The following is a 57,671-nucleotide window of genomic DNA, read 5'->3' as shown; positions in this document are numbered from 1 at the left end:
ATCGGCCTCGTGTCAGGTCTAGAGAGATCATGTCTTCACAACCTCATATCGTGCTGCCCTGGGTCGTCCGCCGGACCAGGCTGCCCCTGCTGGCGTTGCGGTGCGTGCACTGCGGGTCGGAGTCGGCCACCACCGGCAAGGGCAGGTTCCGCGTCAACGCCAACGGCAAGCTGCTGCACGTGTGGCTGCTGGTCCGCTGCGTGTCCTGCAACTGGACGATCAAGCTCGCCGTGCACGAGCGCGTGCCGGTCAGGTCCTTCGACCCGGTCGTGCTCGACCGCTACCACACCAACGATCCGGGGCTGGTGGCGTCCACGCTGCTGGATCCGCTGCTCGCCCGGCGCAACCGCTTCACCCTGGACTGGGAGGGGGCCTGGCGGCTGGACGCCCCGCCGTCATGGCCTGACGAGGCGTGGCCGGTCCAGGTGGAGGTCGTCTTCGAGGATCCGGTGCCGGTGCGCCCGGACTGGCTCATCGCGCACGGGCTCGGCCTCAGCAGGAACGAGGTGCTGCGCCGGATCAAGTGCGACGTTCCGCTGCGTCGTACGACGAGCGCCGGGTTCACCTTCACCGTGATGGCCGGGGACTAGCGGAGCTGCCGGCCCTGGGCGGCTCCGGCGGTACGGAGCCGCCCAGGGCCGGCGCTCCTCCTGAGGCGGGCGCGGCGCATCGCGGCCGCATCGCGGCCGTATCAGCGGCGCGCCCCAGACTCTGGAGGCGTGCGGGACACCAGGTTCCCACCACGCACCACAGGAGCGACCATCATGAACACCACGCACGTCATCGTCACCGTCCTCGCCGCCGCCTGGGTCGGGTTCTCCGGCTTCTCGCTGCTGCGCAGGGCCGATTTCGTCGCCGAGCCGCTGACCGAGTACGGCGTGCCGCAGTCGTGGTGGCCCCTGCTGGGCACGGCCAAGGCCGCCGGGGCGGTCGGCCTGCTGGCCGGCCTGGCGGTTCCCGCGATCGGCATCGCCGCCGGGATCGGGCTGATCCTGTACTTCGCCGGCGCGGTCGTCACGGTGCTGCGGGCCCGCTCGTTCAAGACCGTCGTCTTCCCCCTGCTCTACCTGGCGCCCGTCGCCGTCGCCCTGGCGCTGGGCGCGGCGGCCTGACCCACCGACCATCTCATGTGCCCAACCGAGGTCCCCATGAGATCGCCACTGGCTCCCTGCTCCTGTCCCGGTCCTGAACAGTGGAGCGGGGCATGGGCGGCGGCGATGACGCGCCTCTCCGGCTCGCCCTGGTTCTCCACCTGGGCCCAGCAGGGCTTCGCCGGCCAGTCCGTACGACAGGTGGTCCGCCTGAACGCGGGCGGAACGCACCTGCGCATCCGGCTCTCCAACGGCTACGGCGCCCACCGCACCCTGATCCGCGCCGCCCACGCCAAGGACGTCAAGGCCGTCGGCGCCACCCTCCTGCCGTTCGAGGGCGTACCCGGGTGGACGCGGGAGGCCGGCTACCTGCGTCGGGCGCTGAACGACTGAATCCGGGGCTCGGGGGAGTACGACGCCGTCGACCTCGACGCGCTCCAGCCGTAGGCGCGGTCATCCGGTCAGAGGGGACACGGGCGAGTGGACGGACGCATGGGGCCGGCGATGTACTGTCCGGCGTGATGCACGGACAGCGGCATGCGGTGTCGCCGCACGAGAACTTCTATCGCGCCTACTCGGCGCCACAGGTGGACGCCATCGTCGACGCGCTCGGCCACCGTGCCGAGTTCCCGTACGAGCTGACCTACCTCGGAGACGGGAGCGAGATGTGGCGCGCGGGCGAAGTGCCGTCCGACCCCGGACGCGCACCGATGCTGAGCGACTTCGACACGCTCCTGACCCGCCACGCCGAGCAGCTCCTCGCCCTCGCGCCGTCGTCGTCGCCGGTGCGGATCGTCGATCTCGGGCCGGGAACGACGCGTCCCGTGCGCGGGCTGATCCGCCACCTGCTGGACAGGTCGCGTCTGGCCGGCTACCGCGCGATCGACATCAGCGCGGAGATCCTCGAACTGGCCGGGGAGAACCTCCGGGTCGACTTCCCCGCCCACGCGGAGCGCTTCGAGCTGTGCCGCGGCGACTTCACCGGCCCCGATCTCGCCCGCGTCCTCACCGCCGGGAACACCCCCGGCCACGACGGCGCCGATCCGGTCCGCTTCGTCGTCCTGGCCGGCGGGACGCCGTACAACTTCGCCGAACCGGCCCGGGTCCTGAGCCACGTACGCCACGCCATGAGCGACCACGACGTGCTGCTGCTGACGCTGCGCATCGACACCGGCGTCGACAGGCCGCCGTTCATGGACGAGGTCAGCGTCGGCGGCCCGTACAAGCCCCAGCAACTGGTGGGACTGGACCTGCTCGCCGTCGACCGCTCCTGGTACGTCACCGAGACGGGGTTCGACCGCGTGCGCAGCGAGGTCTTCGTCCGGGCGCGGTTCGTCGAGCCGGTCACCGTGAGCTTCGACGTCGGCGACGACCCGAGGACGGTGTCGTTCGAGCCGGGCGACACCGTGCTCGTCTGGCGCTACCTCTACCACGACAGCGCGGCGGTGGCCGACCAGCTCACCCGCTGCGGGTTCCGGGTGCGCCTCTTCGAACACGGTCAGGACAGGCAGGTGGTCCTCGTCGCCGCGACGCCGGCGCCATGAACCTCGGAGCCTGCGCCCGGACTCCGACATGAGGGGATCTTCTCCGGAAGATCGGATTTGGCTACCCTGTCTGGGATCGCCGGTGCAACACCGGCCGACGACAGAAAGGCCGGCGGATGAAGCTCAACTTCCCCACCCCGACCCAACTCCGTGGCGAGCTGACCAGCTTGATCCAGCTGACGAGCAGGGACACCTGCTGGAGCGTCAAGCTGAAGGACGACGACGACCTCGAGCCCGCCGACGTCCACGGCGCGTGACGGTTTAGATTGAGCCGCCTCACCCCTGTCGACCAGGCCGACAGCGGCATGGCGGACACCCTGTCGGGCGGGGACGGAGTGCTCGCGCACCCCGTTCCCGCTCTCGACGACACCCGCAAGGCCTGCGTGTCCGGCACCCACCGCGTCCTGACCCCCGCGGACACGCTGCGCCGGATCCGGCCGCTCTTCCCGATCGTCGGCATCACCCGGCTCGCCGACGTCACCTGGCTCGACGAGATCGGCATCCCGGTCCACCAGGCCGTCCGCCCGAATTCCCGGACGGTGTCGGTGAGCCAGGGCAAGGGCCTCACTCACGACCTCGCCAGGGTCTCGGCCGCCATGGAGTCGATCGAGTCGTGGCACGCCGAGCGCGTCGAACCCGGCGAGACGACCGCGACCGTCGCCGACATGGAGGACGTGTGCGGCTACCGCGTCCAGGAACTGCCCCTGGAACCCCGCCACCACCTCCGGCCGGGCCTGGAGCTCGCATGGACCAGGGCGAGCCGCCTGGACGACGGGACGGACACCTTCCTGCCGACCGACCTGCTGCGCCTCGACGGCCGGGTGCGCGACACCTGGATGCCGCCCCTGTTCGCCCAGAACAGCAACGGACTCGCCAGCGGCAACACCTTCGCCGAAGCGGCACTCCACGGCCTCTACGAGGTCGTCGAACGCGACTGTCTGGCCCGCGCCAGGACGGGCCCGTCACCGGCCGCGGACCTCGACCTGGCCACCGTGGACGGCCCGGCCCGGGAGCTGCTGGGCCTCATGGACGCGGCCCAGGTCGAGGTCAGGGTCGAGGTGCTCCCGTCGCCCACCGGGCTCGCCTGCTTCCTGGCCACCATCTGGAGCGAGGAGTTCCCGGTGCTCTTCGCCGGCGCGGGCGCCCACCTCGACCGTGACGTCGCCCTGTGCCGCGCCCTGACCGAAGCCGCGCAGTCGCGCGCCGCCCAGATCGCCGGCGCCCGGGACGACCTCACCACGGGCGCCTACCGGCGCGCCGTCGCGAGCCGGTCCGCGCGTCCCGCACCGCTCACGGGAGCCGACCGGCTCACCTACGACGAGATCCCCTCCGTCCGCAACGAGACCCTCGCGGACGACCTGCGCACCACCGTCACCCGGGTCCTCGCCCTGACCGGGCGCTCTCCGCTGGTCGCCGACCACACCAGGCCCGACCTCGGCATCCCCGTCGTACGCGTGGTCTGCCCCGGGCTGCTCTGCGAACCGGCGTTCATGTGACGGCCCGGTACCTCTTCGTCGGCCCCAGCCTGCCGGAGGCCGCCGACCTGCTCGCGGCGGACGACATCACCGTCCTCCCGCCGGTGGCGGCGGGAGACCTGCTGAAACTCGCGCCCCGGCGGGGAGACGTCGTCGGCGTCGTCGACGGCTACTTCCGCCAGACCCGCGCCGTCCGGCACAAGGAGATCCTCTCCCTCCTCCAGGCCGGCGTGACGGTGCTCGGCGCCGCCAGCATGGGCGCCCTGCGCGCGGCCGAACTCGACACCTTCGGCATGCTCGGCGTGGGACACGTCTACCGCGACTACGCGGAAGGCCGGCTGACGGCCGACGACGAGGTGGCCCTCCTGCACGCTCCGGCGGAGGAACGCTACAGGCCGCTGTCCGAAGCCCTCGTCAACATCCGCGCGACCCTGAACCTGTCCGTGCGGGAAGGGATCCTCGACGAGTCCACCGCCGGTCACCTCGTCGCGGTGCTGGCCCGGCGGCCGTATCGCCTGCGCTCCTACCCTGAACTCGTCCGGCTCGCCCGCGAGGCCGCCGTACCGGCCGCGAAGGTCGAAGCGCTGCGGGAGCTGTGCGCGACCCGGTCCGTCAACCTCAAGCGCGACGACGCCCTGCGACTCGTCCACCGACTGCGCACGCTCCAGGCAAGCGGCGCGAACGGCACCGCGGCCCCGTCGCCCGGGTTCACCATGGCGCCCACCGTCTACGTCCACCGCTGGCGGCTGGGAGCCCGCGGCCTCGACACCGAGGACGGCAGGACCGCCGAGATGAGCGTCCTGCGGATGTGCCAGCTCTTCGCCCGCGACTACCCGGACTTCTACCGGGACCTGGTCTTCGACCACCTCGTCCGGGAATGCGCCTCCGCCTGCCGGACCCGGCACACGGAGGCGACCCTCGACGGTGCGCTGGAGCACGCGCGGCATCGCCACGTCATCCCGGACCTCCGCTCGGACGATCCCGAAGAGCTGGGCTTCCTCGACCTGTGGCTCACCCCGGCAGAGCGAGCCTCGCGCCCGCTGAAGGACCAGCTCGGCATCTTCCTGGTGCGCAGCTTCCAGCTGACGCCCGGAGTCACCGCGGACGGTCTGGCGCTGGACGCGCTGCGCCGGCGGCCCGTCGTCCCGGCGGCGGCGAAGCTCGTCCACGCCGCGAGGTCGGTGAACGAGCACGCGCAGCGGACCGACTCCACCTTCGACATCCACACCCTGTCGGCGGACCGCATCCTGACCCTCATCGGCGAACGCTGGGCCGCCGAACCCGGAGCCCTGGACCTGCACGCGCTGGACCGGGGGATGGGCTCCCGGGACGTCCTGGTCGCCGCGGCCCGGCCGTACTACCTCCTGGCGCGGTACAACCCGGACCTGATGGACCTGCACATCGCACGGCAATAGTGAACTTTTATGCCAAACGGGATGAACATCCCCGGTGAGGTCTCGGTCGGAGACCCCTCACCTGTCTAGTTTTGTCGCGTGTCAAACACTATGAATCGCATCTTACGTGCCGCACGGGTGATGGCGGTGTTCGTGGCGGCGCTGGGCATCACGCTCGGCATCTCCGCAGGCCCCGCGTCCGCCCACCTGAGTCGTGACCATGCCGAGCTGGTCGTCAGCACCGTCGCCGGGATGACAAGCGGTCGCTTGGTTGTGCACAGGGACGTCGTGACCGCCGAGCGCGCCGGCGCCTGGGCGAGCGAGCTGCTGGGAGGCGGCTGCCCGGTCAGCGCGCACGGCGTGTCCGGCGACGGCGGTGGCATCCCCGGTGGCGTGGTCGTCGAACTCGGGTGGTCGTGCGCCGTGGACAGCCTCGATCTGGGCGCGCTGATGCGCGCGGGCGGGCTGTCGCAGATCGTGGCCGAGTTCGACGGCGTCACGTCGAACGTGACCGGCGCGTCTCCGGTCGTGGACGCCACCGGCGCGCACGCGCCGCCCTCGCCGTGGCCGCCGCTGTCCCTCGTGGTGATCCTGCTCGGCGCGGTCCTGGCCGTCACCGCGGTGCTCTGGCTGCGCCGCCGTACAGGATGGCTGGGAGTCGTGGCGGCGGGGGTCGTGATCGCGGTGCTCGCGCCGGGCACCGCACAGGCCGCCGTGGACACTCCCCCGAGCACCACGACGCCGAGCACCACGACCCCGAGCACCACGACGCCGAGCGCGACCGCCGCCGGCAGCACGCTCGAACTCACCGCCGTCAACCCGAAGGTCGGCGACCCGCTCACCTTCCGCTACACCACCGACAAGCCGGGCCCCCGCAACTGGGTGGGCCTGTACGGCCCGGACGACAAGCCCGGCGACGTCGCGTCGAAGTCCTGGGTGTACGCGCCGCTCGCCGCGGGCACCGTCACGCTCGGCAGCGGCGCTCTCGGCGAGGGGACCTGGAAGGCGTACTTCCTGGCCGACGACGGCTACGACCCGTTGAGCCCGCCGGTCACCTTCACCCTCGCCGGTCGCGGCGCCGACCAGGTGGCCGTCGAAGGGACGGTCTTCGCCGACCGGGACGGCGACGGCGTCAAGGACGCCGGGGAGAAGGGCATGCCGGGCGTGTCCGTCACCGACGGCGCGCAGTGGGCGACCACCGGCGCCGACGGCGGCTACGCGATGACCGTCGACCGCAACCGCAGGGAGACCGACCTGGTCAGCATCGTCTCGCCGAACGGCTACACGCCGGTGCTGCGCGACGACTACGTGCCGGCGTTCTTCCGGGAGGTGCCCGGCGGGCAGGGGCCGGTGAAGGGGCTGGACTTCGCGCTGGTCGCCGACGCCGCCGCCGCCGACCCCGAGGAGAAGTGGCTGATGGTCTCCGACGTCGAGGTGAGCAACCGCTCCGACGCCGAGGCCAGGAACACGTTGCCGCGCTGGCAGGGGCAGGTCGAGGCGATGGCCGAGGTGCACGGCGCCACGCTGACCATGACCACGGGCGACCTCACGGTGAGCGACTACGCGGCCGAGCCTCGCCGCCAGGGTGGCTACGACATCCTGCGCGAGGGACTGCGCAAGGGCAAGCTCGGCCATCCGTACTATCCGGTCATCGGCAACCACGACATCGGCGGCGCCGCCACCTCCGTCGGCTACGGCGGCAGCCTGGAGTACTGGCGCAGGAACATGGGCCCCGAGTGGTACAGCTTCGACCGAGGTGGGCGCCACGTCGTCGTGCTGGAGGACAACTACGACTCCAGCGGCCTGGCCCCGCAGCTCGCGTGGCTGCGTGAGGACCTGCGCAGGCACGCGGCCGGCAAGCAGGTGCTGGTCTTCGCGCACCGCTCGCTGTTCACCCGCTGGGGTCCCGGCGCCGGCATGCAGCCGATCGTCGACGAGCTGGCCAAGTACGACGTGCGGATGTTCGCGGCGGGCCACAACCAGCAGGCCGAGTACCGGCGCGGCGCGTTCGCCAGGTCGGTCGAGGTCAACAACATGGGCGTGTACGGCATCGACGCCGCCAGGCCCGACTACAAGATCCTCGACTTCGCCGGGATCACCGACGACCCGGACACCAAGGAGAACGAGGACACCGGCTACATCGCGGGCACCCACCGCCAGTTCGAGGTCGACGACGACGTCGCGCTGGTCAGTCCCGCCGAGGGCAGCGTCCACGGGGCCAAGGCCGGCGTCCCCGTCGAGCTGTACGCCGAGGACGACGGCCGCACCCCGGCGACGGCCGAGCTGACCATCCGCTTCAAGAACGGCAACGTGGTCCGGCACGACCGGCGCCTGAAGTTCGGGCGCGAGACCAGGCCCACGGGCCGGGTCAACTGCTACACCCCGCCGGGCGGTACGGCGGAGCCGTGCCCCACGGCGCACGTCTCGTGGACCAGGGTCAGCTCCCGGATCTCCGGGCTGCGTCCGGGCACGTACACGGCGGAGATGGTCGCGGTCGACACCGCCGGCAAGGCCTGGCCGACGGTCAGGACCACGTTCCAGGTGGTCGCGGACGGCCGCCTCGACCAGCCCCGGCTCGGCCGGGACTGGACCAGGCAGGGCGGCGGCGAGGAGTCCCGCTCGTCGGCCGAGGACGACCCGGGCGCCAGGCTCGGCCTGCGCTGGGCGGCCAGCACCGGCGAGCAGTTCCACCTCAACGGCGCGGCCGTGTGGGACGGCAAGGTGATCGTCGCCTCGCAGGCCTTCGACTCGCCGTACAGCATGATGCTGGCCTACGACGGGCTGAGCGGTGCGGAGGTGTGGCGGACCTACCTGGACGGCGACGCGGAGTCCTTCCCGACCGTCCACGACGGCAAGGTCTACCTCACCACCGGCGTCGGCCGGGTCTACGCCCTCGACGCGGCCACCGGCAAGGTGGCGTGGGAGACGATCGACGACGAGCACGTCGCCGGCAAGACCGTGCGTCGCTATGGCCGGGCCGGTGGGCCGGTGAGCGTCTTCGACCTGCCGGGCCGCTCTGTGGCGGTCTACCAGGCATGGGACACCGTGGTGTGCCGTGACGCCAGGACCGGCGCCAGGCTGCCCGGCGGCTTCGGCGCGCCCGCCGCCTGGGGCGAGTTCCACAGCGTCGCCGTACGCAGGCCCGGCGCCACCACCGCCTACCTGCACTCGGGATCCAGCCAGTCGCTGATCGCGATGGACCTGGGCAGCTGCAAGCAGCAGTCCTCGGTGGACACCGGCGGCGACCTGTTCACCCAGTCCTCGCCCGCCTTCACCGACACGCAGATGGTGACCGCGACCTCCTCGGGCGTGCGCGGTCACGACCTTCAGGCGGGGGCGAAGGTGCTCTGGCAGGCCAAGCTCGGAACGGCGAGCGCCTGTGAACCCGGGCCGCCTCCGGTGACCAGCCCGGCGACCAGGGGCGCGATGGCGTACGTGGCCAGTGTCGACGGCGTGGTCAGGGCCTACGACACCGCCTCGGCGACCCCCGACAAGCCGGTCTGGGAGACGCCGCTGGGGTACCTGCCGGGGGAGAGCCCGATGGACGACAAGTGGCGGGTCGCGGGCGGCTGCGCGGCGGCGGGTCCCGGGTCGCCGGCGATGCACACGCTGGCGACCGAGACCGTCGTCTATGCCACGACCTGGGACGGGCGCGTGGTGGCGCTCGACCGGGCGAGCGGCCGCAGGCTGGCCGAGTACAACCTGGGCGCGGGCGTGGCGTCCGCGCTGTCGGTGAGCGGGACCATGCTCTACGCGCTGACCGACGACGGCTCGATCCACGCGCTCGCGACCACGAGGATCCGCGGCCAGTGATCGGGACCACGGCACGGGGTCTGGCCCGCCTGCTCGCAGTCGCGGGACTGGCGGCGCTGACCCTGCTGGGAGCGGCGGGCCCGGGGTGGGCACACCCCTTCGGCCCGCCGCTCGCGGCGAAGGTGACCGCGAGCGGCGACACGGTCGAGGTGACCTGGTCGGCCGCCGCCGACGACCTGGCGCGGCTCGCTCAACCGGTGGGCGGCTATCTCGGTGAGCACATCGCGGTGTCGCAGGACGGGAGAACCTGCCGGCTGGGGGCGGTGCGGGACCTCGCCGGCTCCGGAGCGGTCCTCCGTTTCCGGTGCCCGGCCGCGGTCCGCGCCGTCACGCTCACCATCACCACCCTCACCGACCTGGACCCGGCCTATCGGACGGTGTCCACGACGCCGAGCGGCGGGGGCGCCCTGCACACGGCGGCCGCGCCCGCGCACGTGCTGCGTTTCGACGGTACGGGGACCGCTCCCGGGCCGCTCGACGGTACGGGCACCGCTCCCCGGCCGCTGAGCGCGTCCGCCGTTTGGACGGCCGAGCTGTCCTCCCTGGTGGACAGCGATGTGGTGCTGCCGCTGGCGCTGCTGGTCGCGCTGGTGGCCGGCGCGGCGCACGCCTGCGCACCCGGGCACGGCAAGACCCTGACGGCTGGATACCTGGTGGGCGGCAACGGCAGGACCCGGGACGCGGTGCTGCTGGGGGTGGTCGTGGCGGCCATGCACACCGTGTCGGTCGCCGTGCTGGCGGTCGGCTGGTGGCTCGCCATGGACAGCGGGCCCTCCCTGGGGGTGGTGACACGGTGGCTGCAGCTGGGAGGGGCACTCGTCGTGCTCGGGGTCGGCATCGGCCTCCTGCGCCGCCACGTCCGCCTCTGGCCCACCCACGGTCACGGCCACGGGCATGGGCACGGCCACGGGCATGGGCACGGTCACGGGCATGGGCACGGAGACGTGGATGCGTTGCTGACGTGGCGTGGCATCGTGATGATGGGCGCCTCCGGCGGGCTGCTGCCCTCGCCCTCGGCCTTCCTGCTGCTGCTCACCGGCTTGCTCACCGGAAGAGCCGGGTTCGCTCTCGCCATGGTGGCGGCCTTCGGCGTGGGGATGGCGGGCACCCTCACGGGAGTCGGCGTCGCCGTACTGCGGGGCAGGAAGGCGTTGCTGAACGTGGCGGGAACTCCGCGGCTACGGCGGTGGATCGGGCGCCTGCCACTGGTCGCCGCCGCCCTGGTGACAGCAGGCGGCCTGACCGCCTCAGCCCTGGCGGCCGTGGCCCTGGCTTCCCCCTGACGCCCCCCTGTGCGGAGCCACGAGTATGCCAGTGCCACAAGTGCGCAGGGCCGCAAGGCAAGGTCCTCACAGAGGCGCGCTTCGCGCGACGGGGCTCGGGCTGTGACAGTGGGGGAGCCGAGCTCCCCCACACCCCCTTGCCGGTGGCCTCCGGCCCCCGGACCCCCGAGCCGTGGCCGTCTCGACGGGTTCCGCCCTCGCACATGACAACGACGGAAAACCCGATTCGGGGTCTGGGTGTTCGCTGATGCGAGGGACCAGCGAACACCAGAGACCCGGTGGCGTTCCTGGCCGGCGGAGGACTCTCGCCCAAGTCCTCGCCGTCTTCGTCGTGCCTATCCTCGACCAGCTCTGGGACACCAAGCCTCGGCCATCGTGCCGATCGCATCGCAGCCTCGCCGGTGCCTTTCACCGCAGCCAACGACCCCGCGATGCACCGCCTCCTCGACTGGCCATTCCCGGGACCGACCGCGGTGCCCCTGGACACTGCCACCGTCAAGATCATCAAGGCCAATCTCTGAATCCGTCTCGTTACCGACGGCCGCCCCGATATCCCAGGCGCACACACCGCCATCGTCCCGCTCATTCTTTGAACGCGGGGAAGCGCGCCCAGGCAGTGTTTTGCGGATCGGGGAGGTGCGCCCGCCTTCTGATTCGCCGATTCGAGCAGCGCGGTGAGCTCGGGTGGGGCTCGATGAGTGCCGCTGCTGCCGGCCAACCCGGGGCGCGGTGGCCGCTGGCGGGATCACCGACAGGTGCTCAACGGCATCATCTGGAAGATCCGCACCGGCACCGACTGACGAGACATCCCGGAACGGTACAGCTCCTGGCAGACGATCTACCAGCGATTCCGCCGCTGGTCAGGGGACGGGACATGGAAACGGCTGCTTGGCACGTCCAGGCTCATAACGATGCGGTGGGCGTGGTGGTTCAGGCGGTCAGGCGCTCGAACGCTCGGGCGCTCGGGGCGGTGGATTGTCTACCAAGCTTCACCTGGCCACCGACGGGCGCGGTCTGCCGCTGGCCTTCGTCCTCACTGGCGGCAACATCAACGACTGCACCCAGTTCACCCGCGAGATGGCAGCCCTTCGCATCCCTCGGCTCGGCCGCGGCCGGCCCCGCACCCGACCGCAGCACGTCATCGCGGACAAGGGCTACAGCGCCCAGGCCATCCGCGCCTATCTGCACCGGAGGGGCATCGGCGCGACCATTCCTGAACGCGCCGACCAACTGGCCGGGCGAGCTCGTCGAGGCCATCGGCGCTGCGCGTTCGACCCGGCCCGCTACAAGCGTCGCAGCGTTGTCGAACGGTGCTTCAACCGGCTCAAGCAGTTTCAAAGGCATCGCCACCCGCTACAACGAGCTCGTTGTTCGCTACCAGGCAGGTGTCACCATCGCCTGCCTGCTGCTACGGCTCACATGAGATCCACAAAACAGGTCCTAGGCAGGACCACGCACGCGGGTCAGGATGGCAGCGAAGGGGCCGGGGGACGCTGGAGGATACGGCCCGAGAGAAGGATCGCGGCCTGATCAGGACGGTGGCGGGGCAGGTCGGACGATGGTTCGGTGGATCGGTTCTTGACGACTTAATCGGGTTGACGCGGCTGTGAGCATGGAGCCGTGACGGAGATCGAGCTGACCACGGGGATCGGGCGAAGCGCTGTTCACCGTCGCGGCGATGTCGTGGTGCGTGATTCGGGGCCGTGGACGCCTGCCGTGCATGCGCTGCTCAACCACCTCGAAGAGGTGGGTTTCCCCGCGGCTCCTCGCCTGGTAGGGGCTGGATACGATGCCGAAGGCAGGGAGACGCTGACCTACATCGAGGGCGAGTTCGCCCATCCCGGCGGCTGGTCCCTCGAAGGTGCGGCGGCCGTGGGCCGCCTGATCAGAGATCTGCACGACGCGGTTGGCACGTTCACGCCCCCCAGAGACGCCATCTGGTTCCCGTGGCACGGGCGCGAGGTCGGTGAGGGACGGCGGATCATCAGCCACTGCGACACCGCACCGTGGAACATCGTCGCCCGCGACGGCCTTCCGGTCGCGCTGATCGACTGGGAGTTCGCCGGGCCGACCGACCCATTGGTCGAGTTGGCGCAGGCATGCTGGCTCAACGCCAAGCTGCACGACGACATCGTGGCGGAGCTGGAGGGGTTGCCCCCACTCGCCGAGCGGGCCGGGCAGATGCGGGCCATGGTCGACGCCTATGGCCTGCCCCGGGCAGACCGGGCCAGGATGTTCGAGCTGATGGTGGAGTTCGTCGTCTCGGAGATCGCCTGGGAGGCCGACGACGCGCGCGTCACCCCCGACATGACCTCCCACCACGTCGGGCTGTGGGCGATGGCGTGGCGGGCGCGGTCGGCCCGCTGGCTGTTGCGTAACCGCAGGACACTGGTCAATGTGCTCACCTCCTGATGAGTGCCACCAGCATGCGCGCCTTCGGAAGAGACACCGGCATAGTGGACCAGAGATGATCCACCCGTACTTCGGGGAGATGGTCCCCAGTCCGCTATACCGGGGGAGCATCGGCGCTGTCCCATGTGGCCGTGCTTCGCCTTGCTGTAGGGACGAAAGGAGGCACGGCCATCACATCATCAGCGTCGGATCATCTGCTCACGGCATCGCGGCTAGCACACAGGATGCGCTGCCGGCGGCCCTGTTCGAGGCCGCGGCCGCGGGTAGCGCACTGGCGAAGACGATCATCGACACGATCTGTGCGCGCTTGGCCCGCGGCCTGGCCGCCGTGTACCTCATCCTGGATCCCGACCTGGTCGTGATCGGCGGCGGGTTGTCCCGGGCGGGCGATCAGCTGCTGGCCGCCGTCGAACGGCATCTGCGTCCGCGCACCCTGGTGGAGCCCCGGCTCGCGCTGTCAGCCCTCGGCGACACGGCCGTCGCACTCGGCGCCGTGCGGAGAGCGCTGAACGACGTCGACGATCGTGTGCTGACACCACTCCGACCGGAGTCCGGCTCGTGATCGGCGACCACCGCAGGGCTTGACGGTGTCCGGAAGGCGGTACGTGCGGGCGCGGTTCATCGAGTCGGGGCTGGAAGGGCCGGCCGATGGACCGCGCCCCGGAGCGCCGAGGAAGATCACCGGTGAGGCGGTCGAGGCGGTGGTCGTCAAGACCCTGGAGACCAAGCCCGTCGATGCCACGCACTGGTCGACCCGGTCGATGGCGGCGGCGGCCGGCATGTCACAGACGGCGGTCTCGCGGATCTGGCGGGCGTTCGGTCTCAAGCCGCACAAGCAGGAGACTTTCAAGCTGCCGGCCGATCCGCAGTTCGTGGACAAGGTCCGTGACATCGTGGGGCTGTGTCTGAATCCGCCAGAGCGGGCGCTGGTGCTGTGCGCGGATGAAAAGACGCAGGTCCAGGTGCTGGATGGCTCCCAGCCGGTGCTGCCGATGATGCCCGGGGAGCCTGAACGGGCGAGTCATGACCATCGTGTCCGGCCTCGCTCCAGGAGTCCGTGATCCTCTCGTGCGAAAGAGGCCGGCAGATCCTCCGCGCCCTGCAGCGCAGGTCGTGTCCCGTGATCATGTGATGGGGTCCCGGAGCGAGATCCGGATCGAGGCGAGATCGAGGGTGCCTCGGTAGATGCGCGCGCTTGTCGAAGCGGGTAGCCCTGGCCCGATGCCGGCGGAGACGGTCGCGATGGCGATCGAGATCGCCTCGCGTTTCAGCAGGCGACACGCCGTACCCCAGTGATCGTGGCCGACGCCGTGGACCTCACCCGGCGCGGCGGCCTGATAATCCTTCGCCTCGGATGGACAAGGGGGGCGATACTGTGGCGGTGAACAAGATCATATTGCGCGCCGCCGAGCCGGGCGAAGCGGATGCGCTCACCGCGCTAACTCGGCGTTCGAAGGCGTATTGGGGTTATCCGCAGGCGATGCTGGACCGGATGGCGGAGATGCTGTCGATCAGTTCCGCCGCCATCCGTGACGGTCGTGTCGTCGTCGCGGAGCGGGACTGCGCGCTGGCGGGTTACTACCAGATCTCTGGCGAACCCCCGCACGGCGAACTGGCAGACCTCTTCCTCGAACCCGAGGTCATCGGTACCGGTCTGGGGCGTACGCTCTGGGAGCACGCCGTCGAATCGGCGCGTGGCGCCGGCTTCCATACCTTGACCATCGAGTCCGACCCGCACGCCGAAGCGTTCTACCTGCGGATGGGGGCCGAGCGTGTCGGGGAACGAGAAGTCGCTCCTGGCCGATCGCTTCCCATCCTGAGAGCCACCGTCGACTCACGATGACCGATCTCGAGCCGCCCCGTCGATCAAGGCGACTCGTGTTGATCAACTGGGCGGATCTACCGCCGGACGCGTACCGGCGTTCCCCGGCAGGACCTGCCGCCCTTGTGCGGGACGTGGAAGACGGCCTGCAACCGGCATCGCCGCTGGTCACTGGGTGGGACCGGGGCGGGGTGCGATGAGGCCGAGGGCGCGGTATGCCCCGGCCCTCGGCATCCCGTCAAAAGCCCCGGCCGGCACGGCGACTCGCCCCGCTTCATCCCCCTGATGGAGTCCATCCGCATCCGGCGGCGCGGGCTGGGCAGGCCGCGCAAGCGGGCCGCCCGCGCGATGGGCGACAAGGCAGGCCGCCCGCCCGACTTCGACGCTGAGCGGTACAAGGAGCGCAACATCGTCGAGCGCTGCGTCGACAAGCTCCGCCGGCATCGGGCCGTGGCTACCCGCTTCGACAAGCGTGAGCGCATCTACCAGGGCACCCTCGATGTCGCCTCGATCCGGATCTGGCTCCGGGACCCCGTCACGTGATCCCGCCGCCCGCGGAGGCTCAGTCATCGACACCTGACAGGGCCTACGAGCGGGCCGCCGCGATGATCAGCACGAGGCCGAGCACCGCCAGGGCGAGGTTGGCGAACAGCGGCTGGGCCGCCAGGATCTCCACGCGGGGCACGATCACCCGGTTGAAGAAGTTGAGGAACACCCCCATGAACGGCTGGACGGCCAGATGGTCGATGGCGCCGCTGACGCCCTGGAGCAGCAGGATCAGACCGGTCACCTGGATGGCTTTGCGCATGATCGGACACTATGACCCGGTCCTCTCCCGGCGGATCGGTCATCGGGAGGGGGTCGGGCGACTTTCGTAGGGGATGCCTTCCCCTGGGGCCGCGGACGCGCTCTCAAGGGAGCCGGGGCTGCTGTACATGGCGCGCCAGGTGGCGGGAGGCATGTCGGCCTGGCGCCGGAAGAACGTGGTGAAGTTGCCGACGTCCCGGAAGCCGAGCCGCCGGGCGCAGCCGCTGACCGGCAGGTCGGTGTGGGCCAGCAGTCTTCTGGCTTCCAGCAGGATGCGCTGGTCGAGGAAGGTCTTGGCGCCCGTGCCGGTGGCGGCGCGCGTCGCGCGGGTGAGTGTGCGCACGTCATGGCCCAGGTGCCGGGCGTAGTCGGCCACGTGGTGCCAGTCGGTGAAGCGCTCCTCGACGGCGTCCCGATAGGCGCGGAACACGGCCGTACGTCGGTCATGGGAGGTCGTCGCGCCGGCCGGGACCGGGGTGTCGGGGAGTGCGCGCAGGATCAGCGCCGCCAGCAGGTGGGACAGCAGGGCGGGTGACGCCAGGCGCGGTGTTCGTACTGATGCGCCGTGCTCGCGATCGAGGTGGTCGGCGGCGAGCAGGGCGAGGGACAGCCGCTGCCGATCCAGGTGCCAGCACGCCGGCGTGCCGGCCTCCGACGCTGTGAGGCCGGGGAGGAAGCCGGGCCGGAAGAGGACCAGCGGGCCGTCGCAGGCGTCGATGTCGCTCCAGCGGTGCACCATCCCCGGCCGGATCCACACGGCACTGCCTTCCTCCAGCCGGTAGCCGTGGAAGTCCGCCTCGTGGCTCCCGGTCCCGGAGCCGACCAGGGCGAACACGTGGAAGTCGGGGCGTTGCGGCTGTATGCGACGGCGGTCGCCGTCCATCGAGCGCAGCGCGGCGAAACTGAGCACCTCCACCCCGTACGCCGATCCGACGGCAGGCAGGTAGCGCAGTTGCCGCACAGCACCGTGTCCGTTTTTCACAACTACTGTGCTCCTTTACGCCAAAGGCCGGACGCACCCCGCGAGTACTGTCGCGGCTGGGCCTGACATGCAGGTCAGGCTACCGGTTCGGAGCCGCGACAGGACGGACGAGCGCCGATCTCCGCGGCCGAGCCGATCTCCGCGGCCGACAGGAAGGCATGATGATGACGGAAACGACAATGACGGTTCCCGTGTCGGGCGGGTCGCTCGACGTGCGGGTGGGCGGAGACGCCGGTCCGGCGCTGGTGTTCGTCCACTACTGGGGCGGCTCCGCCGGCACCTGGGACGGTGTGATCGGCCATCTGCCGCCCGGGCAGGCGACGGTCCGCTTCGACCAGCGGGGCTGGGGCGCCTCCCAGGCGCTGCCGGGGCCGTACCACCTCGACCAGCTCGCCGACGATCTCGCCCGGGTGGCCGCGGCGAGCGTGCGCGGAGCGTTCGTGCTCGTCGGCCATTCGATGGGCGGCAAGGTGAGCCAGCTCGTCGCGGCCCGCCGGCCGGCCGGGCTGGCCGGCCTGGTGCTCGTCGCGCCCGCACCGCCACAGCCGCCCGCCACGGTGACCGAGGAGTACCGGCAGGGTCTGTCGCACGCCTACGACTCGCCCGAGACGGTGCGGCACGCCCTCGACCATGTCCTGACCGCCACGCCGCTGCCCGGGGCCCTGCGCGACGCCGCGGTGCGCGACAGCCTCGCCGCCCGGACCGAGGCCCGGCACGAGTGGCCCCTGCGCGGCATCGCGCAGGACGTCACGGGCGCCGCGCGGGACATCGAGGTCCCGGTGACGGTCCTGGCCGCGGCGGCCGACGTGGTGGAGCCGCCACGTGTCCTGCGCGACCACCTCCTGCCGCACATCCCGCACGCGACCCTGGCGACTGTCCCCGGGGCCGGCCACCTGCTGCCCGTGGAAGCCCCCGCCGCCGTCGCGACCGCCCTCGGGGACTTGCTCGCGGCCATCCGGCGCTGACCGCGCGATCCCGTAGCCGCCCAACGGGCAGGGGAGGGGGATGAGAGTGGTCGTCCTGTCCGACACGCACGCGCCCCGCCGCTGGCGCTCCTGCCCGCCCCGGGTGGCCGAGCACCTGCGGGGCGCCGACGTGATCCTGCACGCCGGTGACGTGTGCGTCGCGTCCGTGATCGACGAGCTGTCGGCGTACGCGCCCGTCCACGTCGTCAAGGGCAACAACGACGGCCCGGACGTGGTCGCGCCCGAGACGCTGGAGCTGACCCTGGACGGCCTGCGCGTCGGCATGATCCACGACAGCGGCCCGGCCAAGGGGCGCCTGCCGCGGATGCGCCGCCGCTTCCCCGGCGCCGATCTGGTCGTGTTCGGCCACTCCCACATCCCGATGGACGAGACGGGCGACGGCCTGCGCATCTTCAACCCGGGCTCGCCGACGGACCGCCGCCGCCAGCCCCACGGCACGATCGGCCTGCTGGCGATCGAGCGCGGCGAGCTGCGGGAGGCGCGCATCGTCCCCGTCACTCCCTGAGCTGCCGCCGCTAGATAGTCACTGAACTTGACGGTCATGATCAGTGACCATATGCTCCTTCTGTTCGTGCCGACCACAGGGCGGGGAGATGAGAGTGATGGCGCGCGTTCATGGCACCGTGGCCGAGGGATTCGAGGGCGTCTTGGAGGAGTTCGCGGCCGTCGCCGCCGTGGAGGAGGACCCGGGAGCCCAGCTCGCCGCCTACGTCCACGGCCGGAAGGTCGTCGATCTGTGGGCGGGGGAGGGGATCTCGGGCGACTCGCTGCACGCCCTGTACTCCTCCGGCAAGGGGGCCGCGTACCTGGTGGTGGCGCTGCTCGTCCAGGACGGCCTGATTGACCTCGACCGGCCCGTCGCCCGCTACTGGCCGGAGTTCGCCGCCGCGGGCAAGGACCGGCTGACCGTGCGCGACCTGCTCGCGCACCGGGCCGGGCTCATCGGCGCCGACGGCGGCCTCACCACGGCCGAACTGGCCGACGACCGGGTCCTCGCGCGCCGGCTCGCGGGGGAGCGGCCCTTCTGGGAGCCGGGCACGGGGTACGGGTACCACGCGTTCGTGATCGGCGCTCTCGCCGGCGAGGTCGTGCGGCGGGTCACCGGCCGTACGCTCCAGGAGGTGTACGAGGAGCGGGTGCGCGCACCTCACGGGCTGGACTTCTACCTGGGGCTGCCGGAGGAGCAGGAGGCGCGCTACGTGCCGGTCCGGCCGCTGCTGCCCCGGGAGCAGGCGTCGGCGGCGTCCATGGGGCCGGCGCCCGACAGCCTCATGGGCATCGCGTTCAACCTGCACGCCACCCCGCCGACCGACCTGGTCGCGTTCGCCAACGCCCGTGAGGTGCGCGCGCTCGGGCCCGCCTCGGTGGGGAGCGTGGGGAACGCGCGGGGACTGGCCCGCATGTACGCGGCGGCCCTGGGCGAGGTGGCGGGCGCCGGGCGGGGCCCGCTGCTCAAGCCCGACGTCCTCGCCGAGTTCACGCGCCCGACCTCCAGCGGGCTCGACCTGGTCACGGGGGAGCGGGACCACTTCCTGCTCGGGTTCGAGGCGCAGGCGCGGCGCTACCCGTTCCTGGGGGCGGACGCGTTCGGGCACAGCGGCGCGGTCGGCGCGCAGTCCTTCGCCGACCCGGCGAGCGGCGTCGCCTACGCCTACACGCGCCGCCGCTTCGCCTTGGGCGGAGGCGCCGGCGCCGCGGAGAACGTCCGCCTCGCCGCCGCCGTGATCGCGGCCGCCGCCCGCTGACCCGGCACGTGCCTCAGTCGTCGATGCCGCCGCCCGCTGACCCGGCACGTGCCTCGGTCGTCGATGCCGCCGCCCGCTGACCCGGCACGTGCCTCGGTCGCCGTCGCTCAGGCCGGCGGGGCCGATCACGCCGTCTCGGCGCTGAGGGCCCGGGCCACGGGCTGACGGGCCGCCAGCCGGGCGGGCAGCGCGGTGAGCGCCGCCGTCGCCACGAGAGTCGCGAACGCGGCGCCGAACAGCCACGAGGAGGGCGGCAAGGTCCACTTCCCGAGAGCGAACATCGCGAACAGGCCGATGCCCAGGGGGACACCGGCGAGGGCGCCGGGCAGGCTGGGCAGGAGCTGGGCCGTGGACAGCCCCATGGAGATCTGCCCCGGGGTGGCGCCGAGCGTCCGCGCGACGGCCATGTTCGCCCGCGCCTCCATGGCGGTGGTCCAGGTGAACGTGATGGTGTTCACGACGGCGAGGGCGACCAGCAGGGCGGTGACGGCGAGCATCACCCGGCGGTCGTGCTCGTCCCGCAGGTTGGGCAGGGCGGAGGAGCCGTCCAGCCCGTAGCCCCTCTCCGGCTGCGCGCCGATGATCAGCAGGGCGACGATGCCGATCACCGTGGTGGCGGTGGAGCACGCCTGGAGCACGGCGCGGCCCGGCCGGCGGGCGGTCAGCCGCAGCCCGAGCAGCAGCGGCGTGGGCAGCAGCGCGGACAGCGCGGTGAGCCAGGGGCGGTGACGGGGCCGGTGCGCGGTGGCGGACAGCGCCGTGACGGTCGCGGTGCGCATGGCGCGCAGCGCGGGACGCAGCGTGGACAGCAGCGCCACCGCCACGGCGAGGACGGTCGCCGTGACGACGGTGGCGCCGCCGGGCCCGGCCGCGTCACCGATCCGGCTGGCGGTGGGGCTGGCGATGGCGGGCGCGGTCAGGTGGGCGATCACCAGCCCCAGCGCGTCGCCGGCCAGCGCCAGCGCCAGGTACTCGGTGAGCAGGACGGTCGCGATCAGGCCGGGAGTGGCGCCGACGGCCTTGAGCAGCCCGGCCCGGCGCGTCTGCTCCACGGCGCGGCCCGCGGCCAGTGCCGCCACTCCGGTGACGGCCAGGAAGCCGAGCAGCCAGCTCCCGACGACCAGGATCGGCTGGCTGTTCCTGAGGATGACCATGTCCTGTTCGGCTGTGAACTGCCAGGAATGGAGGGTGAGGGGGACGGGGTGGGCGTCGATGAAGCTCTCGGTGGCGGCGGGGTCGCGCAGCTTGAGGTCCAGGGCCATGGTCACCGGGAGGTCCCGGGACGAGGCCAGGGCCTGGGCGTCCGCTCGGGTCATCCAGGCCAGGCCGGTGGAGTCGCTGGGCCCGCCGTACGGGCCGATCTGCGCGGCCCAGGGGTAGATGGAGGTGGCCGCGGTCACGGCGATCCCGACGACGGGGTACGAGCGGCCGGCGATGGTGACGTGGTCGCCGACGCCGACGCCCAGCGCGGTGGCGAAGCCCCGTTCGAGGACCGCGCCGCCGGGGCGCAGCCAACGACCCGAGGTCACCAGCGGCCGGTCGACCGAGCCGGGCGTCTCGGCGAAGCCGTGCACCACCACGTGGGACGTGAGGGAGTCGCGCGTGGCGAGGTCGGCGTAGACGACGCGGTAGGGGCCCTGGTGGGCGACCACGTCGGGATCGTCCGCCAGCGCGGCCAGGGCCGAGGTCTGGGCGGGGCCGGTCACGCCGGAGAGCGCCACCACGTCCGGCCCGGCGGTGGCCGCGCGGGTCTGCTCGTACAGCGCGTCGCTCACACCGCGCAGGGACAGGCCGAGAGCCATCGTGGCGGTCGCCACGGTCACCGCGAGCAGGAGCATCACGGCCTGGACCCGGTGCCGCCGCACATCGGCCAGCCCCAGACGCACGACGAGCACGAGGGAGCCCATGACGTTCAGCCCTCCAGCCCGACCAGGCCGCCGAGCCACCCGCTGCCGGTGCCGGAGCCGATGCCGGAGCCGACCATCCGGGTGTCGTCGACGAACATCCCGTCGCGCATCGAGATCAGCCGGTCCGCGGTGGCCGAGACGCGTTCGTCGTGCGTGACGATCACGAGGGTCTGCCCCGCGGAACGCAGGTCTTCGAAGATCCGCAGCACCTCCAGCGTCGCCGCGGTGTCGAGATTGCCGGTCGGCTCGTCGGCCAGGACGACCAGCGGCTCGTTGGCCAGCGCGCGGGCGATGGCGACCCGCTGACGCTGCCCGCCGGAGAGCTGTGACGGCAGATGCCGCGCGCGGCCGGCCAGCCCGACCCGTTCCAGCAGCAGGTTCGCGCTCCGCCTGGCCTCGCGCCGCGAGCGCCCGGCCAGCAGCGCGGGCAGCTCGACGTTCTCGGCCGCCGACAGCTCCTCCACCAGATGGAACGCCTGGAAGACGAATCCCACCGACCGGCGGCGCAACCGCGCCAGGGCCCGCTCGCTCAGGGTGTCGACGCGCCGGCCGGCCAGCCGCACCTCCCCGCCGGTGGGCCGCTCCAGGCCGCCCAGCAGGTGCAGCAGCGTGGACTTCCCGCAGCCACTGGGGCCCATCACCGCCAGCGTCTGTCCCTGGGGCACCTCCAGGTCCACGGCGTCGACCGCGCGGACCCGGCCCTGCCTCTCACCGTGGTCCTTGACCAGGCCGCGGACCTCGACCACGGGACTCGGCTCATTCATGCGTCCTCAGCTTCGTCGTCGTTCCCCGACCAGGCCCGCTCGCAGGCCGACAGCCAGCGCAGGTCCGCCTGCAGGCGCAGGACGACCCCTTCCAGCAGCAGGCCGGCACGCGAACCCGCCGGCTCGTTCAGCGCCGCCCGCTGCACCTCACGCAGGCGGCGCAGCAGCTCGCGGCGCTGCGCGGCCACCAGCTCGACCGGGTCGGCGAGCCGCGCCGCGGCGGCTGCGGCGAGCTTCAGGTGGAACTCCGCCAGGTCCGGCTTGGGCCAGCCCACCTCGGCCAGCCAGGCGGCCACCCGCTGCTGCCCGGCCGGTGTGAGCGCGTACACCTTGCGTTCGGGCCGCTCGGGCAGGCCGCCGGCCCGTTCGCAGACCACGAGCCCGGCCTTCTCCAGCCGGGCCAGGGTCACGTAGATCTGGCCGGGGTTCATCGACTCGCCCAGCGGGCCCAGGCTCCGCTGCAGCCGGGCACGCAGGTTGTACCCGTGCGCCGGCTCCTTGGCGAGCATCGCCAGCACTGCGTCCTGCACGTCATCCTCCTGGCGCCGAAACCCGTGGCCTCATGCGGCGATTGTCGCTGTCGTCGCTGTCGTCGCTGTCGTCGCCGACGTCGCCGACGTCGCCGACGTCGCTGTCGTCGCTCACGTCGTCCTCGGTGGAAGGGTCCCGGGTCGGCTCGGGCGTCGCTCGGGGCGTCGGCTTGCGCACCAGGTCGTGCCGCTGGCCGCCGAAGACGGGCGCCGGGAACGGCTCGACCGGCTTGCCGGCCATCGCGAGCGTCATGAAGTCGCGCCAGATCTCGGTGGGCGTGTCGGCGCCCTGGATGTCGCCGAGGGAGACCTCCTTGGACAGGGGATGGCCGTTGGCGTCCTTGACGACCTTCCCGGTCTTCGGGTCGGTCCGCGGGACCTCCTTGTACATCCCGACGGCCGCGGAGAGCTGAGGGACGTAGCCGACGAACCAGGCTTCCTTGTTCTCGTTGTTGGTGCCGGTCTTGCCGGCGATCGGGCGCCCGCCGGGCAGCGAGGTGCCCGCGGCGGTGCCGTTCCTGACCACCTGCTGCATCGCGTAGGTGGCGTCGGCGGCGGCGTCGGGGCTGATGACCGTCCTGGGCACGCCGATCTCCTTCATGACGGTCATCCCCTTGTACGTCTTGACCGAGACGATGACGTGCGCGCCGCGGTGGACGCCGCCGGCGGCGAAGATGCCGTACCCGGCGGCCTGCTCGACCGGGGTGACCAGGCCGGCGCCGATGGACATGCCGTACGCGTGGTCCTTGACGGCCTGCTCCACGTTCTCCTTGTCGATCCCGGCGCCCACGGCGATCCTCTCGACCTCCTGCAGGCCGACCTCCTGCGCCATCGTGGCGAACGCCGTGTTCACCGACTCGGCGGTGGCCCGGTCGATCTGCACGGCCGCGCCCACGTCGTGCGAGTTGCCGATCGGCCTGGTGTTCGGCAGCGTGACCGGGCCGTTGCCGGACACGTAGCTCCTGAGGCTGTAGCCGTTCTGCAGCCAGGCGGCCAGCACGTACGGCTTGAACGCCGACGCGGCCTGCTTGTGGGCGTCGAAGGCGTTGTTGGTGAAGCTCTTCAGGTAGTCGTGGCCGCTGTAGAACGCCATCACCCGCCCGGTGCGCGGGTCGACGGCGGCCAGGTTTGCGCGGATGTGCCGGTCGTGGACGGCGGCGAGGTTGCTCTCCACCACCTTCTTCGCGGCCCGCATGAGCTTCCTGTCGAACGTCGTCGTCACGCGGTAGCCGCCGCTGCGCAGGCTCTCCTCGCTGATCCCCCGCTGCTCCAGCTCACGCCGCACGATGTCGACCATGTAGCCGTTGATGCCCTTGAGGGCCTCCTTTTTGTCCGGCTCGGCGAGCTTGGGGAACTTCGCCGTCCCGGGCAACTGCCCGTACCTCGCCGGGTCGACGATCGCCAGGCCCTTGACGGCGTAGGCGAACCGTTCCCGGGTCGGTGCCCAGTTCTTCGCCGCCTCCGCCTTGTCGAAGGCGATCGGGCTCTGGATCCGGCCCGCCAGGTAGGCGGCCTCGGCGGGGGTCAGCCGGTCGACGTCCTTGTCGAAGAACGCCTGGGCGGCGGCCTGGATGCCGTTCGCGCCGCGGCCGAAATAGATGGTGTTGAGGTAGTTGGCGAGGATCTGGTCCTTGGACATCTCCTTGCTGGCGCGGACCGAGACGAAGATCTCCTTGAACTTCCGCTGGAGTGTCCGCTCCTGGCTGAGGCCGTCGTAGTAGCCCCGCGCCATCTCCTGCGTGATCGTCGAGCCGCCCTGGACCTGCTGGCCGGTCACCGTGCTCCACGCCGCTCGCATGATGCCGGACACCGAGATGCCCGGGTCGGTGCGGAACGTGCGGTTCTCCGTGGCGATGAAGGCGTCCTGGACATGCCGGGGGATCCTCGAGATGGGGACGATCTCGCGCTTGGTGCCGAGCCGGGCGATCTCGGTCCTGCCGTCCCGGTAGTAGATGACGCTGCCCTGCTCGACGGCGTGGTTCTGGGTCTGCACGGGGAGCGGGGTGTGGGCGTACGCCACCGCGATCATCGCGCAGAAGCCCGCCACCAGCACCGTGCAGGCGAGGACCACGACCTTCCAGCTCGGGATGAGACGCTTCCAGCCGGTACGGCCCCGTGGTTCCCGGTCGCCGGAGCCCGGTAACCGGTCGCCGGGTTCCGGTAACCGGTCGCGGCCCGGCCGCGGGCGCCGCCGTCCGCGCGATGCGTCCTGCACTCCGTACTCCTTAACGGTTGGCCGATAGATAGCGGTTATCCAAACAGGGTGTCAAAACGGTACAACCGGCGATGCCGGGACCGGGCGAGAAGCCGGAAAGATCCGCTTGCAGACCGAGGGAAACCGACCGCCGGGCGGGCGGTCAGGCGGAGCGGGGCCTGAGCAGGTCCTCGACGAGGGTGTCCACCAGCTCGTGGGGGATGCTCGACCCCGTCAGCGCGCGATAGACGATCGGGCCGACGAGAGCGTCGATCGTGTCGTCGGGGCCGAGCCGGGGCGAGACCTCCCCGGCGTCGATCGCCCGCGCGATCAGGTCGCGTTCCTGCTCGCGGCGTGGGCCGAGGTAGCGCTGGTGAAAGCTCGCGGCCGTGGCCGGATCGTGCTGGGCCTCGGCGATGAGGGCGAGCAGGACCTTGCCGGCGGGGTCGTCGCCGAGGAAGCGCGCGAAGCCGCGCAGGTAGTCGCGGATGGTCTCGGCCGTGGGGTGCTCCGTGGGGACGGAAAGGCGCTTGTCGCTGTCCTCGATGAGCGTGTCGAGCAGGATCTCGACCTTCGAGGGCCACCAGCGGTAGATCGTCTGCTTGGCGACCCCGGCGCGGCGCGCGATCGCCTCGATGGTCAGAGCGCCGAAGCCGTGCTCCACGAGCAGGTCGTCCGCGGCGTGGAGCACGGCCAGCCGTGCGGCCTCGTCGCGTCGGTTGCCGGAGTGCGCCCTGCGGGGCTGGGAGTTCACGGCGGGCATGCGAGACACCTTACCCGTCGGCGGCGCGGCCCTGTAGTCTAGACGCAACGTCTCGCCTAGACGTGACGTTGCGTCTAGATAAATCCCCCGTCGCGAAGGAGCGCACGTGTCCGCCACCACCAACCGCCGAGCCCTCGTCATCGGAGCCTCACGAGGGCTGGGTCTCGTTCTCGCCGGCGAGCTCGCCCGACGCGACTGGCACGTCATCGCCACGACGCGCCGGAACGGCGGCGAGCTGCAGGCCGAGGCCGACGCCTCGAACGGACGGCTGACGATCGAATCGCTGGAGATGACGAGCCCGGACGAACTGGCCGCTCTGCGCGAGCGCCTGGCCGGCCGCCGGCTCGATCTGCTCTTCGTCAACGCGGCGATCGACCGGGGCGACCTGCCCATCCACGAGGTCCCGACCGACATGTTCACCGAGGTGATGATCACCAACGCGTTGAGCCCGTTGCGCGCCCTGGAGGCCCTCCGCGCACTCGTCGCGCCCGGCGGCACCGTCGCCGTCATGTCCTCCGAGCAGGGCAGCATCGCGGGCAACACCGAGCCCGGCTACGAGCTCTACAAGGCCAGCAAGGCCGCGCTCAACCAGCTCATGCGCAGTTACGCCACCCGCCACGCCGGCGACGGCCAGACCAAGCTGCTCATCGACCCCGGCCACAACCGGACCCGGCTCGGCGGGCCCGACGCCCCCCTCGCCCCCGAGGAGAGCATCCCGGCCGTCGTCGACGTTCTCGAGGCGCAGGCAGGCGCCCCCGGCCTGCAGTTCCTGGACCGCGACGGCGAGATCGTCCCGTGGTAGCGCTCCGGGTCGCGGCGCGCGCCCCGCCCCCGCCCCGCGGACTCAGCTGACCCGCGGACTCAGCTGACCCGCGTCGACTCGCGCAGCACCAGGCTGCACGGCACCGTCAGCACCCCCCGCGCCCGCGGCGCCCCGCCGATCGCCTCCAGCAGGTGCTCCGCGGCGATCCGCCCGATCTCGCCCAGGTTCATGTCCACGGTCGTCAGCGGCGGGCGGCAGCCCTCGACCATGGGCTCCCAGTTGTCGAAGCCCACCACCGCCACGTCGTCCGGGATGCGCCGCCCGCGCTCGCGCAGCGTCTCCGACACCCCCCGGGCGATCTGGTCGCTCCCGCAGAAGACGGCCTCCACGTCCGGGTGGGCCCGCAGCAGGATGTCGGCGCCCTGCCGCCCCCACTCCTCGGTCCACTCCCCGAACAGCGGCTCCCCGGCCGGGCCCGTGCCCGCCTCGGCCAGCGCGTCCGTCAGGCCCTCGGCGCGCCGCCGGGCCGCCTCGAAGCGCTCCGGGCCCGTGACGTGGCCGATGCGGGCGCGGCCGGTGGCGAGCAGGTGGCGGGCGGCGAGCGCCCCGCCGCCCCGGTCGTCGGGGATGACCGAGAAGTCGTCGTCGCTCGCCGACTGGGTCATCGCGTAGACCACCGGCACCGGCAGGCCGGCGCCGATGCTGGGGCGCGGCTCGGTGCGGCGGCCGGTGACGATGATGCCCTCCACGCGCCTGGCCAGCAGCCGCTCGACGTAGTGCTGCTCCCGGATCGGGTCGTCGCGCGTGTCGCACATGAACACCGAGATCTGCCCGGCGCCGAGCGCGTCCTCCGCGCCCAGCATGACCGGGATGCTGAAGCGGCCGAAGCTGTCGCCGGTCACCAGGCCCACCGTGTACGTACGGCCCTGGAGCAGCCCCTGCGCCAGGGGATTCGGGCGGAAGCCGAGGCGCTCGGCCGCGGCGGTCACCCGGGCCCGGGTCTCCTCGCGCAGCTTGCCGCGGCCGTTGAGCGCCTTGGAGGCCGTGCCGATCGAGACGCCGGCGGCCGCGGCGACCTCGCGGATGGTGACGACGTGCGCCTGTTCAGAGGACAAACCTTTTCCTTTCCGCCCTCTCCACTATAGAGCTCTTGACGCTGACCTCGTGCTGGATCTACGTTCAGCGAAGGAAAACCTATTCCTTATTTTCCTTCGCGGCGAGTGACGGCCCCGAAGGCAGCGCGTGAGGAGCTTCATGGTCAACCCGTCCCAGGTCGTCGGCCCCGCCGTGCCCACCCAGGGTGCCAAGGCCGTGTGGCGCCCGCTGGGCGTCCGCGACGTCGACATCACCGGCGGGCCGATGGGCCGCTGGCAGCGGATCAACCGCGAGGCCAGCATCCCCCTCGGCCTGGAGCAGATGGAGCGCGCGGGCAGCGTGCCGAACCTGCGGCTGGCGGCCGGCGAGGCCGAAGGCGAGTACCAGGGCTACCGGTTCCAGGACTCGGACCTGTACAAGCAGCTGGAGGCGGTGGCCTGGGAGCACGCCCGGCGGCCCGGACCCGGCTACCCCGAGTTCATCGCCGAGTCGGCGGCCCTGCTCGGCCGGGCCCAGCGGGCCGACGGCTACCTCAACTCCCACTACCAGGTGGTCAAGCCCGGCAAGATCTACGCCGAGCTGGAGTACAGCCACGAGATGTACTGCGCCGGCCACCTGTTCCAGGCCGCGGTGGCCGGGGCCCGGGCCGGCGCCGGCGAGCGGCTGACCGCGGTGGCGCGCCGGCTCGCCGACCACCTGGTCGAGGTGTTCCTGACCGGCGGTGACGACGGCATCGACGGGCACGCCGAGGTCGAGACGGCCCTGGTCGAGCTCTACCGGGTCACCGGCGAGCGGTCCTACCTCGACCTCGCGGCCAAGCTCATCGACAACCGCGGCAAGGGCCTCATCAAGGACAGCGGCATGGGCCCCCTGTACGCCCAGGACCACCTGCCGGTCCGGGAGGCCGACACCCCGGTCGGCCACGCCGTACGCCAGCTCTACCTGGAGGCCGGCGTCGTGGACGTCTACCTGGAGACCGGCGACGAGTCGCTGCTGGAGTGCTCGGTCCGCCGCTGGGAGGACATGGTCGCCACCAAGATGTACCTCACCGGCGGCGTCGGCTCCCGCCACGACGGCGAGGCGTTCGGCGAGCGCCACGAGCTGCCGCCGGACCGCGCCTACAACGAGAGCTGCGCCGCGATCGCGAGCATCCACTGGAACTGGCGGCTGCTGCTGGCCACCGGCCACGGCCGTTACGCCGACCTGATCGAACGCGTCCTCTACAACGCCTTCGCGGCCTCCACCTCGGCCGACGGCGTGCGCTTCTTCTACGTCAACCCGCTCCAGCGCCGCGACGACACCGTCGAGGACGCCTACCTGGGGCGGCGGCGGGAGTGGTTCGCCTGCGCCTGCTGCCCGCCCAACATCATGCGGACGGTCTCCTCGCTCGGTCACTACGTCGCCACGACGGCCGACCGGGCGCTGCACGTCCACCAGTACGTCCCGGGCGCGATCCGCTCGGGCGGCCTCGACCTCGCCGTCGCCACCGGCTACCCCTGGGACGGCAAGGTCGTCCTCACCGTCGACCGGGCCCCCGGCGGCCCCTGGTCGCTGGCGCTGCGGATCCCCGCCTGGAGCGCCGGCACCGCCACCCTGACCGTCGGCGGCGAGAGCGTCGCGGCCGAGCCGGACGAGCGCGGCTACGCCGTCGTCACCCGCGAGTGGCGCGCTGGCGACACGGTCGAGCTCGGCCTCGACCTGACCCCCCGCCTCACCTACCCCAACCGGCGGATCGACGCCCTGCGCGGCACGGCCGCCGTCGAGCGCGGCCCGCTCGTCTACTGCTTCGAGCAGGCCGACCAGCAGGCCGACGTGGACGACCTGATCCTCGACCCGCGCGCCGAGCTGCGTGTGATCGACAAGGAGGACGTGCCGGGCCTCGGCCGGACCGTCCTCGTCGAGGCCGGCGCGTACGCCGCCGAGCCGCCCGCCACCGGCCTGCCCTACGGCAGCGCACCCCCCACCCCAGACCCCGGCGGCGCCCGCCTCACCGCCACGGCCGTCCCCTACTACCAGTGGGACAACCGCGGCGCGGGCGCGATGCGGGTCTGGCTCCCCCTCGCGTAAGGAACCACCCATGAAACGACGTGACCTGTTCAGGATCGGCGGGCTCGCCGCCCTCGGCGCCGCGGCGGCGGCCTGCGGGGGCGGCGGTGGAGGCGGCGGCTCGAAGGGGAGCACCCAGCTCCAGTTCATGTACTGGGGCTCCACCTTCGAGAAGGCGGCCGTGGAGAAGATGCTGCGGCAGTATGAGCAGAAGAACGCCGGCGTCAAGGTCAAGCCGCTGTTCACGCCCGACGAGTACGACGTCAAGCTCAACACCCTGGTGGCCAGTGGCCGGGTCCCGGACGTCGGCTACGTACCCATGAGCATGTCCTACCGGCTGGCCGAGCAGGGCACGCTGGTCAACCTGTTCCCGTACGTGAAGAAGTATCCGCAGCTCGCGGGCTGCCTGCCGGACGCGTACCTGTGGTACGGGCACGACAAGCTGCACGGCCTGGCCACCGCCAACGAGGTCATGCTCCTCTGGTACGCCAAGGACGCCCTGTCGGAGGCCGGCGTCGCCCCGCCGCCCGCCGACGCCGCCTCGGCCTGGACCTGGGACCAGCTCGTCCAGAACGCCTACAAGCTCACCGTCGACCAGAACGGCAAGCACCCGGACGAGTCGGGCTTCGACCCCCAGCAGATCCGGCAGTTCGGCATCTCCAGCAGCATCACCTACGGCGCCGCCTGGTACGGCTTCCTGCGCAGCAACGGCGGCGACTTCGCCGACGAGTCCGGCAAGCGCTGCCTGCTGGACATCCCCGAGGCGATCAAGGTGTTCCAGAACCTCCAGGACCTCATCTACAAGCACCGGGTCATGCCCGGCCCCGGCCAGCTCGCCGCCACCGGCGACGACGTGCCCGGCACGAACGTCCTGCTCAAGACCAAGCGGGTGGCCATGGTCGTCGACGGCCACTGGTCGCTGCTCGACATGAACCAGAGCAAGGTCGGCTACGGGATCGGCGTGCTGCCCACATACGGCGAGCCGTTCACCACGACCCAGGTGGCGGGCGCGTCGGCGGTGTTCGCCGGGAGCAAGCACGTGGAGGAGGCGGTCGAGCTGTTCGCCTTCCACAACGACCCCCGGTACGTGGACCTGTTCCAGCAGGGCCTGTGGATGCCGCAGGAGAAGAAGTACTACGAGGACCAGGCGTCGGTGGACGCGTGGACCAAGAACGCGGCGCACCCGCCGGAGTTCCGCACGGCGGTCGTCGACTACACCCGTCAGCACGGCGTCCCCGACCTGCGTAACCGGGTCAAGAACATGTCGGCCATCTCCAGCGACGTGCTGACGCCGGCGCTGCAGGAGATCGAGTCGGGCAAGCGGCCGGCGGCGGACGTGCTCAAGGAGGCCACCCCGAAGATCACCGCGATGCTGCAGGGCTGGCAGCACACGCAGGCGATCTAGGATGCGCAGGTTCGAGGCGCGCTGGGGCATCCTCATGGCGCTGCCCGCCATCCTCGGGTTCGTCATCTTCACGGTCGGCCCGATGATCGCGTCGTTCTTCTTCAGCCTGACCGACTGGCAGGTGGGCGGGCATCCCACGTTCGTGGGGCTGGACAACTACGCGGCGCTGGCCGACGACGAGCTGTTCTGGAAGTCGCTGTCGGCCACCACCTACTACACGCTCGGCGCGGTGCCGCTCACGCTGATCGTCAGCTTCGCCGTCGCCATGCTGCTCAACCAGAAGGTCCGCGGCCTGGCCCTGTGGCGCACGATCTTCTACCTGCCGACGCTGGTCCCGGCCATCGCGAACGTGGTGCTCTGGATCTGGATCTTCAACCCGGACTTCGGGCTGCTCAACTCGCTGCTGCGCCAGGCCGGGCTGCCGACCTCGCAGTGGGTCTACAGCGAGGAGATGGCCGTCCCGTCGCTGATCATCATGAGCACGTGGGGCTTCGGCAACACCATGGTGATCTTCCTGGCCGGGCTCCAGGGCGTGCCCCGCCACCTGTACGAGGCCGTCTCGATCGACGGCGGCGGCCCGTGGCGGCGCTTCTGGCACGTGACGCTGCCCATGATGACGCCGACCATCTTCTACAACCTCGTGGTCGGGGTCGTCGGGACCTTCCAGGTCTTCACCCAGGCGTACGTCATGACCGAGGGCGGCCCCAACCAGGCCACGCTCTTCTACGTCTACTACATCTTCCGCAAGGCCTTCACCGAGAGCGAGATGGGCTACGCCAGCGCCCTCGCCTGGGTCCTGTTCATGATCATCATGGTGGTGACGTTCCTCATGTTCCGCAACGCCCGCCGCTGGGTCCACTACGAGATGGCGGGCGCCCGATGACCGCCCTCGCCACGCCGGAGCGGACGCGCCCGCGAGGCGTGGCGCCGACCGCCGGGCTGCGCCGGCCGCGCCGGTACGGCAGGGTCCTGGTGTACGCGGCGCTGCTGCTCGGCGCGATCCCGACGATCCTGCCGTTCGTGTGGCTGGTGCGCAGCGCGCTCATGACCGACACGCAGATGTTCGTCGCCCCGCCGGAGTGGATCCCGGACCCCTTCCAGTGGTCCAACTTCGGCGAGGCGCTCACCGCCCAGCCGTTCGGCCTCTACCTGCTCAACACGGTCATCATCGCGGTCGTCTGCGTGCTCGGCACGGTGTTCACCTGCTCGGTGGCCGCCTTCAGCTTCGCCCGGCTGCGCTGGAAGGGCCGCAACGTGGTCTTCGCGCTGCTGCTCACCGGCGTGATGCTGCCGTACGCCGTGACGATCATCCCGACGTTCGTCATGTGGCAGGAGCTGGGGGCGATCGACACGTTCGTCCCGCTCACCGTGCCGGCCTGGTTCGCCGGGGCGGGCGGCGGCGTGTTCAACGTGTTCCTGCTGCGGCAGTTCTTCCTGACCATCCCGTTCGAGCTGGACGAGGCCGCCTACATCGACGGCGCCTCGCCGTGGCGGGTCTACTGGACGGTCGTCATGCCGCTGTCCAGGCCGGCGATCGTCGTCGTCACGATCTTCACGTTCATCGGCACCTGGAACGACTTCCTGGGGCCGCTGCTCTACCTGCAGGACGAGTCGAAGTACACGCTCTCGCTCGGGCTCGCCTCGTTCCAGAGCGTGTTCATCACGCAGTGGGGCTACCTGATGGCCGCCTCGGCGGCCGTCATCGCCCCGATCGTCGCGCTCTTCTTCTTCCTGCAGCGCTACTTCATCGAAGGAGTCACGCTCACCGGCATCAAGAACTGAGAAGAGGACACCTCTCATGAAGCGATCAGCCGCCACGCTCGTCCTGCTCCTCGCCTCCATCCTCGTCCCCCTCGGCACGGGCGTGCTCCCCGCGCACGCCCTGTCGGCGGCCCAGGTCGTCGACATGTTCGGCCGGGTCGTCAACGACTACGGCGTCAAGCTGGTGGACTGGCAGGGCTACCTGGCCAACCCGTACGTCGAGCTGACCGTCAAGCCCCCGCAGGACGCCCGCTTCCCGGTCACGATCGACCTCAGGGCCGAGGGCACCTCCCGGCTGATGATGGACCTGCCCAGCCGGCTCACCGCCACCGGCGCCACCAAGACGCTGACCTTCGCGAGCGCGGGGGACCAGAAGACGGTCAAGCTGGCGATCCACTCCAGGCGCGGGCCCGGCGCCGACGAGCTGCACACCCTGCGGCTGTCGGTCCGCGACGCCGCCGGGGCCACGTTCCAGCAGACCATGCCGATCATGGTCCAGCAGGACGAGAAGACCGCGCTGGAGCCGTCGATCCCGATCACCTTCGACTACCGCCACGACACGGTCACCGGCTACTTCTCCGACCCGGCCTTCCGGACGGCGGCGGAGGAGGCGGTCAAGGACTGGTTCCGGTTCTTCGACATGCAGCCGTTCGACACCGTGGCGGCCGGCGCCGAGAACAACCACCTGCCGGGCAACGACTGGCAGAACACCGTCAACGTCACCAACGCCTCCGCCTACAACGGCATGTACGTGTTCTTCCGCGGCATCCAGAGCCCGTACTCCACCGGATATCCCGCGGCCAACGGCAAGTACAGCACCCGGAACGGCCAGCAGGTCGCCGGTCCGCTCCACCGCTCCACCGCGATGATCTTCGAGTACGACGAGGCCGGGAAGCGGCTGTTCACCTCCCTGGCCGACGAGGACTGGTACAAGACCGACATCGCGGGCTCCGTGCTCGACGTCCACGGCCTGGTCATGCACGAGTACGGTCACGCCGTCGCCTTCCACAGCGACTGGGCCGGCATGCGCTCCTACGTCTCGGGCGGCGGCAACGACCCGGACGTCGTGGAGTACATGGGCTACCCGGTGCCGCTCGACAGCAGCTACCACATCCCCGGCGACCAGAAGTACTGGGACCGGATCAGCGGCCAGAACGGCGGCTGGACCCACCTCTTCCCGACCCGCCGGTGGATGATGACCAAGCTCTCGCTGCTGGTCGCCGAGAACGCCGGGTGGAAGCTCAACCGCACCCTCACCCCGTTCCTCAAGCCGTCGATCGTCACCACGTCCGTGCCGCAGGCCACGCCCGGCCAGGCGTACCGGCAGACGCTGGCCGCCAAGGGCGGCGTCCCGTTCTACGACTGGCAGGTCACCTCGGGCTCGCTGCCGCCGGGCCTGACGCTCGACCGCTTCACCGGCGCGATCAGCGGCACGCCCACCACGGCCGGCACGTACGGCTTCACCGTGCGCCTGCGCGACTACGACAAGCTGAGCACCCCCGTCACCAAGACCTTCCAGCTCACGGTCGGCGGGGGCGGCGGCACCCCGACCAACCTGGCCAGGAGCGCGACCCCGTCGGCCTCCTCCACCTCGCCCTGGGAGAGCGTCGCGGCCGTCAACGACGGGATCGACCCGCCGCGCTCCAACGACACCGCCAACCCGCGCTGGGGGACCTGGCCCGAGACCGGCCGGCAGTGGGCCGAGCTGACGTGGCCGTCCGCGCAGACGATCAGCTCCGCCGACGTGTACTTCTTCGACGACGCCGACGGGGTGCGCCTGCCGGCCTCCTGGAAGCTCCAGCAGTGGAACGGCTCGACGTACGTGGACATCCCGGGCACGTACCCCGTCGCGGCGGACGCCTACAACCACGTGACCTTCACCGGCGTGAGCACGACCCGGCTGCGGGTGGTGCTCCAGAGCGGACAGGGCTCGGTCGGCCTGCTGGAAGTCAAGGCATACCCCTGAGAAAGGACTCCATGAGGAAGACCGCCATCGTCGCCGCGGTGGCCGGGCTGCTGGGCGCACTCGCTGTGCCGGATCCCGGCATCGCTGCTGCCTCTGTGCCCAGCCCCGGCCTCGCGGCCCGGCAGGCCGCTCCCGGCCTCGACGTGTTCGACATCTTCTACCGCAACGTCGCCACCTACGGCGTGCAACTCGTGGACTGGCAGGGCTACCTGGCCAACCCGTACGTCGAGCTGACCGTGCGGGCGCCCAAGGTCCCCGGCATCGCCTACCCGCTGACCGTGGACCTCAAGGCCGAGGGCACCTCGCGGCTGATGTTCAACATGCCGAGCGAGCTGACCCCGACCGGGGCGACCAAGAGCTTCACCCTCACCGGTCCCGCCGACCGCGAGGTGGTGCGGCTGTCCATCCACTCCAAGCAGGGCGCCGGCCAGGACGAGCTGCACAAGTGGATCATGAAGACGACCGACGCGACCGGCGCGACGGTCACCCGGACCATGCCCATCCGGGTCCAGCAGGACGAGAAGAAGAAGCTGGAACCCACCATCCCGATCGACTTCGACTACCGCTACGACACCATCACCACGTACTTCTCCGACCCCGGCGTGCGCAGGGCCGCGGAGACGGCCGTGCGCGACTGGTTCGCCTTCTTCGACCTCAAGCCGTTCGACACCGTCCCGGCCGGGGACGAGGTCACGCGGCTGCCGGGCGACGACTGGCAGAACGAGGTCGAGGCGAGCAACGCCAAGCCGTACAACGGGATGTACGTGTTCTTCCGCGGCATCCAGACGCCCTACTCGACCGGCTTCCCGACGATCAACGGCAAGTTCCACACCCAGAACGGCAAGCCCACGCCGTACCACCGCTCGACCAGCATGATCCTGGAGTACGACGAGCAGCTCATGAAGCTGTTCACCGCCCTGGGCGACGAGGACTGGTACAAGACCGACCTGGGCTCGGTCATCGACGTCCAGGGGCTGGTCATGCACGAGTACGGCCACGCGGTCGCCTTCCACAGCGACTGGGAGGGCATGGCGAAGTACATGGAGAGCAGGGGCCGCGACGACCAGGACGTCATCGACTACCAGGGCTACCCGGTCCCGCTCGACTCCAGCTACCACGTGCCCGGCGACGACCCGTACTGGGACCGGATCAGCGGCCAGAGCGGCGGCTGGCGGCACGTCTTCCCGACCAGGAGGTGGGAGCTGACCAAGCTGTCGCTGCTCATCGCCGAGAACGCCGGGTGGAAGCTCAACCGCAGGCTGACGCCGTTCCTCAAGCCGTCCATCGAGACGGGCTCGCTCGGCCGGGCGAGCGCCGGCGAGCCCTACCGGCAGCGGCTGGCGGCCAAGGGCGGCGTGCCGTTCTACGACTGGCAGGTGACGGGCGGGGAGCTGCCCGAGGGCGTCACGCTCGACCGGTTCACCGGCGTGCTCGCCGGCACCCCGGCCAAGGCGGGCACGTACACCGTCACCATCCAGCTCAGGGACTACGACAAGCTCAGCACCCCGGTCACGAAGGAGTACAAGCTCACCGTCGGCTAACAAGCTGACATTCCACCTGACCAGATCACATTTCATGACATGGCGGGTCTTGTTATGGCAGGGCCCCTTGCAAAGCGGACACGATCTCTTCACCCTCGACCCGTAGGCGTAAAGATCAGCTCTACCCCGGCGGGGGCCCGCCCCCGCCGGGCGTGAAGGAGAGCGTGTGCCGAACACCCCCCGCCGGCGAGCGATCCTGACCGGGATCATCGCCGTCCTCACCCTCATCCTGCCGCTCGGCGCCGCCGCGCCCGCGGCGAGCGCGGCCGCCGGACCCGGCGCCGACAAGATCAGCCCCGCCGTCCGGTCCGACCTCGACGCGGACGGCAAGTCCACCTTCTGGGTACGCCTCAAGGGCGCGGCCGACCTCAGCGCCGCCCGCAGGGCCAGGACCAAGGAGGCCAAGGCCGAGCAGGTCTTCGAGGCCAAGACCGAGCAGGCCGCCGCCTCCCAGGCCGGCCTGCGCAAGCTCCTCGACGCCCAGGACGCCGACTACACCCCGTACTGGATCGTCAACGCCGTCCGCGTCACCGCCGGGCCCAAGCTGGCCGCCGAGATCGCCCAGTTGCCCGAGGTCACCGGCATCGAGCCGGTCCGCACGCTCGCCCTCCCCAAGCCCGACCCCGGCAAGGCCGAGGCGCGCGTCAAGGCCGTCGAGTGGAACATCGACCGCGTCGGCGCCCCGCGCGTGTGGAGCGAGCTGGGTGACCGCGGCGAGGGCATCGTCGTCGCCCACATCGACTCCGGCGCCCAGTTCGACCATCCCGAGCTGGCCGCCGCCTACCGGGGACGCAACCCCGACGGCAGCTACACCCACGACTACAACTGGTTCGACCCGGCCCACGTCTGCCCGACCGCCGCGCCGTGCGACAACAACGGCCACGGCACGCACACGATGGGCACCATGGTCGGCGCCAACGGCATCGGCGTCGCCCCCGGCGCCCGGTGGATCGCCGCCAAGGGCTGTGAGACCAACACCTGCACCGACGCCTCCCTGCTCGCCGCCGGGCAGTGGGTCCTCGCCCCCACCGACCTGGGCGGCCGGAACCCGCGGCCCGACCTCGCGCCCGACATCGTCAACAACTCCTGGGGCGGCGCCGGCTTCGACCCCTGGTACAAGGAGACCGTCGACGCGTGGGTGGCGGCCGGCATCTTCCCGGCCTTCGCCAACGGCAACGAGGGCCCGGCCTGCCGTACCAGCGGCTCGCCCGGCCAGTACGTGAGCAGCTACAGCGCCGGCGGCTTCGACGTCAACGGCACCCTCTACGCCCGCTCCAGCAAGGGCGAGGGCGAGAACGGCGAGATCAAGCCGAACATCGCCGCCCCCGCCGTGAACGTGCGCTCCTCCGTGCCCGGCGGCGGCTACGACTCCTACACCGGCACCTCCATGGCCTCGCCGCACGTCGCGGCCACCGTGGCGCTCCTCTGGTCGGCCGCGCCCGCCCTCCAGGGCGACGTGGCGGCGACCCGGCCGCTGCTCGACTCCACGGCGATCGACGTCAACGACACCTCCTGCGGCGGCACCGCCGCCGACAACAACGTCTGGGGCGAGGGCCGGCTCGACGCCTACGCCGCCGTCCAGGCCGCGCCCCGCGACGGCGTCGGCGACCTGGCCGGCACCGTGACTTCCACCACGGGGACCTCCACCACGGGGACCTCCACCACGGGGACCTCCACCACGGGGACCTCCGGTGGCGGCCCCGTGGCCGGCGCCACCGTCACCCTCACCGGCCCGGTCACCCGCACCGTCGTGACCGGCCAGGACGGCACGTACGCGGTGCCGCGCCTGCTGCCCGGCGACTACCGGATCACCGCCGAGAAGTTCGGCTACGACAAGGGCACCGGGACCGCCACCGTCGTCGCCGGCCAGAGCGCCAGGGCCGACGTCACCATGGCCCAGCACCCCCAGGCCGTCCTGTCCGGCACGGTCACCGCGGCCGGCACGCCGGAGGCCGGGGCCACGGTCGAGGCGACCGGAACCCCTGTCAGGACCGTCACCGACGCCGCCGGCCGCTACCGGCTCACGCTGCCGCACGGCGACTACACCATCACGGTCACGCCCTCCTCCCGCTGCTCCCGCGGCACGTCGGTGGGGATCGTCCTGACCGGCGACACCGTCAAGGACATCGAGCTGGGGCTGCGCGGCGACGGCTTCGGCTACACCTGTCGCACCGGCGCCGAGCCGTACGTCGCGGGCACCGACAAGCTCGCCCTCACCGGCGACGACGACGCCCAGCAGGTGACGCTGCCCTTCCCGGTCCCGTTCTACGGCACGGGGCAGGCCAAGGCGTGGATCGCCACCAACGGCATGGCCACCTTCGCCGCCGACAAGGTCACCAGCGGCGGCAACGGCCGGCTGCCCACCACCGGCACGCCCAACAACGCCGTCTACCCGTACTGGGACGACCTGGTCGTGGACGCGAGCGCCGGCGTCTACACCGGCGTCACCGGCACGGCGCCGCACCGCCAGTTCGTGATCGAGTGGCGCAACGTCCGCTACTACAACGACGCCGCGCAGCGCATCTCCTTCGCCGCGCTGCTCGGCGAGGACGGCACCGTCAGCTACCGGTACAAGGACGTCGACAGCCAGCGCGACCAGGGCACCAGCGCCACCGTCGGCATCGAGAACGCCACCGGCGCCGACGGCATGCTCTACTCCTTCGAGGAGCCCGCGCTCACCAACGGCCAGAGCCTCACCTTCGCCGCCAGCCGGCACGGCCTGGTCAGCGGCGTCGTCACCGACGCCAACGACGGCGACCCGCTGCCCGGCGCCACGGTGAAGATCGGCGACGTGGCCACCCTCACCACCGGCCCCGACGGCGCCTTCTCCGGCCAGGTGCTCGCCGGCGACTACCAGGTCGAGGTGTCCAAGGAGAACTACGGCACCTTCAGCAAGCCCGTCACCATCGCCCCGGGCACGATCACCCGGATCGACACGGCCCTGGTCACCGGCCGGGTCAGCTCGTCCATCGGCGAGATCACCCTGGTGATGCCGGCCGAGGCCAGCCGGACGCGCACGTTCGAGCTGACCAACCTCGGCTCGCCCACCGCCTACACCGTCACCGCCGACCCGGCGCAGAGCTGGCTCGCCGTCACGCCCACGGCCGGCGACCTGGCCAAGGACCAGCGGGTCATGCTCAAGGTCACGGCCTCCAGCACCGGGGTCCAGCCCGGCACGCTCCGCTCGGGCAAGCTGGTGATCAGATCGGCCAGCGGGCGGCAGCCCGTCATCGAGGTCAAGGTGACGGTCGTCGTGCCGAAGTACCAGGTCGCGGTGGACGCGGGCGCGAGCAAGGGCCTGGTCGACGCCGCCGGCGACTCCTGGACGGCCGACCGCAAGTACACCCAGGGCGACCACGGCTGGGTCGCCACCTCCAACCGCACCGCCTCCACCTCGAAGACCATCAAGGGCACCGACGACCAGACGCTGTTCCGCACCGCCCGCGAGGGCGTGCTGGAGTACCGCTTCGACGGCGTGCCCGCCGGCACCTACACCGTCGAGCTGGACTTCGCCGACACCAGATCCACGGGCATCGGCAAGCGCGTCTTCGACGTGCTGGTCGAGGGGCAGCTCGCCATCCCGGCCCTCGACCTCGCGCTGGAGGCCGGCACGTACACGGCCGTGGCCAGGCAGTACACGGTGAAGGTCACCGACGGCCAGCTCAACGTCCGCTTCGCCACCCGCGAGGGCAGCACGATCGTCAACGCCGTCCGCGTCTCCGAGCGGCCGGACAAGGCGACCCCATGACGCGTCCAGGGGAGGTCACCTCCTGACGCGTCCGGGGGAGGTCACCTCCTGACGCGCCGGGCGCGACTCGCCCCGCCGATGCGGGGCGAGTCGTGACCCGGGGCGGATCCTTCCTTGACCCGGTGCCGGGTATCCCTGGGGGAAGGCGCCACGCGCAGGACAGGACCCAGGGGAGGGCCCGGTGACGACGCAGAAACCGGCCGCCGGCGAGCCGATGACCTCACCGCTGGCCCCCGTCAAGAGGCGACGCGCGGGCGCGGTGCTCGCGAACTGGATGTCCACGACCGACCACAAGGTCATCGGCTACCTCTACCTCATGACGTCCTTCGGGTTCTTCCTGGTGGCCGGTGTGATGGCGATGCTCATCCGGGCCGAGCTGTTCGAGCCGGGGCTGCAGGTCGTCACGGCCCAGCAGTACAACCAGCTCTTCACCAACCACGGCGTGATCATGCTGCTGCTGTTCGCCACGCCGTTGTTCGCCGGGTTCGCCAACGTCATCATGCCGCTGCAGATCGGCGCGCCGGACGTGGCGTTCCCGCGGCTGAACGCGGTGGCGTACTGGCTGTTCCTGTTCGGCGGGCTGATCACGCTCTGGAGCTTCGTGGTGCCCCTCGGGGCGGCGGACTTCGGCTGGTTCGCCTACACGCCCCTGTCGTCGATCACCTTCTCGCCCAGCATGGGCGGAGACTTCTGGATCATGGGGCTGGTGATGTCCGGGCTCGGCACGATCCTCGGGTCGGTCAACTTCATCACCACGATCATCTGCATGCGGGCGCCCGGCATGACGATGTTCCGCATGCCGATCTTCACCTGGAACGTCCTGCTGACCAGCATGCTCGTGCTCATGGCGTTCCCGGTGCTGGCCGCGGCCCTGCTGGCGCTGGAGATCGACCGGAAGTTCGGCACGCACGTCTACGACGCGGCCAACGGCGGGCCGATCCTGTGGCAGCACCTGTTCTGGTTCTTCGGCCATCCCGAGGTGTACATCATCGCGCTGCCGTTCTTCGGGATCATCACCGAGGTCATCCCCGTCTTCTCCCGCAAGCCGCTGTTCGGCTACGTCGGCCTGGTGGGGGCGACGATCGCGATCGCCGGCCTGTCGATGACGGTGTGGGCGCACCACATGTTCCCGACCGGGCAGGTGCTGCTGCCGTTCTTCTCGTTCATGACGTTCCTCATCGCGGTGCCGACCGGGGTGAAGTTCTTCAACTGGATCGGCACCATGTGGCGCGGCCATCTGAGCTTCGCCGCGCCGATGATGTTCGCCATCGGCTTCCTCGTGACGTTCCTGCTCGGCGGGCTGACCGGGGTCATCCTGGCCTCGCCGCCGCTGGACTTCCACATCAGCGACACCTACTTCGTGGTCGCGCACTTCCACTACGTGGTCTTCGGCACCGTGGTCTTCGCGATGTTCGCGGGCTTCTACTTCTGGTGGCCCAAGATGACCGGCCGCATGCTCGACGACCGGCTCGGCCAGGTCCACTTCTGGATGCTGTTCGTCGGCTTCCACACGACGTTCCTCGTGCAGCACTGGCTCGGGGTCGTCGGGTTCCCGCGCCGCTACGCCGACTACAGCGCCGCCGACGGCTTCACCGCGCTGAACCAGCTCTCCTCGCTCGGCGCGTTCCTGCTGGGACTGTCCACGCTCCCGTTCATCTACAACGTCTGGAAGACCGCCCGGCGCGCCCCGCGCGTCACGGTGGACGACCCGTGGGGCTTCGGCAACTCGCTCGAATGGGCGACCTCGTGCCCGCCGCCACGGCACAACTTCACCTTCATGCCGCCCATCCGCTCCGAACGGCCCGCCTTCGACCTGCACTACCCGCGCGAGCCCCTGGACAAGGCCGCCTGACCCGGCGCGGGAGCCGCGATAAAGCGGATTAAGGGGTTTAAGGGGGGCCTGAGGTGCCATATGCACGGGGTGGGCCGACACGCCGGAAGGGGCACCTCGTGATGATGGACGGAAAGCGGCAGCAGCGGACGGGCAGGCCGCCGCACGTCGTGGTGGTGGGCGGGGGCTTCGGAGGGCTGAGCGCCGTCCGCGAGCTCGCCCGCGCCGGAGCCAGGGTCACGATCGTCGACCACAACGCCTACACCACCTTCCAGCCGCTGCTGTACCAGGTGGCGACGGCCGCCATGGCCGCCGGCGACGTGACCTACCCGCTGCGCGCCTTCGCCGCGAAGTACCCCACCGTGCGCGTGCACCCCGCCGGCCTCGGCAAGCTGCTCCTCGACCAGCGGCAGGTCGAGCTGACCGACGGCGCCGTCCTCGACTACGACTACCTGGTCCTCGGCACCGGGGTCAGCACGAACTGGCTGTCCATCGAGGGCGCCGAGAAGAACGCGCTGCCCCTGTACTCCGTGCGCGACGCGAAGGCGCTGCGCGATCGGCTCCAGACCTGCCTGGAGGAGACCGCCCTGGGCAGGCGGCCCACCACCCACGTGGTGGTCGTCGGCGGCGGCGCCACGGGCGTCGAGATCGCGGGCTCCATGGCCGAGCTGCGCATGCGGACGATCCCGCTGACCTACCCCGAGATCGAGCCCGAGCAGACCAGCATCACCCTGGTCGAGCGGTTCGACTACGTGCTCGCGCCGTACAAGCCGCACCTGCGCGAGGCCGCCGCGCGGGACCTGCGCGAACGTGAGGTGCGGCTGCGCCTCGGCGCCACCGTCGCCTCGGTCGAGCCGGACGCCGTCGTGCTGTCCGACGGCACCCGCCTGCACAGCGACGTCACCGTCTGGGCGCTCGGCGTGACCGCGCCCAAGGAGGTCGCCGACTGCGGCCTGCCCCAGGGCAAGGGCGGCCGGATCGTCGTCACCGAACGGCTGAACCTGAGCGAGCACCCCGAGGTCTTCGTCGTCGGCGATCTCGCGCTGCCGCCGGAGCCGCTGCCGCAGCTCGCCCAGCCCGCCATCCAGATGGGCAAGCACGCCGGCCGGCAGATCGTCGCCGCGGCGACGGGGCGTCCGACCGTGCCGTTCCACTACCGGGATCCCGGGATCATGGCGATCGTCGGCCGTTGCGCGGCCGTCGTGCAGCTCCCCAACGGCTTCACCTTCCGGGGACTGCCCGCCTGGCTGGCCTGGATCTTCCTGCACGTCGCCTACCTGCTCGGCGGCCGCAACCGGACCAGCGTCCTGGTCAACTTCTTCTGGCGTTACTTCGGGCCGCGCAGGAGCCGCGCGTCGGTCGCGGAGTAGCTCCGTCCCGGCGGCGCGCGGCCCGCACCTGAGCCGGTCAGGCGGCGGGCGGGAGGCGCAGTTCGGCGAGGACGCCGCGGTGGTCCGTTCCCGGGACGTCGAGGATCTCCGTGCGGCCCACCGCCGCGCGCCGGTCCACCAGGACGTGGTCGATCGCGATGAACGGCGGGACGGCACGCCCGTTCGGCCAGGTCGGCACCAGCCCCTCGCCGGTCTCCTCGGCCGCGTCCAGGTAGCCCCGGGCGAGCAGGTCGCGGAAGGCGCGGTGGTCGAGGCTCGCGTTGAAGTCGCCGGCCAGCACGCGCGTCACCCGCGGCGAGGGCGGCGGCAGCGCGGCCAGGGACGCGTTCCACTCCTCGGCGCGGCGGCCCAGCGGCGGGTGGGGGTGGACGGCGACCACCTGCGCGGTCGTCCCGCCCGGCAGGGTGATCGTCGCCGCGGGCATGTTGTGCCCGATGGCGGTGAACAGGCCGGTCAGCTCGGTCAGCGGGTGCTTGCCGTACAGGCCGCTGCCGGTCGAGTCGCGGTCGGCCTGGAGCACCTGGTACGGCATGAGCGTGCCCAGACCGGCGGCGTCGAGCGCGGCCGCCTCCCGGTAGGTGAGCTCCAGGGCGCTGAACACGTCCGGGTCGTAGGTCCGGACGAGCCGTACCACCGCGTCGGCGTCGGCCCGGCCGAACAGGTTGATCGACAGAACCCGCAGCACCGGCCCCGGGGCCACGACGGCGGGCGCCGCCGGCGGGATCGCCCGCGGGGCCACCGTCACCGCCAGCGTCGTGCAGGACACGGCCGTGACGACCGCCGCCGGCCGGTTCCGGAAGAGGAACAGCACCGTCAGCAGCGCCGTCACCACCACCGCGTACGGCGTCAGCGTCATGAGCTGGATGTCGAACGAGCCCTGCTCCGCCCCGGCCAGCCGCTCCAGCGTCCACACGGCGAAGCACACGGCGGCGGTCCACGAGGGCCAGCGCCTCCTGCGGGGAGCCGCCCCGGGCTGGTCACCCGCCTGCTGCCGGCGGCCGGACGCGATGCTCACCCTCGATGCCCGCCTTCACCCGTGGTGACGTATCCGGGGCAGACCCTAGACGCTCACGGCCGACCTGGCCACCCCCGCCGGAGCCGCCCGCGCCGGACCCCGCTGACCTGCGGAAACTCCGGAGCGTTGCTGATAGAGCTCTCAGCCGGGCGGCGAAGCCGGGCCGCGCCCCCACGGGTTAGGGTGCTGACATGCCTACCGCACTGATCACCGGCGCGACCGCCGGCATCGGCGCCGCCTTCGCCCGGCGGCTGGCCGCCGACGGCTTCGGCCTCGTCCTCGTGGCCCGTGACGAGCAGCGGCTCGGTGAGTCCGCCGACCGGCTCAAACTCAGGTACGGCGTGAGCGTCGAGGTGCTCCCCGCCGACCTCGCCACCGACGAGGGGCTGGCCCGGGTGGAGTCGCGCCTGCGCGAGAACGACGGCCGCCAGGTCGACCTGCTGGTCAACAACGCCGGCTTCGGCCACCCCGGGGCGTTCCTGGACGTGCCGGTCGAGGACGAGCTGCGCATGCTCAAGGTCCACTGCGAGGCCGTGCTGCGGCTGACCCTGACCGTCCTGCCCGGCATGCGGCGGCGCGGCCGGGGCGGTGTGATCAACGTGGCGTCCGTCGCCGCGTTCTTCACCCGCGGCACCTACAGCGCCTCCAAGGCGTGGGTGGTGAACTTCAGCGAGTCCACCGCGGTCGAGATCCACGAGCCGAGGGTGCGGGTCATGGCGCTGTGCCCCGGGTTCGTGCGCACCGAGTTCCACGAGCGGGCCTCGATGGACATGTCCGGTGTCCCGCGGTTCCTGTGGCTGGACGCCGACGAGGTGGCGCGCGTGGCCATGCGGGATCTCGCGCTGGGCAGGCGGGTGTCGGTGCCCGACGCCCGGTACAAGGCGATCGTGGCCGTCGGCAAGTTCGTGCCGCGCGGGCTGGCGGGCGCCGTGTCGGCCCGCCTGGGCCGCCGCTGACCCTGACATACCGTCCCGGGAAGCAGCGGCTCGGGAAAAGGACGGGCCCCCGCCGCGGGAGGGGGTCGCGGTGGGGGCCCGGTCGGTCACGAGCGCGGCTCGTGGCCGACGCCTCGGGAGGTCACCGGCCGAGTGCGCCGGCCGGGACCTGACTCATGTCGTCACAGGCCGCGGTTCTGCTCGTGGCCGATCGCCAGACCGCTGGTCGGGTCGAAGAAGTGCAGGTTGTGCGTGTCCAGGACCAGGTCGATGTTCTGACCGGGACGGACGTGGCTGCGGGCGTTGACGCGCGCGGTCCACAGCGACTTGTCGCCCACCAGCGGCAGCGCGGCCTCCTCGTCCTCGCCCTGGTCGGCGGCGGCGACGGTGTCCTTGTGCTCGACCGGCGGGGCGTCGATGAGGAACAGCACGTTGATCTCGGAGCCGAGCTCCTCGGTGACCTCGGCCTTGACGGGCAGCGTGGCCCAGCCGTTGGCGTGGTTGCCGGCCGCGCTCGCGTCCTCGAAGTCGGAGGGCCGGATGCCGAGGATGATCTTCTTGCCGACGAACTTGTCGAGGCCCGGCTTGTCGGTGAACGTCGAGTCGGGGATCGGCAGCTTGATGTCGGCGAACGACACGGCCGCGCCGCCGTCGCCGCGCACCAGCTCGGCGGTGACGAAGTTCATCGACGGCGAGCCCATGAAGCCGGCGACGAAGAGGTTGACCGGCTTGTCGAACAGGTTCTGCGGGGTGTCCACCTGCTGGAGCAGGCCGTCGCGCAGGACGCAGACGCGGTCGCCCAGGGTCATGGCCTCGACCTGGTCGTGCGTGACGTACACGGTGGTGACGCCGAGGCGCTCGTGCAGCGTGTTGAGCGAGGCGCGCATGGAGACGCGGAGCTTGGCGTCCAGGTTGGACAGCGGCTCGTCCATGAGGAACGCCTGCGGCTCGCGGACGATGGCGCGGCCCATGGCGACACGCTGGCGCTGACCACCGGACAGGGCGGCAGGCTTGCGCTTGAGGTAGGTCTCCAGGCCGAGCATCTTGGCGGCCTCGTTGACCCGCTTCTGGATCTCCGGCTTGGGCATCTTGCGGAGCTTGAGGCCGAAGGCGAGGTTCTCCTCGACCGTCATGTGCGGGTAGAGGGCGTAGTTCTGGAAGACCATCGCGATGTCGCGGTCCTTCGGCGGCAGGTGGTTGACCACCTTGTCGCCGATGGCGATCTCGCCGCCGCTGATGTCCTCCAGACCGGCGATCATCCGCAGCGCGGTCGACTTGCCACAGCCGGACGGGCCTACCAGCACCATGAACTCGCCATCCTTGATCTCAAGGTTGAGCCCGTTCACGGCCTTCACGCCACCGGCGTAGACCTTGTCGACATTGGTCAGAACGATGGATGCCATGCCATTCCTTCGCGGTCCAGGGCGGTGGCCCGGATGTTGTGCGAGTGTCCACTCACATGGATACGTTTTCAAGCATCTCACCCGAAACGGACAGGGGTGTCAAGGGTTGCCGTGTGAACGGCCTCTCCGGGAGGGGCGGGGTTCCGGTCCGCTGGAAACCATGATGGAATCGTTTCCATGGAGGCGAAGCGGGCGACCATCAAGGACGTCGCCGAGGCGGCGGGCGTGGGCGTGGCCACGGTGTCCCGGGTGCTGTCCGGGGGGTCGGCCAGTCCCGCCACCCGGGAGCGGGTGCTGGCCGTCGCGGCCCAGCTCGACTACCGGCCGAGCGCGCTCGGCCGCAACCTGCGCCAGCGCCGTACGGGCGGCATCGGCCTGCTCGTCCCCGACCTGACCGACACCTTCTTCGGCCAGCTCGCCGAGGGCGTGCTCGCCTGCGCCAGGTCCGCGGGCGAGCCCGTGGTGCTCGGCTCCACCGGCGACGACCCCGAGCAGGAGGCCGAGCTGGTGGGCATGCTGCTGGAGCAGAGCGTGGACCGGGTGATCGCCGTGCCGTCGGGCGGCGCCGACACCTGGGGGCCCGCGGCCCGGGCCGGCATGACGGTCGTGTTCGCCGACCGGCTGCCCGCCGAGCGGCCCGGCGACGCCCCGTCCGGCCCCATGCCGGGCTCCATGTCCGGTTCCGCGTCCGGCTCCACGGCCGACCTCATGCTGCTCGACGGCGTCCCGCCGCCCCCGCCGTCCCCGCCGGTCCTGCCCACCGGCGTGCCCGCCGTCCTGGCCGACGACCGGGCCGGCATCCGCACGGCGGTGCGCTACCTGCGCGGCCTCGGCCACCGGCGCATCGCCTTCCTCGGCGGCCCCGGACACGACCGGCGGGTGGCCGCGTTCCGTGAGGCGATCGGCCCGGCGGTGGACGAGGACCTCGTCGTGTTCGCCACGGGCAGCCGCGACTCGGCGTACGCCGCCGCCTCGGGTCTGTTCCAGAGCCGTCCCGACCTGACGGCCGTGCTGGCGGGCGGCAACGTGCTGGGGGAGGCCGCCGTGCTGGCCGCCCGCGAGCTGGACCTGCGGGTGCCGCGCGACGTGTCGCTGGTCATGTACGACGACGTGCCATGGGCGGAGCTGTGCTCGCCCCCGCTCACGGTGATCGCCCAGCCGGGGCGCGACATCGGCTACCGGGCCTGCGAGCTGGTGCTGCGCGCCTCGGGCCGCCGCCCGCGCACGGTCGTCCTGCCCACGGAGCTCATCGTCCGGGGGAGTTGCGGTCCTCTCCGCTGAGGCCCCGGCCCCCTGGGTTCCGGGCGGTCCAGGAGAGATGTCACGGTGGAGTTCGCGATTCTGGGCTCCCTGCGCGGGCGCGGCGCGGAAACAGCAGGTCCGGCACGTCACGGGTGGTCACCTCGCCGTCGACGGAGCGCCCCAGGAGGCGGGATGTCGTCAGGGTCGCGCAGGGGGCGGTGTCAGCCCGGGTCCTGCGGAAGCTTCACACAGCCGCTCCACGGTCCGTGTCATACCTGAGAGCTACGCCGCAAGTGGGCTCTCCAGGGTGAGGACGGCCACGAAGGGTGATCCCTAGCGTCGGTACCGGAACGATCTCCGGCCTGGAAGGACCGACAGCCATGGCACCCCCGCCCCAGGGACTCCACCCGCCCGCGTCCCGGCGCAGCGACCCAGGCGCCCGCCGGCGCGGGGGGCGCCTGCGCCGCGCCCTGCTGGCCGGGCTCGTCGCCGGGGCGGTGGCCGTCCCCGTGGCCGGCGCGGCCCGCCCGGGAGCCGTCCCGGCGCCGGCCCCCGCCACCGCGCAGCAGCCGCGCTCCGCGACGCCCGCCGCCCTCGACGCGCGTTACGCCGCGACCCGCGAGGACGTCCTGGCCGCCGGGCGGGTGGCCGAGCGCGCCGGTCATCACCGGCGGGCCGGCAGCCTGCGCGCGATGGCCGCCCCGGACCGGCGGTTCCTGTCCTTCGACGGGCGCGACGGCGGTCGGACGGTGGAGGTCTTCGGTGACCTGGCCCGGGCGACGCGGGTCGCCGTGCTGGTGCCCGGCTCCGACACCGATCTGGACACGTACGCGCGGCTGCTGGCCGGTGCGACGCGGCTGCGGGCGGCGCTCGGCGACAGGACGGTGGTGCTGGCCTGGCTGGGCTACCGGACGCCGGCCACGCTGAGCGCCGAGGTGCTGACCGCGGGCCGCGCCGCCGAGGGCGCGCGCGCCCTGCGCGGGTTCGTGCGCACGCTGCGCCGCCTGAGGCCGGACGCCGGGATCGCCCTGCTGTGCCACTCGTACGGGTCGGTGGTGTGCGGGCGGGCCGCGCCGGGCCTGGAGGTGACGGACATCGTCCTGTTCGGCAGCGCCGGCGTGGGCGCCGACTCGGTCGCGGCCCTGCGCACCCGCGCCACCGTCTGGGCCGGGCGCGCGAGCGGCGACTGGGTGGCCGCGGTGCCGCACACGCGGATCGTCCTGCCGTTCGCCACGCTGGGCTTCGGCACCGACCCGGTCGCGCCGGAGTTCGGCGCGCGGCCCTTCGCGGCGGGCGACGGCGGGCACAGCGACTACCTCAAGGAGGGCACGATCTCCCTCGTCAACCTCGCGGCGATCGCGTCGGGCCGGGCTCCGGCGGAGGCGGGCGGACATGCGTGACACGGGTGTCCTCGACCTGGTGCGGCGCATCGAGCGCCTGGTGGGGCGCATCGAGGCGGGCACGCCGGAGGGGCGCGACCGGGCGCTCGACGGGCTGCGCGCGCTGGCGATCGCCGGGGTGGTGCTCGGACACTGGCTCGTCACCGCCCTCGTCCTGGACAGCGGCGCGCTGCGCGGCGCGAGCCCGCTGTCGTACCAGCCCGCGCTGACCCCCGTCTCCTGGGCCCTGCAGACGCTGGCGGTGTTCTTCTGGGTGGGCGGCAGGAGCGCGGCGGGCGGGTACGCCGCCGCGCGGGCCGGGGGAGCGGGCTACGGATCGTGGGTGCGCGGCCGGCTGGCGCGGCTGTGCCGCCCGGTCGCGCCCGTGCTGGCGGTGTGGAGCGTCGCGGCGGTGGCGATGCTCGCGCTGGGCGCCGGGCAGCAGACCGTGTACGCCCTGTTCAGGCTGGTGCTCTCGCCGCTGTGGTTCCTGCTGGTCTACGCCGCGCTGACGGCCGCCACCCCGCTCGCCGCCCGGCTGCACCCCGGGTGGCCGCTGGCCGTCGTCGCGCTGGCCGATCTCGTCCGGTACGGGCTCGACGGCCCCGCCTGGATCGGCTGGATCAACGTGCCGGCGGGCTGGCTGGTGCCGTACTGCCTGGGCGCGGCCCGCGTCTGGGACGGCCCGCGCGCCCGCGCGGCCGGGTGGGCGCTGCTGGCCGGGGGCGGGGCGCTCACGGCCGGGCTCGTGCTGTGGGCGGGGTATCCGGCCTCGATGGTCGGCGTGCCCGGCGCTCCCGTCTCCAACCTGTCCCCGCCCACGCTGGCCGCCGTCGCCTTCGGCCTGGCGCAGTGCGGGGCCGCCCGGTTGCTGTACGACCCACTGGGACGGGTGCTGCGGCGGCCCGCGGTCTGGGCCGTCGTGGCGCTGATGAACCTGTCGGCGATGACGCTGTTCCTCTGGCACCAGACCGCAATGATGGCGGTGACGGCCCTCGGCCTGCTCGCCGGACCGCCCCTGCCCGGCCTGCACACGGTCCCCGCGGACGCGGGCTGGCTGCCGGCCAGGCTGGCCTGGCTGCCCGTCTTCGCGCTGGCGCTGCTGGTCTGCCTGGCGGCCTTCCACGCGTACGAGCGGGGCCCTTCGCGGGCGGCCCGCCGCGGGAGCTCCTTCGCACGCGCCGCAACGGGAGTCGGTGATGAGTCCGTGGACGGCGGGACCGGTCTCGCCGGTCGGTCCGTGTGCGCCGGAACGGGAGTCGGTGGTCGGTCCGGGCGTGCCGGGACCGGCCTCGGTCGCGGGGAGGGGGCCCGGAATGTCTAGGGTAGGCGGGGAGATCGGGAGGGCGGCATGGGTGTGAGCCGGGTGGCGGATCTGGCGCGCGCCCTGCGGGCGGATCTCCTGACGACCGCCGCCGACCCGCTGCCGCGCAGGGCGGGGTCGCGGCTGCTGGCGCGACTGCCGCACGTGCTGGTGGTGGTGTACGCGCTCCTGCTCGCCCTCACCGGCCGGGCGTACCCCGCATACCCGGTCTTCGCAGCGCTGGCCTGGGTCCACGCGGCGGTGCTCGTCGTGGCGATGTTCCGCCCGCTGATGGCGTGGTGGGCGTCCATATGCCTCATGATCATCGGTTCGTCGCCCACCTACCCCCACACCAGCTTGCCGCCCGACCCGACGCCGATGGCCGAGATGCCGGATTCGCCGATATACCTTGACGACGCCGTGGTTCGGCTCGCCTGGTCCTGGACCGGCACCGGGATCGCTCTGGAAGCCGGGCTGCTGTTCCTCGTCGCGCTCAGAGTGCGTCCCCGTGTGGCGGCCGAGACGCTGACGATCACCGTTCTGGTGACGGCGGTCTACGTGGTGTCCTGGAACCTGCAGCCGAGCTCCGGCGACGCCGTGAACGCCATGCCGGTCTTTCTGGCCGCGACCTTGGCGGGCGCCGTGCTGCGCGGCCGTCGCGTGGCCCGTGCCCGCCTGGCCGAGCAGCAGGAGCTGACCGCCGACGAGCGCGCGCGCCGCACCGTGCTGGAGACCCGCCACCGGATCGCCCGCGAGCTGCACGACGTGGTCGCCCACCACATGTCGGTGATCTCCATCCAGGCGCAGGTGGCGCCCCACCTGGTCGAGGACCCGCCCCCGGAGCTGACGGAGAACCTGGCGGGCATCCGCGAGAACGCCGTCGAGGCGCTGACCGAGCTGCGCCGGATCCTCGGGGTGCTGCGCTCGGAGGACGCCGAGGCCGACGGCCTGCGCCACAGCCCGCAGCCCACTCTCGACCGGCTGGAGGAGCTGATCGGCAACGTACGCGGGACCGGGCTGGCCGTCACCGTCGAGACCGCCGGCGACCCCCGGCCGCTGTCGCCCGGCGTGGAGCTGTCGGCGTTCCGCATCATCCAGGAGGCGCTCAGCAACGTGCTGCGGCACGCGCCCGGGGCGCAGGTGCGGGTGGGGATCGGCTACCTGCCCGCCGCGCTGGCGATCCGGGTCGCCAACACCGCGCCCGAACGCCCCGCTCCGCCCGCGCACGGGCCCGGCCACGGGCTGCTGGGCATGCGCGAGCGCACGGCCATGCTGGGCGGCGAGCTGGTCGCGGGACCGGCGCCCGGCGGCGGCTTCGAGGTGACCGCCATCCTCCCCGCCGCCCCCGGGACGGGAAGAGCCCAGGACGGCGACCGGCGCGGCCCCCGGGACGGGGAGCCGATCCCGATGGCGACCGACCCCGCATCTCTGTCTGCCCCGCAGCCCGATCCCCGCGAGGACACCACCCCATGACGACCCCCATCCGCGTAGTGATCGCCGACGACCAGATGATGGTGCGCCAGGGTTTCACGGTGCTGCTCGGCGCCGAGCCCGGCATCGAGGTCGTCGGCCAGGCCGTGAACGGTCTCGAGGCCGTCGCCGTCACGGAGGAGCTGGACCCGGACGTCGTCCTCATGGACATCCGGATGCCCGAGCTCGGCGGCATCGAGGCGACCCGCCGCATCACCCGGCTGGCCGGCGTCGGCGCCAAGGTCCTCGTCCTGACCACGTTCGACCTCGACGAGTACGTGTACGAGGCACTGCGCGCGGGCGCGTCCGGGTTCATGCTGAAGGACGCCTCGGCGGCCGAGCTGGCGCACGCGGTGCGCGTGGTGGCGGCGGGTGACGCCCTGCTGGCGCCGAACATCACCAAACGGCTCATCGCGGAGTTCTCCCGCATCGCCGAGGCGCCCCGCGTCCCGCTCAGGGAACGGGTGGGCGACCTGACGGAGCGCGAGACCGAGGTCCTGGCCCTGATCGCCCAGGGGCTGTCGAACGCGGAGATCGCCGTACGCCTGGTGGTGGCCGAGCAGACCGTGAAGACCCACGTGGGCCGGATCCTGGTCAAGCTGGGCCTGCGCGACCGCACCCAGGCGGCGGTCTTCGCCTACGAGGTCGGCCTCGTCCGCCCGTCCGGCTACTGAGCCCGTCCGGGGGCTAAGCCTCGTCCGGGGACATGCCGAACAGGGTGGCGTGGCGGTCGACCATCATGTCGCGCCCCTTGAGCTGGGAGACCATCTCCGGCGTCGCGAGGCCGTCGCCGAAGAAGCCCGAGCCGCCCTCCGGCCCGAGCGGGACCGCGATGAGCGGCCCGAACCGCGCGTACTCCAGCGACTCGCCCTCGCCGGTGATCAGCGCGCGGATGTTGCCGGCCACCACCTCCGCCTGGCGACCGGCGGCCGCGGCCACGTCGCGGTCGGCGTTCGCGATGTCGCCGAGGGCGAAGACGCGCGTCTCGCCCTCCACTCGCATCCGCGCATCGACCCGGACGTAACCGCGCTCGTCGCGCACCCCCGCAAGCGACCCGCCGTCGAGGTACTCGGTGTGCAGCTTGACGCCGAACGTGCGGTACCAGATGTCGGCGGCGATCTCGTCGCCGTCCGTCGTCGTCACGCGGATGGCCTCGCGCGTGGCGGGCGGCGTGCTGGGCAGCTCGCGCAGCTTGACGCCGAGCCGCAGCTCGACGCCCAGCTCGGCGAGCTGGCGGCGCAGCTCGTCACGCAACTCCTGGACGAACGGGCCGGACAGGACGTCGTCGGCGACGTCGGTGATGACGACGTGCTTGTCCGGGGCGAACGCCTTGATCTCACCGGCCAGCTCCAGCCCGGTCGGCCCCGCGCCCACGATGAGCACCCGCGCGGCGCGCGCCAGCTCCTCGTGTGCCGCCCGGTGACGGGCCTTGGCGGTGGCAAGGTCGGACTCGTCGTTCTTGGCCGGGAAGGGGTAGGAGGAGCCGGTGGCGAGGACGAGGTAGTCGGGTTCGAGGACGCCGCCGGACTCCAGCTCGACCCGCCGCCCGTGGACCCGTACCGCGCGGTCCTGGACGAACCGGCCGTGAACGAGCAGGCGGTCGTACGGCAGGTAGATGCGGTCCACCAGGTCGGGCTGCACCAGCGAGCGCAGGGCGGCGATGTTGTGCACGAAGCCCTCGGTGGGGTCGACGAGGGTGACGTCGGCGACGTCGTCGAGCGTCTTGGCGACGCTGACGCCTCCGTACCCGCCGCCGAGGACGACGACGGACGGTCGGCCGGTGGACGCGGTGTCGGTCATGGCGAATCCCGCCTTTACAGATCGGTGTGGTGTGGCTGAGCGAAAGCAGAGTCGCTACTAATTTCGTAGTGACAAGTTACACGCTAGCGCCTAGTGAACGCGATGGGGAGCCCTCTTCTCGGCGGCCGGCCGAGCGCCGCACCGCCGGAGGGTCTATGTCGCGGCCCGTTCCGGAGGCGCGTTCACGCGCCGGATCGTCACCGTCCGCCGGGCGGGCCCGTGCGCTAGCGTGGGAGCATGGCGGTAACCCCCAACCGAAGCCACGGCGTGACGCCGGAGGCGTGCGTACGCGGCGACGCCGCACTGGCCCGCGCGTTCGTGTTCCTGGGGAAGCGCTGGAACGCCGTCATCCTGGGCGCGCTGAGCGAGGGCCCGGCGGGCTTCCGCGAGCTGTCGCGCTTCATCGGAGGGATCTCCGACTCGGTGCTGTCCGACCGCCTCGCCGACCTGGCCGCCGCGGGCCTGATCACGCGGCGGGTCGAGGAGGGGCCGCCGGTCGCGGTGTCGTACGGGCTGACCGAACGCGGCGAGGCGTTGATGCCGGCACTGGCCCAGATCTCGGCCTGGGCCCAGGAGCACCTGCTCGCCGGCGACTGCTAGAGGGTGGGGCGGCAGACCGCGGGACGGGCATGTGCTGGACAAGGCCGGGCTGTCACGGCCGGCCCCGCCTGACGATCATCCCGGCCGACGACGTCACCTGCCGGAGACGAGCTCGGCCAGAGGGTGCAGCGAGTTGGTGAGATGCTCGGAGCCGAACGGCGGGAACCCGGCGCGAGCTCGTACCGCCAGAAAAGCCTGCACTTTCGGCCGCTGCCGGCGTAGCCGCCCGACTTCAGATCCAGCCGATCGCTTTCATCACGGCCTCGGCCACCTTCGGCACAGAACCATCGGAGGCTTCAACGACAACGTCTTCGAGCTGAGCATCTTCCATGATCTGGTCCAGCTCGCCCGACCTGTTGAGATGCCACCGGAGGGCAGCCTCCTCGCCTTGGTGACGCCGAGCCAGTCGCTGCCGGACAACCGGGAGTTCTACGCGGAGCCGACACACCGTCAGCTCGACACCGACGGCGTCCGCATACCGCCGGCGATGCTCTCGGGTCTCCGCGACGCCGGCCATGACGAGTCGGACAGCCCCGGCGTCCAGATAGTTTCCAGCGACGCTGCGCAGATTCCGTAGGGCCATCTCGAAGTTGAAACGATCATCCGGTGCGGGAGGCCAAGATCGGCGGAGTGCATCCAAATCGATGACGGCATGGGCAACCCCGGTGTCGGCGAGCAGGTCGCCCACCATATCCGCAACCGACGTCTTGCCGGCTCCCACCGTGCCGATGATCAAAAGAGCGCGGGGCGATTCACCAGTAGACATGCAGATCATCATGGCAAGAGCACGCTCCTTGTCATCTCACCCCCGGGCCTCCCGCGGGCGCGGAAGGGGACGTCGCCAACAGGAAGACGACGCGGCGAGGCGAAACTCATCGGTCGTGTGGTCGGACTCCGCATCCGGGCCACCGATCACCCATGGTGAGCGGGCGCTCTCACCCATGAGCACGTCAGTCGCGGAAAGCCCAGGGCTGCACGCCTGAGTAGATGGAGGCGGCCCGGCACTGAGGTGCGGACATGCACTCCGCTTCGCCGAGATAGACGGCCACGAGTGAGTCGCCGCGGCGCCACCAGTTGTCCGCCAGGCCGGCGACCTCGGGGACCGCCTCGTAGCCATCCAGCTGGAGCGCATCGACGTCCTGGCCCGTGACCTTGGTGATCGTCTTCGCCCGGGTGGACGCGTGGTGTGCCAACGCCAGTGATTCCACCCAGCCTTCAACCGTCGAGTGCAGAGGCGTCCATCGGTAGCCGTAGACGCCGAACTCGCCCTGAGGGCCGATCATGAAGCTGTAAGGTACGGCGGCTCGCGGCGCTCCCGCTTCGAACAACCATCCTCCGGCTGATGTCCGCTCGGGGATGTCAGGGCTCAAAATTCTGGGGCCGCCGTCGTAGCGCGGTGCGGGAGGAAGCGCCAGCCCGCCCCATCGCCTCGCATAGGCGGCCACCCGGTCGATCTCCGTTGCGGGGATGCCCAGCCCGAGCCAACGCTCCCGGCTCTGATCAACATCAAAAGAGGTGACCCGTAAGGCGTGCTCGTGCACGAAGAAACGCGCTCGGCGAGTGAGCTCCTTCAAAGGATCCACTTGGTAGAGGCTCACGCGGGGACGCTATCCCATCGGTCGGTGCTCCGGAGTTGTGCACGTCACGCCGAACTCATCGATGACGCGAACGGCTGGCTGAACGATGAACCAGCGCAAGGAGGCGTCCGTGTCCACGACGTAGGCGTCAACCACGCGAACCGTCTCTCAGTCGATTCAGCTCTTCGTCCACGCCCTCCACTCCGTGCAGCCGGGACTGGATGCGCGCCGGAGTGGAGACCGCACGCGCACGCCGCTCGGACATGCCGAGGTTCTGGCGCACGAGCGCGATCACCGGCGCCACCTTGTCCTCCGGCAGTTGATCCACCAGCGCATGGAGCTCGTCACGCAGCGCGTCCATGGGTGCAGTGTATGGCCCGTCCGGGCCGCTGTGCAGCGCTTTCTCGGCCGTCAGGTTTCGCGTCGAGGCGGTCAAGGCTCGGGGGGTGCGGGGGGCCGGAGGCCACCCGCTCGGGGTTCGGGGCGGAGCCCCGATCGGAGCTGCCCGAGGCACTACGCGCGTAGCGCGCCCCCCGCAGGACCTTGCCTTTTGGAGCCGCACACACTCTTGACGTTCTTGCCCCATGTTTTTCCTTGCGCGGCCGTCCTTGGTGCGCCTTTTACAGGGCGTTTTCGATGGCGGACACGACCGCCGGGTCCTCCGGAGTGGTCCTCGGGCGGAAGCGGGCCACGACCTCGCCCTCCCGTGAGACCAGGAACTTCTCGAAGTTCCACTGGATGTCCCCGGCCTCGCCGTCCGCGTCCGGCGTCTCGGTGAGGGCGGCGTAGAGCGGGTGCCGGTCCGGGCCGTTGACGTCGGCCTTCTCCAGCAGCGGGAAGTCCACGCCGTACGTCGTCGAGCAGAACTCCTGGATCTCCTCCGCCGAGCCCGGCTCCTGGCCCATGAACTGGTTGCAGGGCATGCCGATGACGCTGAAGCCGCGCGGCCCGTACCGCTGGTGGAGCTCCACGAGGCCGGCGTACTGCGGGGTGAGGCCGCACTTGGAGGCGACGTTCACGATCAGGAGGGTCTGGCCGCCGGCGAGCTCGCCGAGGGTGGTGGGGGAGCCCGCGAGCGTGCGGAGCGGAATGTCGCGAATGGTCATGATCCGACCCTATAGAGCTCCTTCCGCGATCAGCTCCCGAGGCCACCTTACGGATCTTCAAACGTGATCACTCGAAAGTGTGACGAGCCTCACATTTCACTACAAAAGCCCTGATAAGCGGCATATTACGCTCTTTGCTACCGATCTACGCAGACATGGACAACTAGCGATAAAGGGTGCAATTCGGGCATGGTGTCGCTTCCCCGACCCCCGCTCGAAAGGGACCCCCACCCATGCCCATGCTTCGCCGTGCCGGAATCCTCCTTCTCTCCGCCGCCCTCGTGACCTCCGGTGGAGCCACGGCCGCACAGGCGCAGAGCGCCCAGGCGACCAGCAAGCACAACAAGGCCATCGCCAAGCATCTGTCCGCCAAGCGCGGCTGGACGAAGAACGGCCAGTTCAAGTGCCTCGTCAAGCTCTGGCACCGCGAGAGCGGCTGGGACCACCGCGCCCAGAACAGCTCGTCCGGCGCGTACGGCATCCCCCAGGCCCTGCCCGGCAGCAAGATGTCCACCAAGGGCAGCGACTGGCGCACCAACCCCAAGACGCAGATCAAGTGGGGCCTGTCCTACATCAAGCAGCGCTACGGCTCGCCGTGCGGCGCGTGGGCGCACTCCCAGTCCACCGGCTGGTACTGATCCCCTGATCCCCCTGCTCTCGGGCATCCCCGTTTCCCGTAAAGGTGGCGCAAGTCCGGCGCCGGGCCGCGCCACGGGGAGCCAGCGAGACGGTGATCAGTCGTGAAGGATCACGCAAACACCTGTCCGTCGCGTGTCGCTGTC

At 71.5% G+C, this 57,671-nt stretch carries 48 protein-coding genes and 3 pseudogenes; 36 read left to right on the top strand and 15 right to left on the bottom strand.

Going from position 1 to position 57,671, the window contains the following annotated elements; genetic code table 11:
* The first annotated feature begins 50 nt into the window (after positions 1-50).
* The 15 genes and pseudogenes from HTZ77_RS33390 to HTZ77_RS33320 all read left to right on the top strand — a co-directional run bounded on the left by HTZ77_RS33390 (position 51) and on the right by HTZ77_RS33320 (position 15,377).
* Positions 51-590, top strand: a complete 540-nt coding sequence (locus HTZ77_RS33390) for a DUF1062 domain-containing protein (RefSeq protein WP_328808915.1) — start codon at positions 51-53, stop codon at positions 588-590.
* A 174-nt stretch (positions 591-764) separates the two neighbouring features.
* Entirely contained in the window at positions 765-1,112 is a 348-nt protein-coding gene (locus HTZ77_RS33385) for a DoxX family protein (protein ID WP_175593702.1), read from the top strand.
* 105 nt (positions 1,113-1,217) lie between these two features.
* On the top strand, positions 1,218-1,484 hold the full coding sequence (locus HTZ77_RS33380; RefSeq protein ID WP_175593701.1) for an SGNH/GDSL hydrolase family protein: 267 nt from the start codon (positions 1,218-1,220) through the stop codon (positions 1,482-1,484).
* A 128-nt stretch (positions 1,485-1,612) separates the two neighbouring features.
* Entirely contained in the window at positions 1,613-2,635 is a 1,023-nt protein-coding gene (locus tag HTZ77_RS33375) for an L-histidine N(alpha)-methyltransferase (RefSeq protein ID WP_205304203.1), read from the top strand.
* Positions 2,636-2,751: 116 nt separating this feature from the next.
* A complete protein-coding gene (locus HTZ77_RS33370; RefSeq protein WP_175593700.1) occupies positions 2,752-2,892 on the top strand; it encodes a hypothetical protein in 141 nt (46 codons plus the stop codon).
* A gap of 9 nt (positions 2,893-2,901) precedes the next feature.
* Positions 2,902-4,131, top strand: a complete 1,230-nt coding sequence (locus HTZ77_RS33365; RefSeq protein ID WP_175593699.1) for a YcaO-like family protein — start codon at positions 2,902-2,904, stop codon at positions 4,129-4,131.
* Positions 4,128-5,525: a TfuA-like protein gene (locus HTZ77_RS33360; RefSeq protein ID WP_175593698.1), complete on the top strand. Its 1,398-nt coding sequence runs from the start codon at positions 4,128-4,130 to the stop codon at positions 5,523-5,525. The genes HTZ77_RS33365 and HTZ77_RS33360 overlap by 4 nt, the downstream gene beginning before the upstream one ends.
* 90 nt (positions 5,526-5,615) lie before the next feature.
* Positions 5,616-9,317, top strand: a complete 3,702-nt coding sequence (locus HTZ77_RS33355) for an outer membrane protein assembly factor BamB family protein (RefSeq protein WP_205304201.1) — start codon at positions 5,616-5,618, stop codon at positions 9,315-9,317.
* Entirely contained in the window at positions 9,314-10,600 is a 1,287-nt protein-coding gene (locus HTZ77_RS33350) for a hypothetical protein (protein WP_205304198.1), read from the top strand. Before HTZ77_RS33355 ends, HTZ77_RS33350 begins: the two co-directional genes overlap by 4 nt.
* Positions 10,601-11,313: 713 nt before the next feature.
* Positions 11,314-12,023: pseudogene (locus tag HTZ77_RS45525) on the top strand (IS5 family transposase); the annotation flags it as partial.
* 197 nt (positions 12,024-12,220) lie between these two features.
* Complete coding sequence (locus HTZ77_RS33340; protein WP_175593697.1) at positions 12,221-13,012, top strand: phosphotransferase; 792 nt, start codon at positions 12,221-12,223, stop codon at positions 13,010-13,012.
* A gap of 55 nt (positions 13,013-13,067) precedes the next feature.
* Positions 13,068-13,574, top strand: a complete 507-nt coding sequence (locus tag HTZ77_RS33335) for an ROK family protein (RefSeq protein ID WP_175593696.1) — start codon at positions 13,068-13,070, stop codon at positions 13,572-13,574.
* Positions 13,575-13,593: 19 nt separating this feature from the next.
* Positions 13,594-14,043: pseudogene (locus tag HTZ77_RS33330) on the top strand (helix-turn-helix domain-containing protein); the annotation flags it as partial.
* Positions 14,044-14,393: 350 nt separating this feature from the next.
* Positions 14,394-14,855 carry a GNAT family N-acetyltransferase gene (locus HTZ77_RS33325; protein WP_175593695.1) on the top strand — a complete coding sequence of 154 codons (462 nt, stop codon included), beginning with the start codon at positions 14,394-14,396 and terminating at the stop codon, positions 14,853-14,855.
* A 264-nt stretch (positions 14,856-15,119) separates the two neighbouring features.
* Entirely contained in the window at positions 15,120-15,377 is a 258-nt protein-coding gene (locus tag HTZ77_RS33320; protein ID WP_175593694.1) for a transposase, read from the top strand.
* A gap of 43 nt (positions 15,378-15,420) precedes the next feature.
* On the opposite strand, the gene HTZ77_RS33315 is transcribed toward HTZ77_RS33320, so the two are convergent.
* Both HTZ77_RS33315 and HTZ77_RS33310 read right to left on the bottom strand, forming a co-directional pair.
* Positions 15,421-15,642 carry a hypothetical protein gene (locus HTZ77_RS33315; RefSeq protein WP_175593693.1) on the bottom strand — a complete coding sequence of 74 codons (222 nt, stop codon included), beginning with the start codon at positions 15,640-15,642 and terminating at the stop codon, positions 15,421-15,423.
* A 39-nt stretch (positions 15,643-15,681) separates the two neighbouring features.
* Positions 15,682-16,623, bottom strand: coding sequence for a helix-turn-helix domain-containing protein (locus HTZ77_RS33310; protein ID WP_175593692.1), 942 nt, complete (start codon positions 16,621-16,623; stop codon positions 15,682-15,684).
* Positions 16,624-16,802: 179 nt separating this feature from the next.
* On the opposite strand from HTZ77_RS33310, the gene HTZ77_RS33305 reads away from it, so the two are divergent.
* The 3 genes from HTZ77_RS33305 to HTZ77_RS33295 all read left to right on the top strand — a co-directional run bounded on the left by HTZ77_RS33305 (position 16,803) and on the right by HTZ77_RS33295 (position 19,354).
* The gene (locus HTZ77_RS33305) at positions 16,803-17,588 is read left to right on the top strand and encodes an alpha/beta fold hydrolase (RefSeq protein ID WP_205304187.1); all 786 of its coding nucleotides are present in this window, start codon (positions 16,803-16,805) and stop codon (positions 17,586-17,588) included.
* Positions 17,589-17,628: 40 nt separating this feature from the next.
* Complete coding sequence (locus HTZ77_RS33300; RefSeq protein WP_175593691.1) at positions 17,629-18,114, top strand: metallophosphoesterase family protein; 486 nt, start codon at positions 17,629-17,631, stop codon at positions 18,112-18,114.
* Between the two features lie 97 nt (positions 18,115-18,211).
* On the top strand, positions 18,212-19,354 hold the full coding sequence (locus HTZ77_RS33295) for a serine hydrolase domain-containing protein (protein ID WP_175593690.1): 1,143 nt from the start codon (positions 18,212-18,214) through the stop codon (positions 19,352-19,354).
* Positions 19,355-19,479: 125 nt separating this feature from the next.
* On the opposite strand, the gene HTZ77_RS33290 is transcribed toward HTZ77_RS33295, so the two are convergent.
* The 5 genes from HTZ77_RS33290 to HTZ77_RS33270 form a co-directional block, all read right to left on the bottom strand.
* Entirely contained in the window at positions 19,480-21,261 is a 1,782-nt protein-coding gene (locus HTZ77_RS33290) for an ABC transporter permease (RefSeq protein ID WP_175593689.1), read from the bottom strand.
* 5 nt (positions 21,262-21,266) lie between these two features.
* Positions 21,267-22,025: an ABC transporter ATP-binding protein gene (locus tag HTZ77_RS33285; protein ID WP_175593688.1), complete on the bottom strand. Its 759-nt coding sequence runs from the start codon at positions 22,023-22,025 to the stop codon at positions 21,267-21,269.
* Positions 22,022-22,555 carry a PadR family transcriptional regulator gene (locus HTZ77_RS33280; RefSeq protein ID WP_175593687.1) on the bottom strand — a complete coding sequence of 178 codons (534 nt, stop codon included), beginning with the start codon at positions 22,553-22,555 and terminating at the stop codon, positions 22,022-22,024. The genes HTZ77_RS33285 and HTZ77_RS33280 overlap by 4 nt, the downstream gene beginning before the upstream one ends.
* 1 nt (position 22,556) lies before the next feature.
* Entirely contained in the window at positions 22,557-24,770 is a 2,214-nt protein-coding gene (locus HTZ77_RS33275; RefSeq protein WP_175593686.1) for a transglycosylase domain-containing protein, read from the bottom strand.
* Positions 24,771-24,912: 142 nt separating this feature from the next.
* On the bottom strand, positions 24,913-25,512 hold the full coding sequence (locus tag HTZ77_RS33270) for a TetR/AcrR family transcriptional regulator (RefSeq protein ID WP_175593685.1): 600 nt from the start codon (positions 25,510-25,512) through the stop codon (positions 24,913-24,915).
* A gap of 106 nt (positions 25,513-25,618) precedes the next feature.
* Here HTZ77_RS33270 and HTZ77_RS33265 point away from each other — a divergent pair, with 106 nt between their 5' ends.
* Positions 25,619-26,314, top strand: a complete 696-nt coding sequence (locus tag HTZ77_RS33265; protein ID WP_175593684.1) for an SDR family NAD(P)-dependent oxidoreductase — start codon at positions 25,619-25,621, stop codon at positions 26,312-26,314.
* A 59-nt stretch (positions 26,315-26,373) separates the two neighbouring features.
* Here the strand turns inward: HTZ77_RS33265 and HTZ77_RS33260 are convergent, their stop codons facing one another.
* Positions 26,374-27,390: a LacI family DNA-binding transcriptional regulator gene (locus HTZ77_RS33260; RefSeq protein ID WP_175593683.1), complete on the bottom strand. Its 1,017-nt coding sequence runs from the start codon at positions 27,388-27,390 to the stop codon at positions 26,374-26,376.
* A gap of 139 nt (positions 27,391-27,529) precedes the next feature.
* Between HTZ77_RS33260 and HTZ77_RS33255 the strand changes: the two genes are divergently transcribed.
* From HTZ77_RS33255 to HTZ77_RS33210, 9 genes are all read left to right on the top strand, one after another.
* The gene (locus HTZ77_RS33255) at positions 27,530-29,437 is read left to right on the top strand and encodes a glycoside hydrolase family 127 protein (RefSeq protein WP_175593682.1); all 1,908 of its coding nucleotides are present in this window, start codon (positions 27,530-27,532) and stop codon (positions 29,435-29,437) included.
* A 10-nt stretch (positions 29,438-29,447) separates the two neighbouring features.
* The gene (locus HTZ77_RS33250) at positions 29,448-30,821 is read left to right on the top strand and encodes an extracellular solute-binding protein (protein ID WP_175593681.1); all 1,374 of its coding nucleotides are present in this window, start codon (positions 29,448-29,450) and stop codon (positions 30,819-30,821) included.
* Between the two features lies 1 nt (position 30,822).
* A complete protein-coding gene (locus HTZ77_RS33245; protein ID WP_175593680.1) occupies positions 30,823-31,704 on the top strand; it encodes a carbohydrate ABC transporter permease in 882 nt (293 codons plus the stop codon).
* Positions 31,701-32,603, top strand: a complete 903-nt coding sequence (locus HTZ77_RS33240; RefSeq protein WP_175593679.1) for a carbohydrate ABC transporter permease — start codon at positions 31,701-31,703, stop codon at positions 32,601-32,603. Before HTZ77_RS33245 ends, HTZ77_RS33240 begins: the two co-directional genes overlap by 4 nt.
* A 16-nt stretch (positions 32,604-32,619) precedes the next feature.
* Entirely contained in the window at positions 32,620-34,548 is a 1,929-nt protein-coding gene (locus HTZ77_RS33235) for an Ig domain-containing protein (RefSeq protein WP_205304184.1), read from the top strand.
* 11 nt (positions 34,549-34,559) lie between these two features.
* Positions 34,560-36,089: an Ig domain-containing protein gene (locus tag HTZ77_RS33225; protein ID WP_175593678.1), complete on the top strand. Its 1,530-nt coding sequence runs from the start codon at positions 34,560-34,562 to the stop codon at positions 36,087-36,089.
* Positions 36,090-36,255: 166 nt separating this feature from the next.
* Positions 36,256-39,837 carry a S8 family serine peptidase gene (locus tag HTZ77_RS33220; RefSeq protein WP_175593677.1) on the top strand — a complete coding sequence of 1,194 codons (3,582 nt, stop codon included), beginning with the start codon at positions 36,256-36,258 and terminating at the stop codon, positions 39,835-39,837.
* 214 nt (positions 39,838-40,051) lie between these two features.
* Complete coding sequence (gene ctaD / locus HTZ77_RS33215; protein ID WP_175593758.1) at positions 40,052-41,689, top strand: aa3-type cytochrome oxidase subunit I; 1,638 nt, start codon at positions 40,052-40,054, stop codon at positions 41,687-41,689.
* Positions 41,690-41,790: 101 nt separating this feature from the next.
* Positions 41,791-43,038, top strand: a complete 1,248-nt coding sequence (locus HTZ77_RS33210; protein WP_235995574.1) for an NAD(P)/FAD-dependent oxidoreductase — start codon at positions 41,791-41,793, stop codon at positions 43,036-43,038.
* Between the two features lie 37 nt (positions 43,039-43,075).
* Here HTZ77_RS33210 and HTZ77_RS33205 read toward each other — a convergent pair whose 3' ends face one another.
* A complete protein-coding gene (locus HTZ77_RS33205; protein WP_175593675.1) occupies positions 43,076-44,074 on the bottom strand; it encodes an endonuclease/exonuclease/phosphatase family protein in 999 nt (332 codons plus the stop codon).
* A gap of 191 nt (positions 44,075-44,265) precedes the next feature.
* On the opposite strand from HTZ77_RS33205, the gene HTZ77_RS33200 reads away from it, so the two are divergent.
* The gene (locus HTZ77_RS33200; RefSeq protein WP_175593674.1) at positions 44,266-45,030 is read left to right on the top strand and encodes an SDR family NAD(P)-dependent oxidoreductase; all 765 of its coding nucleotides are present in this window, start codon (positions 44,266-44,268) and stop codon (positions 45,028-45,030) included.
* Between the two features lie 161 nt (positions 45,031-45,191).
* Here the strand turns inward: HTZ77_RS33200 and HTZ77_RS33195 are convergent, their stop codons facing one another.
* Entirely contained in the window at positions 45,192-46,412 is a 1,221-nt protein-coding gene (locus HTZ77_RS33195; protein WP_175593673.1) for an ABC transporter ATP-binding protein, read from the bottom strand.
* Between the two features lie 177 nt (positions 46,413-46,589).
* Here HTZ77_RS33195 and HTZ77_RS33190 point away from each other — a divergent pair, with 177 nt between their 5' ends.
* The 5 genes from HTZ77_RS33190 to HTZ77_RS33170 all read left to right on the top strand — a co-directional run bounded on the left by HTZ77_RS33190 (position 46,590) and on the right by HTZ77_RS33170 (position 52,480).
* Entirely contained in the window at positions 46,590-47,693 is a 1,104-nt protein-coding gene (locus HTZ77_RS33190) for a LacI family DNA-binding transcriptional regulator (RefSeq protein WP_175593672.1), read from the top strand.
* A gap of 341 nt (positions 47,694-48,034) precedes the next feature.
* A complete protein-coding gene (locus tag HTZ77_RS33185; RefSeq protein WP_175593671.1) occupies positions 48,035-49,054 on the top strand; it encodes an alpha/beta hydrolase in 1,020 nt (339 codons plus the stop codon).
* On the top strand, positions 49,047-50,357 hold the full coding sequence (locus HTZ77_RS33180) for an acyltransferase family protein (protein ID WP_175593670.1): 1,311 nt from the start codon (positions 49,047-49,049) through the stop codon (positions 50,355-50,357). Before HTZ77_RS33185 ends, HTZ77_RS33180 begins: the two co-directional genes overlap by 8 nt.
* A 27-nt stretch (positions 50,358-50,384) precedes the next feature.
* On the top strand, positions 50,385-51,809 hold the full coding sequence (locus HTZ77_RS33175) for a sensor histidine kinase (RefSeq protein WP_175593669.1): 1,425 nt from the start codon (positions 50,385-50,387) through the stop codon (positions 51,807-51,809).
* On the top strand, positions 51,806-52,480 hold the full coding sequence (locus tag HTZ77_RS33170; RefSeq protein ID WP_175593668.1) for a response regulator: 675 nt from the start codon (positions 51,806-51,808) through the stop codon (positions 52,478-52,480). Before HTZ77_RS33175 ends, HTZ77_RS33170 begins: the two co-directional genes overlap by 4 nt.
* A gap of 13 nt (positions 52,481-52,493) precedes the next feature.
* On the opposite strand, the gene HTZ77_RS33165 is transcribed toward HTZ77_RS33170, so the two are convergent.
* The gene (locus HTZ77_RS33165) at positions 52,494-53,606 is read right to left on the bottom strand and encodes an NAD(P)/FAD-dependent oxidoreductase (protein WP_175593667.1); all 1,113 of its coding nucleotides are present in this window, start codon (positions 53,604-53,606) and stop codon (positions 52,494-52,496) included.
* Positions 53,607-53,843: 237 nt separating this feature from the next.
* On the opposite strand from HTZ77_RS33165, the gene HTZ77_RS33160 reads away from it, so the two are divergent.
* Positions 53,844-54,206 carry a winged helix-turn-helix transcriptional regulator gene (locus HTZ77_RS33160; protein WP_175593666.1) on the top strand — a complete coding sequence of 121 codons (363 nt, stop codon included), beginning with the start codon at positions 53,844-53,846 and terminating at the stop codon, positions 54,204-54,206.
* A 232-nt stretch (positions 54,207-54,438) separates the two neighbouring features.
* Here the strand turns inward: HTZ77_RS33160 and HTZ77_RS33155 are convergent, their stop codons facing one another.
* The 4 genes from HTZ77_RS33155 to HTZ77_RS33140 form a co-directional block, all read right to left on the bottom strand.
* Positions 54,439-54,984, bottom strand: a complete 546-nt coding sequence (locus tag HTZ77_RS33155; RefSeq protein WP_205304181.1) for a zeta toxin family protein — start codon at positions 54,982-54,984, stop codon at positions 54,439-54,441.
* A gap of 172 nt (positions 54,985-55,156) precedes the next feature.
* A complete protein-coding gene (locus HTZ77_RS33150) occupies positions 55,157-55,804 on the bottom strand; it encodes a hypothetical protein (RefSeq protein WP_175593665.1) in 648 nt (215 codons plus the stop codon).
* 127 nt (positions 55,805-55,931) lie between these two features.
* The gene (locus tag HTZ77_RS33145) at positions 55,932-56,144 is read right to left on the bottom strand and encodes a hypothetical protein (protein WP_175593664.1); all 213 of its coding nucleotides are present in this window, start codon (positions 56,142-56,144) and stop codon (positions 55,932-55,934) included.
* Between the two features lie 259 nt (positions 56,145-56,403).
* Positions 56,404-56,889 carry a glutathione peroxidase gene (locus tag HTZ77_RS33140; RefSeq protein WP_175593663.1) on the bottom strand — a complete coding sequence of 162 codons (486 nt, stop codon included), beginning with the start codon at positions 56,887-56,889 and terminating at the stop codon, positions 56,404-56,406.
* Positions 56,890-57,233: 344 nt separating this feature from the next.
* On the opposite strand from HTZ77_RS33140, the pseudogene HTZ77_RS46820 reads away from it, so the two are divergent.
* Positions 57,234-57,527: pseudogene (locus HTZ77_RS46820) on the top strand (aggregation-promoting factor C-terminal-like domain-containing protein); the annotation flags it as partial.
* Between the last annotated feature and the right edge of the window lie 144 nt (positions 57,528-57,671).

This window comes from Nonomuraea montanisoli (genome assembly GCF_013363975.1).
Taxonomy (GTDB): Bacteria; Actinomycetota; Actinomycetes; order Streptosporangiales; family Streptosporangiaceae; genus Nonomuraea; species Nonomuraea montanisoli.
Note: the sequence above shows the minus strand (reverse complement) of the source record. Positions and strands in the feature narration are given on the sequence as shown.

What these genes read in the sequence shown, in the direction of transcription:
- HTZ77_RS33385 (WP_175593702.1), top strand. Translation starts at nt 765, where the DNA reads ATGAACACCACGCACGTCATCGTCACCGTCCTCGCCGCCGCCTGGGTC.
- HTZ77_RS33380 (WP_175593701.1), top strand. Translation starts at nt 1,218, where the DNA reads ATGACGCGCCTCTCCGGCTCGCCCTGGTTCTCCACCTGGGCCCAGCAG.
- HTZ77_RS33375 (WP_205304203.1), top strand. Translation starts at nt 1,613, where the DNA reads ATGCACGGACAGCGGCATGCGGTGTCGCCGCACGAGAACTTCTATCGC.
- HTZ77_RS33370 (WP_175593700.1), top strand. Translation starts at nt 2,752, where the DNA reads ATGAAGCTCAACTTCCCCACCCCGACCCAACTCCGTGGCGAGCTGACC.
- HTZ77_RS33355 (WP_205304201.1), top strand. Translation starts at nt 5,616, where the DNA reads ATGAATCGCATCTTACGTGCCGCACGGGTGATGGCGGTGTTCGTGGCG.
- HTZ77_RS33335 (WP_175593696.1), top strand. Translation starts at nt 13,068, where the DNA reads ATGATCCACCCGTACTTCGGGGAGATGGTCCCCAGTCCGCTATACCGG.
- HTZ77_RS33320 (WP_175593694.1), top strand. Translation starts at nt 15,120, where the DNA reads ATGGAGTCCATCCGCATCCGGCGGCGCGGGCTGGGCAGGCCGCGCAAG.
- HTZ77_RS33315 (WP_175593693.1), bottom strand. Translation starts at nt 15,642, where the DNA reads ATGCGCAAAGCCATCCAGGTGACCGGTCTGATCCTGCTGCTCCAGGGC.
- HTZ77_RS33305 (WP_205304187.1), top strand. Translation starts at nt 16,803, where the DNA reads ATGACGGTTCCCGTGTCGGGCGGGTCGCTCGACGTGCGGGTGGGCGGA.
- HTZ77_RS33300 (WP_175593691.1), top strand. Translation starts at nt 17,629, where the DNA reads ATGAGAGTGGTCGTCCTGTCCGACACGCACGCGCCCCGCCGCTGGCGC.
- HTZ77_RS33295 (WP_175593690.1), top strand. Translation starts at nt 18,212, where the DNA reads ATGGCGCGCGTTCATGGCACCGTGGCCGAGGGATTCGAGGGCGTCTTG.
- HTZ77_RS33290 (WP_175593689.1), bottom strand. Translation starts at nt 21,261, where the DNA reads ATGGGCTCCCTCGTGCTCGTCGTGCGTCTGGGGCTGGCCGATGTGCGG.
- HTZ77_RS33285 (WP_175593688.1), bottom strand. Translation starts at nt 22,025, where the DNA reads ATGAATGAGCCGAGTCCCGTGGTCGAGGTCCGCGGCCTGGTCAAGGAC.
- HTZ77_RS33270 (WP_175593685.1), bottom strand. Translation starts at nt 25,512, where the DNA reads ATGCCCGCCGTGAACTCCCAGCCCCGCAGGGCGCACTCCGGCAACCGA.
- HTZ77_RS33255 (WP_175593682.1), top strand. Translation starts at nt 27,530, where the DNA reads ATGGTCAACCCGTCCCAGGTCGTCGGCCCCGCCGTGCCCACCCAGGGT.
- HTZ77_RS33250 (WP_175593681.1), top strand. Translation starts at nt 29,448, where the DNA reads ATGAAACGACGTGACCTGTTCAGGATCGGCGGGCTCGCCGCCCTCGGC.
- HTZ77_RS33245 (WP_175593680.1), top strand. Translation starts at nt 30,823, where the DNA reads ATGCGCAGGTTCGAGGCGCGCTGGGGCATCCTCATGGCGCTGCCCGCC.
- HTZ77_RS33240 (WP_175593679.1), top strand. Translation starts at nt 31,701, where the DNA reads ATGACCGCCCTCGCCACGCCGGAGCGGACGCGCCCGCGAGGCGTGGCG.
- HTZ77_RS33235 (WP_205304184.1), top strand. Translation starts at nt 32,620, where the DNA reads ATGAAGCGATCAGCCGCCACGCTCGTCCTGCTCCTCGCCTCCATCCTC.
- HTZ77_RS33225 (WP_175593678.1), top strand. Translation starts at nt 34,560, where the DNA reads ATGAGGAAGACCGCCATCGTCGCCGCGGTGGCCGGGCTGCTGGGCGCA.
- ctaD (WP_175593758.1), top strand. Translation starts at nt 40,052, where the DNA reads ATGACCTCACCGCTGGCCCCCGTCAAGAGGCGACGCGCGGGCGCGGTG.
- HTZ77_RS33210 (WP_235995574.1), top strand. Translation starts at nt 41,791, where the DNA reads ATGATGGACGGAAAGCGGCAGCAGCGGACGGGCAGGCCGCCGCACGTC.
- HTZ77_RS33200 (WP_175593674.1), top strand. Translation starts at nt 44,266, where the DNA reads ATGCCTACCGCACTGATCACCGGCGCGACCGCCGGCATCGGCGCCGCC.
- HTZ77_RS33195 (WP_175593673.1), bottom strand. Translation starts at nt 46,412, where the DNA reads ATGGCATCCATCGTTCTGACCAATGTCGACAAGGTCTACGCCGGTGGC.
- HTZ77_RS33190 (WP_175593672.1), top strand. Translation starts at nt 46,590, where the DNA reads ATGGAGGCGAAGCGGGCGACCATCAAGGACGTCGCCGAGGCGGCGGGC.
- HTZ77_RS33185 (WP_175593671.1), top strand. Translation starts at nt 48,035, where the DNA reads ATGGCACCCCCGCCCCAGGGACTCCACCCGCCCGCGTCCCGGCGCAGC.
- HTZ77_RS33180 (WP_175593670.1), top strand. Translation starts at nt 49,047, where the DNA reads ATGCGTGACACGGGTGTCCTCGACCTGGTGCGGCGCATCGAGCGCCTG.
- HTZ77_RS33175 (WP_175593669.1), top strand. Translation starts at nt 50,385, where the DNA reads ATGGGTGTGAGCCGGGTGGCGGATCTGGCGCGCGCCCTGCGGGCGGAT.
- HTZ77_RS33170 (WP_175593668.1), top strand. Translation starts at nt 51,806, where the DNA reads ATGACGACCCCCATCCGCGTAGTGATCGCCGACGACCAGATGATGGTG.
- HTZ77_RS33165 (WP_175593667.1), bottom strand. Translation starts at nt 53,606, where the DNA reads ATGACCGACACCGCGTCCACCGGCCGACCGTCCGTCGTCGTCCTCGGC.
- HTZ77_RS33160 (WP_175593666.1), top strand. Translation starts at nt 53,844, where the DNA reads ATGGCGGTAACCCCCAACCGAAGCCACGGCGTGACGCCGGAGGCGTGC.
- HTZ77_RS33155 (WP_205304181.1), bottom strand. Translation starts at nt 54,984, where the DNA reads ATGATGATCTGCATGTCTACTGGTGAATCGCCCCGCGCTCTTTTGATC.
- HTZ77_RS33145 (WP_175593664.1), bottom strand. Translation starts at nt 56,144, where the DNA reads ATGGACGCGCTGCGTGACGAGCTCCATGCGCTGGTGGATCAACTGCCG.
- HTZ77_RS33140 (WP_175593663.1), bottom strand. Translation starts at nt 56,889, where the DNA reads ATGACCATTCGCGACATTCCGCTCCGCACGCTCGCGGGCTCCCCCACC.